Raw genomic sequence first — 46,290 nt, forward strand, 5'->3', positions numbered from 1 at the left:
AACCTAAGTTCAAATAAATGATATTTTTGGGTTGCTCATTGTATGACTCCACTTTGACATTACGCAAAGTAGAGTCATTATTTAACAGACGCTTTTGTTAATACAATTACCAACAAATTGAACTAGAATGATAGTTTACTTTTTATAGCGGAGCGCTTTTAGCTTGTACATTAATAATAATACGATGCCAGAGCTGCCTAATTGGTTGTCTTTATACCTTGATAAACGCCACGGTCATGATGAATTGGCGGATCACAGTGGCTTAAACCCTGAGCATTGGGATACTTTATTTAATCGTTTAGCAAGTTTAACCGCTGAAGATGTAAGTAGTCGTGCCATTGAAATTACGCAACTTTTGCAAAATGGCAATATTAAAAGTGAGAGTAATCAACAGTGGCACTTCGATCCACTGCCTTTTATGTTTTCTCGAGCAGATTGGAATACGTTAGAGCAAGGCATAAAACAGCGAACTTTATTACTTAATAAGATCCAACAAGATGTTTATTCTGAGCAAAAGCTACTTTTGAGTGGGCAAATATCACCGCAGCAGCTGTACCAAGATAGTCATTACTTACGTGAAGGATTTAGCTTACCAAGTGATGAGCTAAAACTTTTTTTTACAGCGGTTGATGTGTATCGCGCACCATCGGGTGAATTTAAAGTCTTAGCTGATCATTGCCAATGTCCGTTAGGTCTAGGGCTATTGCTTAAAAACCGCATTATAGCTAGGCGCGTTATGGCTGAAGAGTTTGCTGAATGCAACGTGCAACAAATTAAAGAGTTTTTAAATTTGTTTCAAGAAGGCATTAACGAGTTTATTCATTATATGGATGATCCTCGTATTGTTATTTTAACTCAAGGGATCGATGATCCAAATTATAACGAGCATGCGTTTCTATCTACTTACTTTGGCTATACTTTAGTGCAAAGCGCTGATTTAACAGTGCGTAATGGCGAAGTGTGTTTAAAGTCATTACAAGGGTTGGGGAAAATCAATGTGATTTTACGTTGGATCCCAGATCAAAGTATCGATTCACTTGAACAAACACAATACTCGTTACATGGTATTCCAGGCTTATTACAAGCTGTACGTGAGGGCTCAGTAAAAGTATTAAATCCTTTTGGTAGCGGGGTACTCTCATCACCAGCAATACAATGTAATTTAGCCCAGCTATCAGAGCAACTTTTACAACAACCATTATTACTAGATTGCCCTAAGTACCACAGCATTGAAGATGTTAAATCATCGGATTGGTCACAGTTAGTGTTTGGTAGTTATAAAGATCCTAAACTAACACTTGATGGCCATTTAGACGCGGATAAAATTAAACAACTTATAACTAAGCAACCTAGCGATTATTATTTTCAAGATAAACCCGCATTTAGTAGCGCACCATTTTGGGATGACGGTAAGTTAATTGCAAAACCTGTGGTATTTAGGTGTTATGTATTAACCACAGAAAATGGCATCGAAGTGCTGCCATCGGCACTGTGTTTCTCTTATCAAAATAGTGCTAACGCTAAGGGCGCTGGTTGGCTCAAAGATACTTGGATAAATACCAGTAAAGATATTGATTTAACTGAGCAAAGTGTACCAACACCAATTAAAAAAAGAATGGATGTAAGCTTACTTGAAGGGGTTATATCAAGTCGTACTGCAGAACATTTATTTTGGCTCGGTCGTTATTTAGAGCGCTGTGAAAATACCATAAGAATATTACGTATCTTTATTGATCGTTACACTGAGTTGGCTATTTATCCAGATTTAATACGCCGCAGTACTGTTGCTCGTTTGTTGGCTGCTATCAGCGCTCAGCATATTGTCTACCCTTATGTAGAGCAAGCAATCAAGCTTGAAGAATTTGATAGCGCAGTGTCTAAGCAAACAGCGTTTGCTTTACTCGCTGATGAGCTACGCGCGGGTAGCATAATAAATACGTTAAATTATTTAGCGAATGCATCAGTACAGATCCAAGAATTATTGTCTCATGATAGTCGTCGTATTATTGATGAAATCAATGAGCAAGTTAAAGTGCTAAAGCATATCAATATCAATATTTCATCACGTGCGATGCAAAGTATTTTAGATAAAGTGATTGGTTTGATCATGGCCTTTAATGGCTCGTTAGTGGATTGTATGCCAAACAGCAATGGCTGGTTTTTACTTGAGATGGGTCGCAGGATTGAGCGCAGCTTACAAATCACCTCATTAACAGGGGCTTTATTAACGCAAGAACTCGAGCAAGCTGAAGAGCTTGGTTTACTCGAAGCGGTTTTGAGTAGTCAAGTTAGCTTAGTGACCCATAAACGTCGCTATAGAATGTATCAAAGTATAGGTACTGGGCTTGAGCTATTATTACTGGATGCAGAATACCCTCGCTCATTACTTTTTCAGTTAGAGCAAATAAACCAGTTATGCAAGCATTTACCGACTAAACGCAGACAGGGAGTGATAGCAGCACATGAAAAAGCAATTTTACTTTCTAAAACGAGTTGCTATGTCACAGAAAAAGACTACCTGCAAAGGACGGACGCTGGAGTTCGTAAACAGTTAATCGAGTTTAACCATAATATTCGCCTGAACTTAAATACCTTTTGTGATGTATTATTATTGCAGTATTTTTCTCATACACAAACGGCGAATAAATTGAATTGGACTAATATTGAGCAAGCTCAATCGTGAAATATAAAATAAAGCATTCCACAACTTACAGTTATGCCGATTTTGTTAGCTTGTGTCAAAACCAAGCACGGTTAACACCAAAAACAAATCGTGCTCAGATATGCCACAGTAGCCGCATAGATATTGAGCCGCCGGCAAATTATCTACAAGAATTTACGGATTATTTTGATAATAAAGTGACCGCGTTTGAAATAGCCACTCAGCATAAAAAACTGAAAGTGACTATGACCAGTGAAGTGGAACTTTTATTAAGTGCAAATATTAACCTCATCGATACTGATATGCCTTGGCAAGAGGCTCGCGATATCGTCGCAAAGCCAAATACATATCAGCTGTTAAAAACATCGGAGTTTATTTTGCCATCTCAATATACTCCTTTTGTACAGGGTATAAAGGAATACGCTTTAACGTCGTTTTTAGCTGATATTAGCTTGATTTGCGGCTGTAAAGATCTCATGGCACGGATTTTTCATGAGTTTCAGTATGATCCCGGTTTTACTACGATTAGTACGCCTTTGAGTGTTGTTTTTGCACAAAAAAGGGGCGTTTGCCAAGATTTTGCACATTTTGCGATAGCGTGCTTACGCAGTATTGGTTTAGCAGCACGTTATGTTAGCGGGTATATAGAAACAATGCCTCCCGAGGGGGAAGAAAAGTTAGCTGGTGCAGATGCGACCCATGCATGGTTTTCTGTGTTTGTGCCAAGGTTTGGTTGGGTCGACTTTGATCCAACAAATAATGTTATGCCTAAAGAGCAGCATATAACACTTGCTGTTGGCCGTGATTTTTCTGATGTCACTCCTTTGAAAGGCGTGGTTTTTGGTGGCGGTACACAATTGCTTGATGTAGCGGTTGATATGATTCGATTGGAGTGATTAAAACAACTCAATATTAATAATGGATAAGGCGGAAGGATGTATGAAAATTGACTGGAAAGCATATCAAACAAATGGCTTTTTTGATGAATTAATAGACGCACAAGGAAATATTCGAACGCACGGTAAACAGTTAGCACAGTTTTTTTCTAGCTTATCAAAAGAAGAATTAGTTAAAGCCAGAGCTGTTGCAGATCTTGCCATAAAAGAAATGGGCATTACGTTTACAGTTTATAATGAAGGCAATATGATCGATAGAGCGTGGCCGTTTGACATTATTCCGCGCACTATTGGTAAAAAAGAATGGCAAACTATTGAGGTAGGTTTAAAACAGCGTGTTGAAGCGTTGAATCTGTTTATAAATGATTTATACCATGATCAAAAAATAATAAAAGACGGTATTTTTCCAAAAGGCTTACTCGAAAAATCAGTTAACTTTCGCTCTCAATGTGTTGGAATTACTCCGCCAAATAATATATGGGCGCATATCTGCGGCTCCGATTTAGTGCGCGATGGAAATGGCACTATGTTTGTACTCGAAGATAACTTACGCGTGCCGTCTGGGGTGTCTTATATGCTTGAGAACCGCTCTGTGATGAAACGTGTTTTCCCTGAGTTATTCGAACAAGTGTCGATTTTGCCAGTTGATGATTATCCTTCACAACTGTTTGATATGTTGGCAGCAATGTCACCTCGTCCAGACGATAAGCCTGAAGTAGTGGTATTAACACCCGGTGTATTTAACTCCGCCTATTTTGAACATTGTTACCTTGCTCAAGAGATGGGCTGTGAATTAGTAGAGGGGCGTGATTTAGTAGTCGAAAAAGACGACTGTGTCTATATGCGCACAATTACAGGCTTGCAACGCGTTGATGTAATTTATCGACGCATCGACGATTTATTCTTAGATCCCGACGCTTTTTTACCTGAATCACAATTAGGTGTACCCGGTTTAATGCGAGCATGGTCGAAAGGTAATGTGGCGTTAGTCAATGCACCCGGTGCAGGGGTTGCGGATGATAAGGTGGTTTATGCCTATGTACCTGACATCATAAAATATTACTTGGACGAAGAACCCAAGATAGAAAATGTGCCAACCTATAAGTGTTTAGATCCTAAAGAATGTGATTATGTTATTAAAAATATTGATAAACTAGTTGTCAAACCTGCAAACGAGTCGGGTGGCTATGGTTTATTGATTGGTCCTAAATCGACTAAAAAAGAGCAACAAGCAACCATTGCACAAATAAAAGCCGATCCACGGAATTGGGTAGCGCAACCAACTCTTGATTTGTCTACGGTTCCCACCCTTGACGGCACCGAGCCTGATGGACGTCACGTTGACTTGAGACCGTTTATATTATCGTCAGGTAAAGACACACAGATCACTACTGGTGGCCTTACTCGTGTTGCGATGGTGAAAGGTTCATTAGTGGTAAATTCATCTCAAGGCGGTGGTAGTAAAGATACCTGGATTGTTGACGAAGAGGCTAAATAATATGTTATCAAGAGTAGGTGAAACTTTATATTGGGTAGCTCGTTACATTGAACGTGCAGAAAATGTTGCACGGTTAATTAATGTCAACAACATGCTGATGTTGGATTTACCTAAAGGCGTATGTACAGGCTGGGAGCCACTAATAGATATTATTGGCGCGCGTCAGGCGTATGAAGATAAACACGCTGATTACACAGAGCAAAAAGCGCTGCGTTATTTACTTGTTGGCAGTGATAATGGCTCGTCTATTTTAAACTCTATTATCTATGCAAGAGAGAGCGCTCGGACGATCCGAGACGTAATGCCTCGCGATGTATGGGAAGAAATTAACTCCCTTTATTACTATGTAAAAGATAATCAAAAAGAAGGGCTTGCTAAGCGTGGCCGATTTGCTTATCTAAAGAAAATCATCGAATCAGCCCATCAAATATTTGGTGCTTTAGATGCGACTATTAACCATGATCATGGTTTTACGTTTATCCGCTTTGGGTCGTTAATAGAACGTGCTGATATGACGTCACGAATATTAGACATTCGTTCAGAGACGTTGATCACCAGCGATGAAGCAAAACCTTATGAAAATATTCAGTGGATCAGCTTATTGCGCTCGCTTAGTGCTTATCAAATGTATCGACAAGAGATGAGCGTACGGGTGCAACGTGCTGATGTATTAGAATTCGTGATGCACAGTGAAGTATTTCCACGGTCAATTTTGTTTTGCTTAATAGAGCTGAAAACGCTGGTTTCACCTTTGCCAAATTCTACAGAGATTATAAATTTAATAGATGCAGTGGTAAAACAATTGAAAGCTGAAGATGTAAGAGCGCTTAAAAATGGCCACTTACACAATTATATGGATCAAATTCAAATTGAATTAGCGGGCATTCATAATGCATTAGCGCAAACGTATTTTTTAAAACCGCCAGAATAGGTCTGTTAAGCTATTAATCTTATAATACGCCCAAGGTTTTAAATTACATTGGGCGTTATTAACTAACGTGAGCTTTGGCTAATTATGAAAACGCGTTGTCTTTTAATTGTGCTTGCATTTGTTCGCGCATTTTAAATTTTTGCAGTTTTCCGGTAACCGTCATAGGGTAACTTTCAACAAATTGAATGTGTTTTGGTATTTTAAAATAAGCTAATTTATCTTTTAAGAAGCTGCGAATTTCTTGCTCTGTTAACACGGCATCATCTTTAGGCTGCACCCAAGCACATACTTCTTCGCCGTACTTGTCGTCACTGATGCCAAAAATAGCAGCATCTTGCACGCCAGGGTAAGTGTAAAGTACTTCTTCAATTTCGCGCGGGTAGATATTTTCGCCACCACGAATGATCATATCTTTAATTCTGCCCACTATTGCAACAAAACCTTCCGCATCCATTACACCTAAATCACCAGAGTGTAGCCAGCCTTCTTTATCGATAGTTGCGGCGGTTTTTTCTTCATCATTCCAATAGCAACGCATAATACCCGCACCACGGCTGCATACTTCGCCAGCAAGCCCTATTTTTTGTATATTACCCACTTCGTCAATAATTTTTACTTCTGTATGCGCCAGCGCGCGGCCGACGGTAGTAACTTGTTTTTCAATGGATGAGTCAATCTCCGTGGCATTATTAATGGGACTACATTCCGTTTGACCGTAACCGATAACAACTTCATTCATATGCATCAGCGATTGTACTTTACGCATTACTTGCTCAGGACACGTCGAGCCTGCCATGATACCCGTACGTAAACTGGATAAGTCAAAACGAGCAAAATCTTTTAGTTCCAGTTCAGCAATAAACATAGTCGGTACGCCATGCAGTGCAGTACAGCGTTCTTTTTCAACCACCTCAAGCGTGATTGTTGGATCAAAAGAATCTCCCGGAAATACTGCCGTAGCTCCTTTACTTATACATACTAAATTACCTAATACCATTCCAAAACAGTGATATAACGGCACTGGAATACACAGCTTATCATCTGCAGTTAAGCGCATTGCATTAGCCATAAGAAAACCATTATTTAAAATGTTTTTATGGGAGAGCGTAGCGCCTTTGGGATTGCCTGTTGTGCCGGAGGTAAATTGAATGTTGATGTCTTGATCTGGTTGCAAAGTTGCACCAATGGCGTTGAGTTCAACGCGGTGGGAGGCAGTTGGCATTGTCATAACTTGACTAAAACTAAACATGCCAGCGGCAGGCTCATCACCAATGCGAATAATATTTTTTAAATAGGGGAGGTTTTTTGCCTGCAGTTGCCCAGCTTTTGCAGCGGCAAGTTCGGGCAGTAATTCATTAAGCATGCCTAGGTAATTACTGGCTTTGAAACTTGAAGCGGTTATAAGAGTTGAACACTCGACTGAATTTAGTGCAAATTGTAGTTCGTTTGGACGATACGCTGGGTTAATACAGACCATGATCGCGCCAATTTTGGCGGTCGCAAATTGGGTTAAGCACCACTCAAGGTTGTTTGGTGACCAGATACCAACACGATCACCTGGTTTTACACCTAAAGCCAGTAACCCCATTGCCAGCTGGTTGATCTGCTGCTGATATTCTTTATAGCTTAAACGAATGTTTTGATGATGCAGTACTATTGCAGGGTGGTCTGGGTTATTGTCGACAATGGAGTCGAAGTAATCACCTATGGTTTTATTGATCAATGCTGGGCTTTGTGCTCCTTTATAGTAGCTATGCTCTAAGCCTGCTGCATCTTTGACTGTTTTATTCGCATCGGTTGCAGTTGTATTATTGTTACTTATTTGCATGTACGGTCTCCGTGTCAATGTTGTGAGAGTCTACTTAGTTAGAAAAACACAGATTGTCGACAAATGAAAGCGCTATACGACCAATGTAGTAATAAAAATGATAAATATTAGGCAATAAAAAACGCTAGCTGTAGCTACAACAAAAACATTGCAGTACACACTAGCGTAGTATCTGATTATAAATTGAACTTTAATTGAAAATTAAAGTTCTTCGCTGCGGTAGGTTTTTTTCATTAAATGTACATATGCATTTACAAACGCATTTTCTTGGTACTTTTTAAGCCCCGTTTCAGCGAAATCAATAGGAATAGGATTACGTTTTAATTGCTCTTTGATCTCGGTTGTGCTGAATAAATAAACACTCAGCTCAGGGATCAATTGAATTGCAGTTTCCATTTTGAAACCGTTCGCACTACCGGCAAATTTACCTTTAGGCGCACGTTGACGAATAGCAACTGAGTCAATTTGATAGTCCTGCATAAGTTTCGCAAAATCAAATTGGAATTTACGCATTACTTCAGTGTCATTACCATTACCTAAGGTAAAGCGAGTTTGGCGAATATCTCGTATATCAAATACATCGTTATCTTTTGTTAAAATACACAGTAGTACGTCACTACCGGTAATTTCTACACCGCATGTTCTCATTGTCATTCTCTAAATAACTAATTTGGGCAGCATTATATCAATTAAACGCCTTAAAAACAGTGCATTTTAAAAACCGATTTCAATCCCAATGCCGCTGTGGTCGCTTACGCAGATATCTTCATCAATTTGGTTTGGATTTAAGTGTTTATCAAAGCTTAGATAGTGCAACGATTTTATCCGCGATAATGCACAATCAGTATTAAAGTGTCCTGAGGTCAAAATATAATCAAGCACATTGCCACGACCTTGATAGTAATGTGTTGCTGGTTTTACTTTACCATTTGCCGATTCACTGCTTAATTCAAACGAATCAGTTAATCCTACAATGGGTTGTTCAAGCTCTAAACAGGGCTCGCAACGAGTAGGGTGAAATCCTTGGGTCATGAATGACAGCGCAGGGCTGTCAATATTGTCGTTAAAATCCCCCATTACTAATGTTGCACAGTTTTTTTCACGCTGGGTTTTTAGTGCATCATAATAAACAATCGAAGCTTCCAGTGAGCGTGATATTTGCGATTGCATCATGCCAACGGTTTGTTGTAATAGATTTAATAAGGGATCGTCTTGATTATGAATGTTTAAAATATGCGCCATTGAATGCACCCGTTGTGATTTAAAGTGCACCACGTAGCAGGTTAAATCACCAAATTCAGGTACATCAAAACTGCATTTAATAGGTGTGCGATTAAATTTAAATTCATTTTGATTATTTAAGTACTCAAGTAGTTCTGGGCAAGGGGTGAGTTCGTGGCATGCTTGAAAAGGGATTTTCGCGGCAATCGCCACCACAGGGTTAAATAATACCTGTGGATAGAGATGATCACTGCGTGGACTGGCAACAGTAGCAAAATAGTCATAGCCTTGCTCTTTACACAAAATTGCCAATTCTTTGGGGCTAAACACCTCTTGGAAAGCAACAACCATTGCTTGACTTTGCTGTAGGAAGTCAGTGATAAAGTGCTGTTTTTGCCGCCATTGCGTTGCGTTGTAACGTTCATGTAATTGATAAAAAGAATAAGGTGGCGCCGTAAAATTAAGTAAATTTAAAGTGGCAAAACGGATACGATTAGACGTCGTCATTAGGTTATCCAACAGCTGAAATTAAATTAAGTATGAAATGCGAGGGTTATTTGTCAATTTGTCTGGCTAAATACTTGTATTTAGTGGCTCCAAACGCGACAATAACTGCTTGTGTTTGCTAAGACTCAACAAATACATTAACCAAATACGGTTAAAATTAACAATGCTTATTCGTAAAAGCGTTGTCGAGTTATTCATTTTAATTTAATAAATACATGTGATGCATTGTAGGCGTCACCACTGTAGTAAGGACTTATAATGCCAGTTATTACTCTTCCTGACGGCAGTCAGCGTAGTTTTGAAAACCCTGTAAGTACACTTGATGTAGCCAATGATATCGGCCCAGGCTTAGCAAAAGCCACTATCGCTGGTCGTGTTAATGGCACTCGTGTTGATGCCTGTGATTTAATTTCTGACGATTCTCGCCTTGAAATCATCACCGCAAAAGATGATGACGGCTTAGAAATAATTCGTCACTCATGTGCTCACTTGATTGGTCATGCAGTTAAGCAACTGTTTCCTGATGCAAAAATGGCAATTGGTCCAACGATTGATAATGGTTTTTACTATGATATCGATATGGAACATTCATTAAGTCAAGATGACTTAGAAGCTATTGAAAAGCGCATGTTGCAACTTGCTAAAACAAACTACGACGTGGTTAAGAAAACCGTAAGCTGGCAAGAAGCCCGTGATGCATTTGCAGCGCGCGGCGAAATGTACAAAATTCAAATCCTTGACGAAAACATTGCTAAAGATGACCGTCCAGGATTATATCACCACGAAGAATACATCGATATGTGTCGTGGTCCACATGTACCGAACATGCGTTTTTGCCAACATTTCAAAATAATGAAAGTAGCCGGTGCTTACTGGCGTGGCGATTCAGATAATAAAATGTTGCAGCGTATTTATGGCACTGCATGGGGCGATAAAAAGCAACTTAAAGCCTACTTACAACGTTTAGAAGAAGCCGAAAAACGTGATCACCGTCGTATTGGTAAAGCACTTGATTTATGGCATTGGCAAGAAGAAGCGCCAGGCATGGTGTTTTGGCACAACGATGGGTGGAGCATTTACCGTGAACTTGAAGAGTTTGTGCGTGAAAAGTTACGCGAGTACCAGTACGAAGAAGTAAAAGGTCCAATGATGATGGATCGTTCTTTGTGGGAAAAATCAGGTCACTGGGAAAAGTATTCAGAAGCAATGTTTACCACTGAATCTGAAAAGCGTGAATACGCAATCAAACCAATGAACTGCCCAGGTCACGTACAGATCTTTAATCAAGGTTTAAAATCGTACCGTGATCTTCCACTGCGTATGGCTGAATTTGGTTGTTGTCATCGCAACGAGCCGTCAGGCGCACTTCATGGTCTAATGCGCGTACGTGGCTTTACTCAGGATGATGCCCATATCTTCTGTACTGAAGAGCAAATCATGGACGAAGTATCAGCGTGTATCCAAATGGTTTACGATACGTATGAAACATTCGGCTTTGAAAAAATTGTGGTTAAGCTGTCAACACGCCCTGAACAGCGTATTGGCGAAGATCATATGTGGGACAAAGCAGAGCTTGCATTAGCTGATGCCCTGAAAGCAAATAACATCGAATTTGATTATTTACCGGGTGAAGGTGCTTTCTACGGTCCAAAAATTGAATTTACTTTGTACGATTGCTTAGACAGAGCGTGGCAGTGTGGTACAGTGCAACTAGATTTTGCATTACCAGGGCGTTTAGGGGCAACTTATGTTGCTGAAAACAACGAACGTCGTACACCTGTAATGATCCACCGTGCAATATTGGGCTCTATCGAGCGCTTTATCGGTATTCTTACAGAAGAGTACGCGGGCTTATTCCCGACTTGGCTTGCACCAAAGCAAGTAGTGATTATGAATATCACTGATAAACAAGCAGCTTATGTGCAGGAAATTGTACAAAAATTAAATAAACTTGGAATTAGAGCCGCTGCTGACTTGAGAAATGAGAAGATTGGCTTTAAAATCCGTGAACATACATTAAAACGTATCCCCTATTTACTTGTTGTTGGTGATAAAGAAGTTGAACAACAAGAAGTAGCAGTACGTACCCGCACAGGTGAAGACTTGGGCAAATTTAATGTTGATGAATTTGTCGCTAAAATTAGCGAAGAAATTAAAAATCGACTATAAAAACTCTGCGTGTAGGGCTTACATTTAATTGCTAACTACACGCTTATTATTTGATATTCTTGGAGGAACGTACTATTAGAGGCGGCAAGAAAGGGCAACAAACAGCCCAAAAAAATCGTATTAACGAAGAAATTACAGCTCAAGAAGTTCGCTTAATTGACATTGAAGGCGAGCAAGCTGGAATTCAGTCATTAAAAGACGCGCAAACTATGGCTGATGCCGCTGGTGTTGATCTAGTAGAGATTAGCCCAAATGCTGAGCCGCCTGTTTGTAGAATCATGGACTACGGTAAGTTCATCTTTGAAAAAAGCAAAGAACTAAAAGAGCAGAAGAAGAAGCAAAAGCAAATCCAGATAAAAGAAATCAAATTCCGTCCTGGTACGGATGAAGGTGATTATCAGGTTAAGCTTCGCAACTTACGTAAGTTCTTAGAAGGTGGCGATAAAGCTAAGATTACCATCCGCTTCCGTGGTCGTGAAATGGCCCACCAAGAAATTGGTATAGAATTATTAAACCGTATCAAAGGCGATTTGGAAGAGCTTGCAGTTGTTGAGTCTTTCCCTAATCGTGTTGAAGGTCGCCAAATGGTTATGATGATGGCGCCTGTTGCTAAAAAGCAATAAACAAGCTAAGATACGCAGCGAATTTAGCTCAGGTCACCAAGTAATATGCAAATATTCACCTGTGCTAACCGGTAATAAAGTAAAACTGCAGCATTTATGTTGGGTTTTCACCGGAATATGGCAGTAAGTTAGGCCTAAAAGTGGAGCTATAGCAATATATCTCACGCCTGCTTACTAATTTTAAAGCAATACATTTGGAGTTATTGCAATGGCTTATAAGCTAAAAAGTCACAGAGGCGCGGCTAAGCGTTTCAAAAAGACTGCTTCTGGCGGTTTCAAGCGTAAACAAGCGCATCTTCGTCACATTCTGACTAAGAAAACTTCTAAGCGTAAGTTACACCTACGTCCTAAGATGATGGTTCATAAGAACGACCATGGTCTAGTTTCACGTATGTTACCGTTCGCTTAATAGGGGTTTTTAGAAATGGCAAGAGTTAAACGCGGCGTTGTCGCACGTGCACGTCACAAAAAAGTTTTAAAACAAGCAAAAGGTTACTACGGAGCACGTTCACGTGTTTACCGCGTAGCTTTCCAGGCTGTTACTAAAGCGGGTCAATACGCTTACCGTGACCGTCGTGCGAAGAAACGTACTTTCCGTCAATTATGGATTGCACGTATCAATGCTGCTTCACGTCAAAATGGTCTGTCTTACAGCCGTTTTATCAATGGTCTTAAAAAGACATCTGTAGAAATCGATCGTAAGATCCTTGCAGATATCGCTGTTTATGACCAAGTTGCATTCGCAGCGCTTGTTGCAAAAGCTAAAGAAGGCCTAGCGGCAGCTTAAGCTTTTAAAAATAAGTATTAAAAAGGAGCCTATGGCTCCTTTTTTTGTGGCTAAAATAAAGTTTTCACCAACAGTTATTTGCGGTAAGGCTCGTGAAAAGCGAGATAGTCGGTAGTGATCCCAACCGCGCTAACGCTATATAATAATTACAAATAAATGAGGTAATTAACTATTTTGAATTGGCAATCCTTAGTTGATAACCGTCAACGCTTTTTCTGGGTATTACAGATTGCGGGTTGGGTCGGTTATGCACTTGTTAACTACATTGGCTCTAAAGTCTTTGAGATGCGCGATATTTATGTATTTGTGATCGTACTCAATGCTTACGCCGGCTGTTTAATGACTGTGCCATTGCGTTATATGTATCGCAAAGCCTGGAATGCATCTCCTTGGGTTTTAATGTTAGTAGTGTTCGGCGCTTCGTACATTACAGGGACTTTATGGGCAGTAATACAAAAGTTCAATTTATGGGAGATTTATCGCCATGGCTATCGTCCTACAGAGTGGTTTTACTATCTACAACAAGGCTTAGATTCGGTTTATATTATTCTTTGTTGGAGTGGTTTGTACTTTGGCATTAAATATTATCAACTACTGCAAAGTGAGCGCCAAAAAGCTCTAAAAGCTACTACGATGGCGCATGAAGCACAACTGAAGATGCTACGTTATCAATTAAATCCTCATTTTTTGTTTAATACTCTTAATGCTATATCTACATTGATTTTGGTAAAAGAGAATAAAGATGCTAATTTAATGGTGTCGAAATTGAGCGACTTTTTACGTTATACACTCAATACCGATCCGATAAAGAAAGTCCCACTTGAACAAGAGTTGCATGCACTGATGCTTTATCTTGAAATAGAGCGAGTACGCTTTGATGAACGGTTGCAAGTGAATGTGCAAATCAGTGATGAAGCAAAAAATGCATTAGTGCCGAGTTTAATATTGCAACCGATCATCGAAAATGCGATTAAATATGCGATAGCTCATCTGATCGAAGGTGGGGTGATTGATATTAAAGCACAAGTTTTTGCTAATGAACTATTACTGGAAGTAGGCGATAATGGCCCTGGTACTGAATTACTTAATGGCCAATTAGTTAATTCACAAGGGGTAGGGGTGGCAAATACGAAAGACCGCCTGAAAACTTTGTATGAAAATAACTATTCGTTTGTGTTATCACATAATACGCCAAGTGGATTGAAAGTGAATCTGCGCGTTCCGTTTGAGAAGGCTGTGAAGAAATGAGCAAGATTAAGACCCTGATTGTCGATGATGAACCATTAGCCCGTAGAGGCTTAGCTGTAAGGCTAGAGGAGTTTGATGATATCGAAGTCATTAAATTATGTAGCTCTGGCCAAGAGGCAATCGATGCATGCCAAGCAGGGAAAATAGATTTAGTTTTTTTAGATATTCAAATGCCTGGAATGAATGGATTTGAGGTTGCCAGAGCACTCAGTGAAAGTGTCAGAGCGTTACCAGCTATTGTATTCGTAACCGCATTTGATCAGTTCGCAGTCAAAGCATTTGAGATCCATGCTTTAGATTATATCCTTAAACCAGTCGACGACAACAGACTAAAACAGGCGGTAGAAAAAGTGCATACCTACTTGAAGACGCAACAAGACAACGCCCATAAAAAGAAATTGGCGAGTTTTGTAGCTGGAATTACTGGTAATAATTGTGAAGAGATTTTGAAAAAACTGGCAACTGGCGATACATTAACAGATCGCCGTTACCCAGAATCTTTAGCGGTGAAAGAGCAGGGTGAAATAATCCGTGTACCTGTAGCGACAATTCAATGGGTTGATGCCGCTGGTGACTATATGTGTTTACATTGCCAAGATGGTCAAACGCATATTTTACGAAAAACTATGAAAGAACTAGAACAGGAACTTGATCCTCAGCTATTTGTACGTGTCCATCGCAGTGCGATTGTAAATACTAAACAAATTAGCAAGCTTGTAACTCAGGTAAGTGGTGAGTATTTATTAGTGCTTGATAACGGACAAGAATTAAAAGTAAGTCGTAGTTATCGCGATAAAGTAAAAGCTGCGTTAGCAAGTTAACTTAGAAACGGGCTCAATAGCTGTTATATAACGAAGTAAATTAAACCATGTGTTTTAAATAAAAAACGCGAGCCTTGGCTCGCGTTTTTTTATAACTGCGTTAATTAAGCAACAGTAACAATTTTCATAGTGTTGGTTGCACCAATCGTTTCCATAGCATCACCATGAGTAATGATCACAGTATCGCCAGATTGTAATGAACCCGCATTCACAAGTGTGTTAAGGGCATCTTTTACCATGTTATCTTTTTCACATTGTGTTGAGTCAAAGAATACCGGGTAAACACCACGATATAATGCTGTTTGACCAAGCGTACTGGCATGACGAGACAATGAATAAATAGGTAAGCCAGAGCTGATACGTGACATCAATTTTGCTGTGCTACCTGATTCAGTTAAAGTAATAATCGCTTTTACTGAATCTAAATGGTTTGCCGCATACATAGCTGACAATGCAATTGATTCTGCATTAGAAGAGAAACGGCTGTCTAAGCGATGTTTAGAAACGTGAGTTTCTTTTTGTGATTCTGCCCCTAAACAAACGCGCGCCATGGTTGCCACGGTTTCTTCTGGGTAATCGCCTGCCGCTGTTTCAGCTGAAAGCATTACCGCATCAGTGCCATCAAGGACTGCGTTGGCAACATCCATAACTTCTGCACGGGTTGGCATTGGGTTATCGATCATTGATTCCATCATTTGTGTTGCTGTGATCACGGTACGGTTAAGTGAGCGAGCACGACGGATAATGAGTTTTTGTTTACCCATTAAGGCAGCATCACCAATTTCAACACCTAAGTCACCACGAGCAACCATCACCGCATCTGAAGCAAGAATAATATCATCAACTGCTTCTACCGTTTCAACGGCTTCAGCACGCTCAATTTTAGCTAAAAGCTGTGCTTTAGAGCCTGCAGCTTCAGCTAGTGAACGCACATAACGCATATCGTCGCCACTGCGTGGGAACGATACTGCGATATAATCAACATCAATTTCTGCTGCAGTTAATAAATCTTCTTTATCTTTATCAGTGAAGGCTGGAGCAGTTAAACCACCACCTAAGCGGTTGATGCCTTTATTGTTAGATAACACGCCACCAACAGTTACTGTGGTATGCACTAAATGACCTTCAACATTTACTACTGTTAATTGAATTAAACCATCGTTTAAAAGTAGTAAGTCACCAGGGGCAACATCTTGTGGTAATTCTTTATAATCAATACCTACAGCGTTGATATCGCCTAGGCCTTTTTCCATTTTTGCATCAAGAATAAATTTTGCACCAACAGATAGCGTTACTTTGCCATCTTTAAATGTCGATACACGAATTTTTGGGCCTTGTAGATCGGCTAAAATAGCAATGTGCTTGCCTAGTTTTTTGGCAATGTCACGCACAGCTTGGGCACGGTCTTTGTGATCTTGTGCAATGCCGTGTGAGAAATTCAAACGCACTACGTTTGCACCAGCACGGATTATTTTTTCTAAGTTGTTATCTCGATCGGTTGCAGGTCCAAGGGTCGCGACTATTTTTGTGCGTCTAAGCATCAAATTCTCCTGTAGGCTTACGATGTTGTAAGCAGGTTGACGGTTTTTCGTTATTTATAGGTGTTAGTTTAACTGACACGCATAATACAGTTTTTACTGACAGCAAATAGCGCGTTGACATCAAGGTAACGTGTAAAGCTGTCATTATTTTATACAAAAAAATTATGACCACATTATGACACCGGTGTCAGGTCTCGTCAATGCTCGACTCAGAAATCCATATCAGGAAAATTTATCGCCCCGAGGCAACGGTTGTTTGATATAATCACTGTATCTTGCGTGTTTGTCTTGCGCAAAGCGTTGTATCTGTTGTCTAGGCTCGCATTTTTAAGTGGCTTGGGTATATAATGCGCGCGGTATTATTTCATTTACTAACCAATAGTTGTTACCGAGGAGGACACTAAATGCAAGTTGCATTAGTAGGGTTAGGCGTTATGGGTAAAAATCTTGCTCTCAACTTGATTGAACAAGGGATGACGCTAGTAGCTTATGATAAAAACCCAGACGCGGGCGAAGAGCTATTAAGCTGTGCTAAATTACAAGGCATGGCAGATCGTCTGCACATTGTGTCTGATTTAGGTGATATGGTAAAACGGTTAACGCCGCCTCGCTCAATTTTGTTATTAGTGCCAGCGGGTGAGTTAGTCGATACAGTTTGCAGCGATTTAGTTGATGCAGGCGTTGATTGTGACGATATTATCGTCGATTGTGGCAATAGTAATTATAAAGACGGTATTACTCGTAAACTTAAATATCAAAATAAATTTGAATTTGCCACTATGGGTATTTCTGGCGGTGCCGAAGGCGCGCGTCATGGTCCTGCGATGATGGCAAGTGGTTCAGAAGGCGGCTGGGAACGCGTTGAGCCATGGTTTGAAAAAGTAGCAGCAAGCTACAAAGGTGAATCGTGTTTTGCCCGTGTTGGTCAATCAGCCAGTGGTCACTTTGTAAAAATGGTGCACAACGGAATTGAATATGCATTGATGCAACTAATCGCAGAAATGTATCAATTATTACGCTTAGGCACTAACCGCACTCCACATGAAGTTGCAGAGATTTTTAATCAATGGTCTGAAGGCACACTCAATAGCTATTTATTATCTATCTCAAGTCATATTTTATCGTTAGAAACCGATGCGGGTGAAGCGTTAGTTGATTTGATTGATAATAAAGTTGGCGCGAAAGGCACGGGTTTGTGGACGGCACAAAATGCATTAGAACTGGGTATAGCCGTTCCTTCATTGGTTGCAGCTGTGCAAGCGCGTCACTTAACCAATACTGGTGACACACATGCAGCGAAAGAAATGACCTATGCAGCTAAATCAACTTCACAGGTTGAATTAGATTTAGATGAACTTAAAGATGCCTTCTTGTTTGCAAGTTTACTGGCTTATCGTCAAGGCCTTGCGCTGATCAAAGGTGCATCACGTGCACATCAATGGAAAGTCGATTTATCTAAAACACTGCAAACGTGGCGTGCTGGTTGTATTATCCGTGCTGATTACTTAGATAACATCGCTGAAGGTGTTGAGTTTATCGACACTTTAGAAAAAGAGTCATTAGCGCTGCGTAAGATAGCAGGTCAAGCAATGATGACTGGATTAGCATTTCCGGTACTTAGCTCAACGCAAACGTATTTTGCGACGTTGACGACACCAAGCAATGGTCATCTCGTACAAGCACAGCGAGATTATTTTGGTGAGCATGGCATTAAAACTCATAGTGGTGAGGTATGTCATTTAACTGATTTAGTAGAGATTGACGCGAAAGTACGTTAATTAGACCAATAGGTTTAAATGAAAGGCACGCTAATTAGCGTGCCTTTTTAATTTAAAAAATAGTTTTATTATAAAGCGCTCAGCTTATCTACTTAACTCACCACGTAAGTTGTCTTGCATTAAATGGCGAATAGTTTCAATTTCAAGCTTTTGGCTAAATAAGTAATGTAATTTAGTTAAGCATGCCTCTAAGGTCATATCGTAACCGCTGATCACACCAATGTTAAGTAATGCGTTACCAGTTGCATAGCCGCCCATATTTACATGCCCTTTTAAGCACTGGGTTAAATTGACGATAACCATTCCGCGCTTACTTGCGCTGGAGAGGATCTCTAAAAAGTCTGGATCTTGTGGCGCATTGCCCACACCAAAGCTCAATAATACGAGGGCTTTGATATTGTCGTTTACCAGACTTTTAACTACAGCATGACTGATCCCTGGATACAAGTATAAAACACCAATAGGTTGCGGCGTGATGTTGGTGACTTGTAGCTCATTTTCAACATACGGGCTTAACTGGCCTTTTAATAATTGAATATTAATACCTGATAGTGCTAATGGATCTAGGTTAGGGGATGCAAAGGCATCAAAGCCATCGGCATGCGCTTTAGTCGCACGATTGCCGCGAAATAATTGATTATTAAAAAATAAACTAACCTCAGCAATCGGATAATTAGCCGCTAAATACATCGCATTAAGTAAATTTACTTGGCCATCAGAGCGCAATTGCGACAGTGGAATTTGCGAGCCTGTCACTATCACTGGCTTTGTTAAGTTTTCAAACATAAAGGACAAAGCAGATGCGGTATACGCCATGGTATCTGTGCCATGAAGCACGACAAAGCCATCATAATCTTGGTATTTACTTTTAATATCATCTGCGATTAGTTGCCAATGAGCAGGGGACATGTCTGATGAGTCAATCAGCGGGCAATACTCGTGAATATCGAATAAGGGCATTTCATCACGATTAAATTCGGCATTGTTTTCTACGGTTTGTGTTAAAAAACCTTCAGCGGGAATATAGCCTCGACTCGATTTTTTCATCCCAATCGTACCGCCAGTATATGCGATATAAATACGTTTACGTTTCATAAAAAAAGCCCAGTAAAAAAACTGGGCTTAGTATAACGGTTAGTTGCTGCGATTACAGCCTATACACTATTTATTGCGAAATATTACACACTAAGCAGCGGGCATAAATGCCTTGCGGATCGTTGTAATCTTTTAGACCTTCAACCTCAGTTGTTAATTGCTTAACTAAACCATTGATAGATGCTTGGTTTGAGAGTGCGTTTTGTAGCGTACTTTGTGAGCCAATTAGCGATCTAATCGATGCATTTCCAAAAATATCCTGCATTAATTTCTCTTCCGCCGATAGACTCTGCTTAATGGTTTTAACTTCATAAAAATCAAGCTTAGCCAGTTCAGCTGCCGCTTTGATAGCGTCTTGCTTATTGCCTAATTTGTCAACTAAGCCAAGCTCTTGCGCTTGACTTGCAATCCAAACACGGCCTTGTGCAATAGAGTCAACTTGCTCAGGGGTCATATTTCGTGCTTCACCAACAACCTCTAAGAAGCGTTGATAAGCATCTTCTACACTTAGTTGAATAACCTGTGCCATTTTTTCATTAAGCGGGCGAGCGATCGATAGACCAGCCATTTCAGTTGTGGCAACGCCATCGGAATAAACACCTAATTTAGCCATGGTGTTTTCAAAGGTCATAAAGTTACCAAATACACCAATTGAGCCGGTAATTGTGCTCGGCGCTGCCCAAATTTCGTTGGCAGCAGAGGCAATCCAGTAGCCGCCAGAAGCTGCTACTGAGCTCATTGAAGCAACCACTGGTTTACCAGCTGCTTTAAGAGCAAGCACTTCAGCACGAATAACTTCAGAGGCAAACATACTGCCACCGCCAGAATCAATACGCAGTACAACCGCTTTTACTTTATCATCTAAGCGTGCTTTACGTAGTAAAGCCGCTGTAGAGTCACCACCAATTTCACCGGCTTTACGTTCGCCGTCAGAGATAGTACCGCGTGCAACCACAACGGCGACTTTTTCTGTCATTGGGTTATCAAACTCAATCGGCGGTTTAACCAATGAGAGATATTCTTTAAATGATACTTGGTTGAAGGTTTTGCCCGTTTCTTCAGTGCCTACTAAGGCAATTAATTGTTGACGCATTTGTTGATTGGTTTTTAAAGAATCAACCCATTGATGTTCAAGGGCATATTTACCTGAATCGCCATTAACTGCTTGCATTTTAGCCAGAAAAACGTCCATTGTTTCATCAAAGTTTGCTTCATCAAATGGGCGCACAGCGGCAACGTCTTGTTTGTATTCTTTCCACAATGCACCTAGCCATACATTATTAGCTTCTTTTGCTGCATCTGACATATCGTTACGAATAAACGGTTCAACAGCCGATTTAAATGTACCAACACGGAAAATATGCTGAGTGATACTGAGTTTTTCAAGCGCATCTTTAAAATACAATGGGTACATGCCAAAGCCTTGGATCTCTACACCGCCATAAGGGTGCATCGATATTTCATCAGCGTGCGCAGCAATGTAATATTGTGCTTGTGAGTAATAATAACCAGAGGCAATTACTTTTTTGCCGCTCGCTTTAAACCGCTCTAACGCTTGAGTGATTTGTTTTAATTTATTTAAATGCGCGTTAGGCATTTTTTGTAAATCCAGCAAAATCACACTAATGCGTTTATCTTCAGTGGCTTGATCAATTACTTCGATAATATCATCAAGTAAAATTTCAGCCGGCTCGTCGTTGCCCTGTGTTGCATCATTGATGGCAGCTTCAATTGGATCAACGTAAACTTTTTCTTCTACGATTGGACCATTGAGGTTTAGCCTGAGCACCGATGTGTTAGCAACATTGATTTCATTGTCATCGCTTGCGATTGAAACAATGAAAAGAATAACGAGTAACACAAATAAAAAATTGAGGACTAAACGACGAGAAAAGTTAATTCCTGCCCACAGTCCTTTAAATAGCTTTGCAATCAAAATAAATCCTTAGTCTGGTACAACTTATATCTGTCACCATCTTAGCCCAGAATAAAAATTAATTTAACTGTTAAATCGTAACTAAGTATTTATGAGCGAGGTTTTAACCGTGAGAATGTGAACATATTAACTAATTTATCGCTTTTGTTGCTTATTGCTTGCCAATCGAGCAAAATTGGCTAATGTATAGAGGTTAGACCAGTTCATTGGGGCAGAGGATGTTAGAACAACAATTACAATTGAAACACACACAGCTACGTAACCGTTTGGTAATGGGCTCAATGCACACGGGGCTTGAAGAGGGATGGCATAACCGAAAACGACTGCGTGCTTTTTATGAAGCGCGCGCTAAAGGTGGTACTGCGATGCTCATTACGGGGGGCTACAGTCCTAATTTGCGTGGCAAATTAACCCCAATCTCATCGTCTTTTAATAGCTATTATGATGTGTTTAAGCACCGTGCATACACTGATGTTGTCCATCAACACGGCGGTAAGATTTGCTTACAATTATTACATGCTGGACGTTATGCGTATCATCCATTTAATCAAGCACCAAGTGCAATTAAAGCACCTATTAACCCATATCAACCCAAAGCAATGTCGCTCAGTGCAATAAAAAAAACCATCAAAGACTTTGCTCATTCCGCCTATTTAGCACAAAAGGCAGGCTACGATGGCGTTGAAGTGATGGGCTCAGAAGGTTATTTGATTAATGAGTTTATGGCACCGCATACCAATAAACGCTCAGATGAATACGGTGGAAGTTTAGAAAACCGTATGCGTTTAGCGTTAGAGATAGTCAAAGCTGTACGTGCCAAAGTAAATAAAGAATTTTTAATTATCTTTCGATTATCGGTGATGGATTTAATTCCGAATGGGTCAACACCTGAAGAGGTTACGATCCAGGCCAAAGCATTAGAGCAGGCTGGAGTTGATATTTTAAATACTGGCATAGGCTGGCATGAAGCACGAGTACCTACTATTGCGAGTATGGTGCCAGCAGGTGCATTTAAAGAAGCTTCAAAACGTTTAAAAGAAGTGGTATCGGTTCCTGTCATTGCTGTAAATCGTATTAATACCCCCGAGATTGCCAATGAAATTTTAACTGCAGGGGATGCCGATCTGATTTCGATGGCACGACCACTATTAGCCGATCCAGAATTTTTTAATAAATACCAAGCACAACAAAGTAAACACATTAATATTTGTATCGGCTGTAATCAGGGCTGTTTAGATCATGTATTTAAAGGTAAACGAGCAACATGCTTAGTGAATCCTCAAGCGGGGTTTGAGCTAGATTATCCTCTTGAGCTGACCAACAAGGCTAAAAATGTGTTGGTTGTAGGTGCTGGGCCTGCGGGCTTATCTGCCAGTTGTTACTTAGCGCAAAAAGGCCATACGGTAACGCTGATTGATAAAAATACAGATATGGGCGGCCAATTTAATTTAGCGATGCGAATTCCTGGTAAAGAAGATTTCAATCATACCTTGCGTTATTTTATTAATGAACTTGAACGTCTGAAGGTCACGGTAACACTCAATACTCCTTTTACCGATAAAATGCTTGAGCAATACGATGACGTGGTGTTTGCAACGGGTGTGCGCCCGCGTGAGGCAAACTTTACCTGCGCGGATAATAAACGTGTTTTTTCATACGATGAAGTTATTCGAGGCGAAGTTGAATTAGGGCAATCTATTGCAATTTTAGGTGCCGGCGGCATTGGCTTTGATATGGTTGCTTTTTTAAGTGAACATAAAGATCAAAGTATTGCTGATTTTAAATCGCAGTGGGGAATTGAATGTCAGCCAAGTCCAGATAAAGATAATCGTCAATTGTTTATGCTAAAACGCAGCGCCGGGCGTTTTGGCAGTGAGCTTGGTAAAACAACGGGCTGGATACATCGTCAAGTTGCAAAGCAACATGGTGTAAAACAGATCGCTGATTGTCAGTATCATCATTTTGATAAGCAAGGTCTAAAAATTACTGTGGCAGGAGAGGAGCAGGTGCTACCTGTTGATACAGTGATCGCTTGTATCGGGCAAGTCTCTAATAACGAATTAATGTCGGGGTTAATCGATAATCCTAAAGTACATGTAATTGGCGGGGCCAAATTAGCATCAGCAATTGATGCAAAACGAGCTATTTATGAAGCGCTTCAGGTCGCGCGTAAAATTTAACTGAAATAAACTTTTAATCGTAGCGGTCTTTGTTTAATACATTACAAAAGACTAGACTGCTACGATGAATACATTGATCACACTATATAAAACTTCCCTCCAAAAAATAGCCATTTTTGATGGTATCCCTGCTTTACTATTTAGACTGATACTGGCGCCAGTTATGATCATCGCAGGTTATAACAAGCTAAATATCAGTGGTAATGGTAATGGGTTTTTTGAATTCTTTTTAGCTTCTCCAGATGTTGTTGCTTGGTTTGGTAACCCAGACTGGGGCTTAGGCTTACCTTTTCCTGATTTACTGGCTTTTTTAGCTGGCTGGAGTGAATTTCTCGGTGGCTGGCTGCTCTTAGTTGGTTTATTAACCCGTCTGGTTAGCATACCGCTGATGTTTACTATGGTCGTTGCCGCAACCTCTGTACATTGGCACAATGGCTGGTTTGCGATTGCGCCGACAGATCCAGATACCAGTGCTGCACAAGTACTTGATTGGTTGGCGATCCCCGGTGCAAAAGAAAGTTTAGATAATTCTCGTGAAGTAAAAGAACGTATTGAGAAAATTCGAGGACTTGTACAAGAACATGGTTTCCCAGATTATCTTTATGAAAAGGGTAAACCGTCGATTTTGAATAATGGCATTGAGTTTTCAGCAATTTATTTTGCGATGTTATTGAGTTTATTTTTTACCGGCGGTGGGCGTTTTGTTAGCCTTGATCACTGGTTACGGAAAAGATTCGAATAATCTAAATCTCTACCTGTCAGTTTGCGACGCCCGTCGCAAACTTTCTAACTTTCAAACTTTCTCAGCAATCCCTATCAATGCTATGCTAGTTTCTTTTTTAATTAGAGAATCGCTATGGACGCTATTGAGCTTTTATTGACTCGTCAGTCAGATCCTCGACTGATTGCACCTGCCCCAAACAACAGTCAACTTGATATTATTAAACAAGCAGCGCTTCGTGTGCCTGATCATGGTTGCCTTGCGCCTTGGCAATTTATTGTTGTTGCAGAAGATGCGCGAGAACGACTCGGCGAAATTTATTATCAAAGTGCAGTTGCAGAACAACAAGATGAAAAAGTAATTAATCGTGCCAAAGAGTTACCGCTGCGTGCACCGATGATAATCATTGCCATTGCCAAATATCAAGCGCATCCAAAAGTACCGCGTATCGAACAAGTACAAAGTGCTGGTTGTGCTGTGTTAGCTATGCAACAAGCAGCTTTTGCGCAGGGACTTGGTGGTGTCTGGCGTACTGGTTACTTTGCGCAAAGTGAGGCGGTAAAAGCGGCGTTAAAGCTTGATAATGAAGATGAGATTGTCGGTTACCTGTATTTAGGCACTCCAGAAGTGGACTGTAAAAAGACTGTTCGTCATAGCCCAGAACACTTTTTCACAAACTTATAGTTGCCAAAACGTAATTAATTGGAACTTTGTCGTGTTATTTCAGTCAGAGTGCATTAAGGCTACCTTTGTTATTATCTTTAGGTAGCTTGGCTGTCTGAAGCGCTTGGATGCAATAACCCTCAATACAATGGTTTGTTATTTTTCTGCAGTTTGTTAATGTATGGAGTGTCTTAATTAGAATAACAACAAGAAGACGAGGATAATGGGAAATTTATTTTTACGTGAAAAAGAAAAATGGTTAACGTGGTCCTTATGGGGCTTTGTTGGTGCGGCTATCACTCTTTACACAGCATTTAGTACACAGACTCCTCATTTAATCGCGATCTCATCAACTGCTATTGTGGTTATCTTAGCGTGGTGGATGCAACGCACAAGACGATTTGATTTTGGTAGAGCGTTTAAAGTGTGTTGTTATGTGTTGTTTGTGAGTATTTTACCCGCTTTTGTATTGGTGCTTGTACCAAGTGATGATCTAAACCGCTTTGATTTAATCTTTCAGAGCTTAAGTTTTGTAACTTTTAGCTTATTAGTCTGCTTACTGTGTTCGTGGGTCGCGAAACGTCCAAAACAGTATTATTGATGTGTTTTTAAGCGCTTCGAGTAATTATAACGATTAATTTGAACTTTTTTACTTTTAGGGCTTTACAACAAGGCAGCTAACCCCTATTATCCGCGCCGTACGGAGAGATGGCAGAGTGGTCGAATGCACCGGTCTTGAAAACCGGCAGGGGTTTATAGCCCCTCTAGGGTTCAAATCCCTATCTCTCCACCATATTTGAAAAGCCGCCTTATGGGCGGCTTTTTGCTATCTGGAGTTTAAGATGTCACAGCAAAATCAATTAAACACCACACAACGGGTGCTAAAACACGTACTGTTATGGTCGGTGTTTGGCTACTGTTATCACAGTGCTATTAACTTACTCGTTAAAATGGCGATGGATGCACAACCAGAGCATGTATTGCTCACAGCTATGCTTTACTGCCTAGGCTTTAATCTATTAGCTGGGCATTTAATTACTAAATATGATAAATACTGGCCAGAAATTGCAGCAATATTTATTGGCTGTATCGGTTTATTAGTTGTGCCGGTGTTATTAGTTGGTACGCAGGCATTACTGAGTCGTCCATTACTTGCTGGTATTTTAATCAGCTTGCCAATCTTGACTTTTGCTGTGCGCTTAATAAAGCGAAAACTCACTAAAAACTAGCTCTAAAGAAGCCCAAAAGGGCTTTTTTTTATGATAGCATAGGCGCGTCTTTTAACTGATACCAGCGTTATTAAGCTTGGTATAAACAAAACGTGAAACATATTATGTCAGATAATTTTACTACAGATGCTGAAAAAGCAAGTTACGGTATTGGCCTACAGATGGGTGAGCAACTTAAAGCTAACCCTTTCGAAGGTTTAAACTTAAATTCAGTATTTGCAGGCATGAAAGATGCGTATGTGGGCGGCGATTTCCAAGTTGAGATCCCTGAGATCCAAGCTGCATTCGAAAAAATCAACACTGAAATCCAAGCCCGTCGTGAAGAAGAAGCGAAAGTACTTGCAGCTGAAGGCATTGCATTCTTAGAAGAAAATGCAAAACGTGCTGAAATCACAGTGACTGAGTCTGGTCTTCAATATGAAGTACTAGCAACAGGTCAAGGCAACAAGCCAACTGCTGAGTCAACAGTGCGTGTTGATTATCACGGTACACTTATCAACGGTACTGTATTTGACAGCTCTTATGAGCGTGGTCAACCTGCTGAGTTTCCAGTTGGTGGCGTGATCAAAGGCTGGACTGAAGCATTACAAATGATGCCTGAAGGCACCAAATGGCGTATCTATGTTCCTCATGAGCTTGCTTATGGAGAACGTGGTGCCGGTGCTGCAATTGCACCATTCTCAACACTGGTATTTGACGTTGAGCTACACGAAATTCTTTAATTAGAAATTGAGTAATAAAAAGCCGCGCTAATAACTATTAGCGCGGCTTTTTTATGGTTATTTACTGAGTTCAGAAATAACCACGTAGACCAATTCTAAAGTTACGCCCGGGTAGTGGCGCTTCATCTTTAATAAATGAACTATGTACAAAACCCAGTTCATCCGTAATATTATCAACGTTGATATAAAACTGTGTATCTACCGGACCGACACTTAATTGGTAATTTGCTTGCGCATCAAACAGTGTATAGCTATCAGTTGCGGTTTCATAAGCCGTAATATCACGTTGTTCAAAGTAGTGTGTGCCAGTTAAGCTGAACTGCCAATCACTGATATTATACTGTAATTCTGAACCTAACTTATTTGCCGGAATACGCGGTAAATACCCTTCATCATCAGCAAGTTTTGCAGTGGTTGAGTCACCAAATACTTTTACCATCGCATTTGAATTTAATTGATAATGTGCGTCAAATTCAATGCCGTATAATTTCGCATCTTTACTGACAAATTGATAAACAGCCATACCATCATCGTGGCCAGGCTCTGCAGCTTCAAGGCCGTGCTCTTCATCAAACACTAACCCCGTGTTCTGCTGATAGTAAAAATTGGCAATGTCGTTATAGAAAAAGTTAACCGTATAACCAAAATCGCCACTAAAGCGTCTAAAGCCAAAATCAATATTGGTTGATGTTTCTTGTTTGATATTTTCAGGTTCGAAGTGAATTTCACCGTCTTCTATCGCGTAGCCTAAACCAAGCTCATAGGTGCCAGTTGCAATATGGACACCATTTGATAATAGCTCGGCTGATAACGGTGCGCGTTCAGAGTGTGACACGCTCAGCGCAATACTTTGTCCGGGTGTATATTGCCAAATAGCGCCTGCTGAAGCGCTCAGATTAGTAAAGCTTTTACTGTAAGGCGTTATTTCATTGGCGTGTTCATCAGTATGATCATCTTCATGGTCATGGTCATGGTCATGATCATGGTCATGCGCAGCAGCACCGACATTACTATCAATATTATAATCTTCAATACGCGCACCTAATTCTAATGTCACGTTGCCAAACTGTTTTTCTTCGAGGATAAATAATGCATGAGTAGTCGTTTTGCTCGCGGGTGTGAAGGCTTCTTCACCATCGGCATCATAATCAGAGTCACTAAAATGATAACCAGCCATACCATGCCAATTACCTAACTTATGCTCGATATTTAAACGTGCTTCAGTGGTTTCATTACTAAAGATAGTACCGATCGCGCCATCTTCAATTTCAGCATGGCGATAATCAGTATAACCTAGACGTAAATTAATAGTTTCAATCCAGTTGTTGTGTAATGCATAGCTCATCAAACCTTGCCAGCGATCTTGTTCTACACGCGCATAAACGGCTTCTTCTTCGCCTTCATCATGGTCGTGTTCGTGATCATGGCCATGTTCATGTTCATGGCTATGTGCTGGAATACCGTAGTCGGTTTCAATACGGCCATAAGAAACACCTAGCGTTAAATGCTCACCTACATAGCTGGTACCAAAGTTAACGGTTTGGCTATCAATAAAGGTATTTTTTACCGAGGTGGCTGTTTCATGCTCTTCTTCGTCATGACCCTCATGATCTTCGTGCTCTTCTTCAGGTAAGTTAAAACGCGGAGTTTGGTAGTCATCACCAGTGCGTTTGGTACCGTCAAAATGGAAGTTAAAGTTGTTATGGCCCGTCTCAAGCTTGGCAGCATAGGTGTTGGCATTTGAAACCGTGTCATGGCTGTATTCAACAGCCCCAGTTAACTGCTCGATATTATCAGTTGGAATGCGGTTATCTACTACGTTAACTACGCCACCAATCGCGCCTGAGCCATAAAGTAGCGTAGCTGGGCCACGCAAAACTTCAATCTGTTCTGCAGCTAGGCTGTCATTCGATGTTGCGTGATCTGGGCCAATACGTGACGCATCGCTGCTGTCTAAGCCATTTTGGGTGATTTTAACGCGAGGGCCATCTAGGCCACGGATTATAGGGCTAGATGAAACAGGGCCAAAATAGCTGGCATTAACACCCGGAAGGCCTTTGAGCGTTTCGCCTAACGTGGGTTTTGCTTTATTGCGCAGTTCATCACCACTGAGTACACTCACTGGTGAAATCATCTCTAAGCTATTTTTATGCAGGGCGGAGGCATACACAACGACAGATTCAACTGACGTAGGTACAAGCGTGATATTTAGAGCAGAACTGGTTTCAGTTACTTGAACTCTAGCATCAACAAAATTATTTTTACTAATATGTAATTGGCTATTAGCATCAATATTAATACTAAATCGGCCATTCTCGTCAGTTTTAATTGACTGTGCTTTACCGTGTACGTGCACATCGGCATAGCTGAGTGGTTGCTTGTTATTGTCAAAAACTTGCCCAGTTACCAGCGCAGCATGAGCAGAAAAAGAGCTTAAAGCAGTGATAATTGCAGTTGATATTAATGAATGTCGGATCATGGTTACTACGTTGTTGCTATTATGTTGTGATATAATATAACACCATCATTTGTGCTGATCAATAATGTTATACCATAACTTTAAAATAAACGTGCTTATATCAGATTGGGCTATACTCAATAGGAGTAACGGCGAGACTGGTGAATATTATGTCTGATAAAACACGTATTTTTAAAGCACGATTTAGCATAGCTGATCTGCGTCATCAGCGTAATCACAAAGAAATTTTTACCACAGCGTTGACTAAAAATGAAACACTGGAGCATTTTGTTTTAAAGCTGTTAGGCTATTGTATTTTATCTTATGACAGCCATGCAGTGCTTAATAAACTTGCTGATAAACTACAGCCAGATGTAGGAATTCAAGCGTTGGATGAACATTATAAAACCTGGTTAAGTGTTGATAAACCTGACCTTGATGAATTAGTTAAGATCGCTAAGCAGGTGGATGAATTATTAATTTTAACAACGGGCAATAGTGAATGGTTAACGCAATCTCAGTCACGGTTAAAGTTATTTGATAATAGCCATATTATTGAGATTGACCAGCAGTTTATTGATGATATTCAGGTGGATTTAACCCGCAGTTTAAATTGGGATGTAACCATAGATGAAAGTAGTTTAATGATCAGTGATAAAATACATTGCTATGAAACAAAGCAGTTTGACTGGCATTAACAAATTACTTCAAATTGAGAGTGATATTGCCATCGGGTTTACAGCAGCACAGCAGTACTTCTCCATCACGTACAAAGGCGAGTGGTTCTTCGTTATAGGTGACTTGCCCTGCTACTAGGGTTGCTCTACAGGCACCACAATATCCTTCTCTACACTGAAAAGGAATTTCATATTGCTGTTGTTCTAGGCAGTCTAAAAGGGAATGACAGCCAGTGTCAAAATCTACACACTGGCTATTATCTGCAAAGTGGATCTTTGCAGTTTTGTTGCTGGTCATTAGAGATCGAAGTCACCGAAATCAGAGGCATTAACTTGAGAGTCAATTTGGCCTACAAGGTATGAGCTGATCTCCGCTTCTTGTGGAGCAACTTGTACATTGTCTGACACTAACCATGAATTGATCCATGGGATAGGGTTACTGCTGGTTTTAAACTGTGTTGGTAAACCAACTGCAGTCATACGAGCATTAGTAATGTACTCAACGTATTGGCATAAAATATCTTTGTTTAAGCCAATCATTGAACCATCTTTAAACAGGTATTCAGCCCATTCTTTTTCTTGTTCAGCAGCATCAACAAACATCTTGATCGCTTCATCACGACACTGGGCTGCTACGATAGCCATTTCAGGATCGTCTTTACCATCCTGCATAATATTCAAAATATGCTGAGTACCAGAAAGATGAAGCGCTTCATCACGGGCGATCAGCTTAATAATTTTAGCGTTACCTTCCATTAATTCTCGCTCTGCAAACGCAAATGAACAGGCAAAACTGACATAAAAACGGATCGCTTCTAAGATATTCACTGACATCATTGCAAGGTATAAAAGCTTTTTAAGTTCAAATAAACTGATATGAACTGTTTCGCCATTAAGTTCATGTTTACCTTCACCGTATAAGTTATACACAGCCACTTTATTAATTAATTCATCGTAATATTTAGTTACGGCATCAGCACGTTCACTGATCTTTTCGTTACTAACGATATCATCAAAAATAAGCTCAGGGGCTTGGGTAACGTTACGAATAATATGTGTATATGAACGGCTATGGATTGTTTCACTAAATGCCCATGTTTCAATCCAGGTCTCAAGTTCTGGGATCGACACAATTGGCAGTAACGCAACATTAGGCGAGCGACCTTGCACACTATCAAGTAAGGTTTGATATTTTAAGTTACTTAAAAATATATGTTTTTCGTGATCAGGTAAGGCCTGAAAATCTAACCGATCTTTACTTACATCGACTTCTTCAGGACGCCAAAAAAACGATAGTTGTTTTTCAATTAGCTTTTCGAAAATAGGGTACTTCTGTTGATCATAACGCGATACGTTAACGGTTTGGCCGAAAAACATCGGTTCTTGTAGTTGGTTATTATGGTTTCGGCTAAAAGTAGTATAAGACATAAGATCACTCAAAAAACGAACAGGGCAAAGCGGGCGTATAGCCCGCTTCCAATTTATATTTATTACCGATTAGATTTTACACGCACCGCCTGCACAATCATCATCTTCCACTTCTGGTGTATCTTCTTGCATATCAGATGCACCATCACGGGTGTTATGGTAGTAAAGGGTTTTAACGCCAAGTTTGTAAGCACCCAGTAAATCTTGTAATAAGACCTTCATTGGTACTTTACCACCTTCAAACTTATTTGGATCGTAGTTAGTATTGGCAGAAATTGTTTGGTCAACAAACTTTTGCATAATACCCACTAATTCTAAATAACCTTTATTTGATGGGATATCCCACAATAATTCATAGTTATTTTTAAGGCGTTCATACTCAGGTACAACTTGTTTTAAAATACCATCTTTACTGGCTTTAACACTGATATGACCACGTGGTGGTTCAATACCATTCGTTGCATTTGAAATTTGCGACGATGTCTCAGATGGCATCAACGCAGATAACGTTGAGTTACGCATACCATGCTCTTTGATATTGGCACGTAATGTATCCCAATCTAAATGCAATGGTTCATCACAAATTTTATCCAAATCACGTTTGTACGTATCGGTTGGCATAATACCTTGCGAATACGTTGTTTCGTTAAATTTAGGACATGCACCACGTTCTTTAGCCAGTTCATTTGAGGCTTTCATTAGGTAATACTGAATTGCTTCAAATGTTTTGTGAGTCAATGCATTGGCACTGCCATCAGAATAACGTTTGCCATTTTTAGCAAGGTAATATGCGTAGTTGATTACGCCTATTCCGAGTGTACGACGGCCCATAGTTGCATTATGTGCTGCTGGCACCGGGTAGTCTTGGAAATCCAGTAAGTTATCAAGTGCACGTACCGCAAGTTCTGCAAGCTCTTCAAGTTCATCCAGTGACTCAATCGCACCTAAGTTAAAGGCCGACAGCGTACACAGTGCAATTTCACCTTCTTCATCATTAACATTGTTAAGTGGTTTAGTTGGCAATGCAATTTCTAAACATAAGTTAGATTGGCGAATTGGTGCCACTTTAGCAATGAATGGGCTGTGTGTATTACAGTGGTCAACATTTTGTAAATAGATGCGGCCAGTGCTAGCACGCTCTTGTGCAAACATTGAAAACAGCTCAATAGCTTTAATACGTTTTTTACGAATTGACTCGTCTTGTTCATATTGTACGTAAAGACGATCAAATTCATCTTGATCTTCAAAAAATGCATCATATAAACCAGGCACATCAGACGGGCTGAATAATGTGATGTAATCATCTTTGATCAAACGTGAGTACATTAGTTTATTAAACTGTACACCGTAATCTAAATGACGAACGCGGTTATCATCAACACCACGGTTGTTTTTAAGCACTAATAAGTTTTCAACTTCTAGATGCCAAAGTGGATAGAACAGGGTTGCTGCGCCACCACGGACACCACCTTGCGAACAACTTTTAACAGCCGTTTGAAAGTGCTTATAAAACGGGATACAACCGGTGTGGTATGCTTCACCATTGCGAATAGGGCTACCTAGTGCGCGAATACGACCAGCATTAATACCAATACCTGCACGTTGCGATACGTATTTTACAATCGCTGATGAGGTTGCATTAATTGAATCTAGGCTGTCACCGCATTCAATCAGTACACATGAACTGAATTGACGCGTAGGGGTACGAACTCCCGCCATAATAGGCGTAGGTAATGAAATTTTGAACAATGACACTGCATCGTAAAAACGCTTTATGTAGTCTAAACGCGTTTCTTTTGGGTAATCAGAGAACAAGCTGGCTGCAACTAAAATATATAAAAACTGTGCGCTTTCATAAATTTCACCCGTAACACGGTTTTGTACTAAATATTTACCTTCAAGCTGTTTAACAGCAGCATAGCTGAAGTTTAAATCACGTCCATGATCAAGGTATTCATCCAGTTGATCAATTTCTTGCTCTGTGTAGTCAGCTAGTAAGTGTGCATCGTAACGCTTATCTTCAACTAACTTAACGATATGATCATACAAGCGCGGTGGCTCAAATTGACCATAGGCTTTTTTACGCAAATGGAATACAGCTAAGCGGGCTGATAAATATTGATAATCAGGCGACTCTTTAGAGATCTGATCAGCGGCCGCTTTGATGATGGTTTCATGGATGTCTTCAGTACGAATACCATCATAAAACTGGATGTGCGATTTCAGCTCAACTTGTGAGACAGACACATTATTTAGACCTTCGGCGGCCCAAGCAATAACGCGATGGATCTTATCTAAATCAAGTGACTCTTTACGGCCGTCACGTTTGCTTACAGATAGCTGTTGGTTCATAGTTTTGCCTGTATTCCTTGGGATATAATATTTTTTAGTGACACATTTTTCTTAAAATAAATTTTTTATTGCAATAAAATTGTATTAGCGCGAATTTAATTGAATAACATTTAGCCACAACATCTGGTGTTCATCAAATTCTAGATCACAAGATAGTGTGGTATGCGATCATTTGCAAGGGGCATAAACGCCCCTAATTGTGGATAACGTTGGGATAACACGCTTGTGTTAGTAGCCATTAACCTTTGACCATCTGATTAAAATGAAATTTATAAAAATCAACTGATGATCGATTAAATTTACGCATTTTAAAAATAAATTTTGGCTGCTTTTTTTATCAACAAACAATGTGCAAAAAGTAACACGATCACAATATGTAGTGGTTAAAATTTAACATGGCACTATATATGGTTAAATGCATCAATAGGTGATTGCCAATTAAAATCGGCTTGCCAACTCAATGCTTCAGCTTCACTAGGGATGTAGCCCCACAACGCAGCAGCGCTGTGCATGTTTGCAGCCTTGGCTGCAATTATGTCACGCTGCGCATCACCGATATACAAACAACGACTCGGATCAACATCTAACAGTTGGGCTGTATGCAGTAAAGGTAAAGGAGATGGTTTAGCGATATCGAGGGTGTCACCACTGACAATTGCCTGTGCATCTTTTAGTTCAGCAATTGCAGCAACTAATGGAATAGTCAAAAACTCAGGTTTATTAGTCATGATCCCCCATTTGATCTGTTGTTGATCAAGCGCGATCAATAATTGTGCAATTCCAGTAAAGCATTGACTATGGGTGGCAATATTATCTGCGTAGGCAGTTAATAGCTGCTGGCGTAAGTCAGCTTGATTTGGGTGATCGTGCCATTGCTGACCAAATCCAGCTGCAAGCAGCGCCATTGCACCGTTAGAAGCTGCAGGGCGATATATATCAGCGGTTACTGATGGTTGGTTATGATCAGCGAGTACGTAATTTAGCGCAGCCCCTAAATCATCTGCGGTATCGAGTAATGTACCGTCTAAATCAAAAATAAAGGCGTCGTAATCAATTGCGGGGGTTGCTGTGTTAAAACCAGCCATTACGCTAGTTTCTCAAAATGCAGAATATAATTAACGCTTACATCGGTATTTAAGCTGTACTGCTTTGATAAAGGGTTATAACTCAATCCCGCACTAGCACGTACTTTGAGGCCCGCTTGTTCTGCCCATGCAATGAGTTGTGCTGGTTTGATAAACTTTTTATGATCATGGGTTCCATCAGGCACCATCTTCAATAATTTTTCCGCCCCGATAATTGCGTACAAATATGCTTTTGGGGTTTTGTTTAATGTAGAGAAAAATACATCGGCACCAGGTTTCGCTAATTCTGCTACTGCATGAATGATAGATGCAGGGTCTGGCACATGCTCTAACATTTCCATACAAGTAATAGTATCAAAGCGGGCAGGGTGTTCGCTGGCATACTGTTCGGCAGGTATTTTTATATAGTCAACGTTTACACCGGTTTCTAAACTGTGTAGTTTCGCAACGGTTAACGGCTCTTGACCCATATCAATACCAGTCACATGTGCGCCCATTCTCGCCATACTTTCACTCAATATACCGCCACCACAGCCGACATCGAGTGTTTCTTTGTCGAATAAGCCTTTGGCCTTGTCGGCAATAAAATCTAATCTTAATGGATTAATTTCATGAAGGGGTTTAAATTCGCCTTCACGATCCCACCAACGCTCAGCGATGGCTTCAAACTTTGCAATTTCTGTACTATCTACATTTTGATGTTCGGTCATAAAAAACTTCCTCGTCAATCTCAGGCCATTATATAGGGGTAAATTAATAAATCGCAAAGATTTAGCGCCTGTAAATCTAAATAAATTGTGGTAGCATGACTTGGTAATAATAACTAAATCCCCGCAAGCGCCCATATGTGGCACTTTCGTGGGTCAATACTGAAGGAATGTGATATCAAATGACTGATTTCGCCAATGAAATTCTGCCAGTCAATATTGAAGACGAGTTAAAAAACTCCTATTTAGATTACGCAATGAGCGTAATAGTAGGACGAGCACTACCAGACGTACGTGATGGTTTAAAACCTGTTCACCGCCGCGTTTTGTTTGCTATGAACGAGCTTAATAATGATTGGAATAAGCCTTACAAAAAATCAGCCCGTGTGGTTGGTGATGTAATTGGTAAATACCATCCCCATGGCGACAGTGCGGTGTATGACACAATCGTACGTATGGCCCAGCCATTCTCTTTACGTTATATGTTAGTTGACGGCCAAGGTAACTTTGGTTCAGTTGATGGTGACTCAGCAGCAGCAATGCGTTATACCGAAGTCCGTATGGCGAAAATGTCTCATGAGCTTTTGGCTGATCTTGAAAAAGAGACTGTTGATTTTGTACCTAACTATGATGGTACAGAGCAAATTCCTGACGTATTACCGACCAAAGTTCCTAACTTATTAGTGAACGGTTCATCGGGTATTGCGGTAGGTATGGCGACGAACATTCCTCCTCATAACTTAACTGAAGTTGTGAATGGCTGTTTAGCACTTATTCAAAACCCTGAATTAACCATTCATGAACTAATGGATTATATTCCGGGCCCAGATTTTCCAACTGCGGCAATTATCAACGGTAAAAAAGGCATTGAACAAGCCTATTTAACTGGCCGTGGCAAAGTGTACATGCGTGCACGTGCGGAAATTGAAGTTGACGAAAAAACCCATCGTGAAACGATCATCGTTCACGAGATCCCTTATCAAGTAAATAAAGCCCGCTTAATTGAAAAGATTGCTGAGCTTGTTAAAGATAAGAAGATTGAAGGCATTAGTGCATTACGTGATGAATCAGATAAAGACGGTATGCGTATCGTTATCGAGATCAAACGTGGTGACGTAGGCGAAGTGATCTTAAACAACCTGTATGCACAAACTCAGTTACAAACTGTGTTTGGTATGAACATGGTTGCGTTGATCAATAACCAGCCTAAGTGTTTCAACTTAAAAGAAATGCTTGAAGAATTCATCATTCACCGCCGTGAAGTAGTGACTCGTCGTACGGTATTTGACCTACGTAAAGCCCGCGATCGTGCACACATGCTTGAAGGCTTAGCAATTGCACTTGCTAACATTGACCCAATTATCGAGCTTATTCGTAACTCACCAACGCCAGCTGAAGCTAAAGTAGCACTTGCTAGCCGCCCGTGGGAATTAGGTAATGTAAAAGCCATGCTTGAAAAAGCCGGTGAAGCAAATGTTGCCCGTCCAGATTGGTTAGCGGATGACTTAGGCATTCGTGATGGTCAGTATTATATTTCTGAGCAACAAGCCCAAGCAATTCTAGATTTACGCTTACACAAGCTTACTGGTCTTGAACATGAAAAGATTCTAAGCGAATACCAAACGTTATTAGATTTAATTGCCGAGCTTTTATATATTCTTGCTAATCCTGAGCGTTTAATGGAAGTTATCCGCGATGAGTTAGTTGAAATTAAAGAGCAATACGGCGACGAACGTCGTACTGAAATTAATGCAGCGGCTCATGATATTAGTCTTGAAGACTTGATCACAGAAGAAGACGTAGTAGTAACCCTATCTCACGAAGGGTATGTGAAGTATCAGCCATTGTCTGATTACGAAGCACAGCGCCGTGGTGGTAAAGGTAAATCAGCAACCAAGATGAAAGATGAAGATTTCATTGAACGTCTACTAGTTGCTAATACTCACGATACTATTTTATGTTTCTCAACGGCAGGTCGCTTATATTGGCTTAAAGTGTATCAATTACCACTTGCCAGTCGTGCAGCCCGTGGTAAGCCAATTGTAAACTTATTGCCGCTTGAAGCAGACGAACGTATTACGGCTATCTTGCCAGTACGTGAGTATGAAGAAAATAAATACATCTTTATGGCAACTGCATTTGGTACCGTGAAGAAAACACCATTGACTGCGTATAGCCGTCAACGTGCTAGCGGTATTATTGCCGTTAACTTAAACGACGGTGATAGCTTGATTGGTGTCGATATCACTGATGGTAGCAACGAAATCATGTTGTTTACTGATGCTGGTAAAGTTGTTCGCTTTAAAGAAGCCGAAGAATCACCTGTTTTAGATGAAAACGGCAACCCAGTACTTGATGAAAACGGTAACCCGGAAATCAAGTTCAAGGGTGTTCGTCAGATGGGCCGAACTGCAACAGGTGTTCGTGGTATTAAGATGGCTGAAGGCCAACGTGTTGTATCATTAATTGTACCTAAGACGAATGGTGCTATCTTAACCGTGACAGAAAACGGCTACGGTAAGCGTACATTGCTCAGTGACTACCCTGCTAAGAGTCGTGCGACTCAAGGTGTGGTATCAATCAAAGTAAGTGAGCGTAACGGTGCTGTAGTTGGTGCTGTACAAGTTGACGATAACGATGAAATCATGATTATCTCTAATCGAGGTACTCTGGTGCGAACTCGCGTTAATGAAGTTTCTACCGTTGGGCGAAATACCCAAGGTGTTATTTTGATAAGAACTATTGACGAAGAGCAAGTAGTTGGTTTACAACGTATCGAAGAGATCGAAATCGATGAGCTTAACGCTATTATCGAAGGTGAAAGCGTTGAACTAGTCGACACTGTTAATGATGACGCTGGGGATAATCCTCCAGAGGCATAACATTAATCATTAAAGCGGCTTCGGCCGCTTTTTTTTACTATAAAAATCAAAAAAATTAATTGTTAAAATTAGCAATTAAAAACAATTGTTAAATTACTGGAATGAGGAAAGGTAATGAGTATATATAATTTTTGTGCTGGGCCTGCAATGTTGCCGCCAGCTGTGATGGAAAAAGCACAAAAAGAATTTCTTGATTGGCAAGATTTAGGTGTATCGGTGATGGAGATCAGTCACCGTAGTAAAGAATTTTTAGCATTAACGGCACAATGTGAAGCAAGCTTACGCCGGTTAATGAATATCAGCGATGAATTTGAAGTGCTGTTTATGCATGGCGGTGGTCGAGGCCAATTTGCTGCAGTGCCACTGAACCTGCACCAAGCAGGTAAAGACGCCGTATATTGTGAAAATGGTGTGTGGTCTAAAGGTGCGGTTGACGAAGCGGTCAAATTCACTACCGTCACTGAGCTTGATGTCCGTAATGACACAAATGAGCAATTTTCTATCAAACCAGTTAGTGAGTGGCAATTTCCAGCCGATCCTTCATACATCCACTATTGTCCAAATGAAACCATTGATGGCATTGAAGTGTTTGATGTACCAAGTCACCCAACAGCGCCGATCGTTGCAGACATGTCATCAACTATTTTATCGCGTGAGTTTGATGTTGATCAGTTTGATTTAATTTACGCTGGTGCACAAAAGAATATTGGTCCATCAGGCCTTGCCATTGTGATCATTCGTAAAACGTTGCTTGAGCGTGAAGGGGTTGCAAAGCCAGGTATATTTGATTACGCACTCGAAGTAAAACAAGGCAGCATGTATAACACGCCACCTACGTTTGCTTGGTATTTAGCGGCAGAAGTATTTGACTGGCTTGAGAAAAATGGTGGTGTTAAAGCCATGGAACAGCAAAATATAGCAAAAGCCGAACTGCTGTACGGCTTTATTGATGAATCACCGTTTTATAGCAATAAGGTTGCTAAGCATTGTCGTTCACGTATGAATGTGCCTTTTTGGCTCAATGATGAAAGCTTAAATGCACAGTTTTTAGCCCAAGCAAAAGAAGCTGGCTTACTTGCACTTGAAGGTCACCGTATTGTTGGCGGTATGCGTGCGAGTATTTACAACGCCATGCCACTTGCCGGTGTACAAGCGTTAGTTGACTTTATGGCGAAATTTGCCAAGGAGCACAGTTAATGGAGCAGTTACGCTTAGAGCCAATTAATCTAGTAAATGGCAGTGTTACCTTACCTGGCTCAAAAAGTTTATCAAATCGTATTTTATTGTTAGCGGCACTTGCGCAAGGCACAACGGTTGTAGAAAACTTATTAGACAGTGATGATATTCGTCATATGCTTGGTGCATTAAAATTATTGGGCGTTGATGTCAGTCTTAATGATGATAAAACTGTAGCCACTGTAAAAGGTGTTGGCGGGCAGTTTTTGACTCCAGCTGAGCCATTGTTTTTAGGTAATGCAGGCACTGCGTATCGCCCACTGACTGCGGTTTTAGCCGCTGTGAAGGGAAACTATGAACTAATTGGCGAGCCACGTATGGAGGAACGTCCAATTGGTCACCTAGTTGATGCATTACAAGCGCTCGGTGGGGATGTTAGTTATTTAAAAAATAAAGACTATCCGCCACTTAAAATTGTTGGTGGGCAAATTAATGGCGGCAACGTTGCAATTGATGGCAGTATTTCGAGCCAATTTCTTACCGCATTATTAATGGCAGCGCCGTTATTTAATGGCGATACGTGCATTACAATTAAGGGGACGTTGGTATCTAAACCGTATATTGATATTACCTTAGATGTAATGGCTCGCTTTGGCATATCGGTAACTCACGATAACTATAAAACCTTTACTGTAAAAGGTGCGCAGCAATACCAAGCTGTTGAGCGTATTATGGTTGAAGGGGATGCATCAAGTGCATCTTACTTTGTCGCTGCGGCGGCAATTGCCGGTGGTGAAATCGAGATCAAAGGTGTAGGTGCAAAATCTGTGCAAGGCGATATCGGCTTTGCAAAAGTGATGGAGCAGGTCGGTGCTAAAATAGATTGGTATGACGAGCGCTTAGTGGTACGTAAAGGCGAATTAAAAGGTGTTGATATCGATGCCAATGCTATTCCTGATGCGGCGATGACCCTTGCGACAGTGGCGTTATTTGCAGATGGTCCAACCGCTATTCGTAATATCTATAACTGGCGCGTAAAAGAAACTGATCGCTTACATGCAATGGCGACGGAGCTGCGTAAAGTGGGCGCTGAGGTAGTTGAAGGTGAAGATTTCATCGAAATAACACCGCCAAAACACTTTAACGATGTGGCGATTGATACCTATGACGACCACCGTATTGCGATGTGTTTTGCCATGGTAGCGGTAGGCGGCAAGCCAATAACTATCAATGATCCTAAGTGTACATACAAGACATTTCCAACATTTTTCAATGTACTAGCATCAGTTAGTCAATAAATGACTAAAGTTGAAATATAAAAAGTTACATACAAAAAGCGGATATATTTAATTAAGTAACGTATAATGTCGCAGTTTTATTTTGGTGTGCATTGCAGGAGGTTTAAATGCAGGCGTTATTAATGCCCGTGATCACCGTTGATGGCCCAAGTGGTTCAGGTAAAGGAACTGTTTGTCGCTTGTTAGCCGATAAATTAGGGTGGGATGTACTGGATAGTGGCGCGATTTATCGCGTATTAGCACTAGCAGCACTTCATCACCAAATTGCACTAGACAACGAAGAGGCATTGGTGCCTTTAGCTGCTAACTTAGATGTGCAGTTTTTAGTTGATAGTCAAACTAACGCTGGAAAGGTTATTCTGGAAGGTGAAGATGTATCAACAACAATTCGAAATGAAGAAGTAGGAGCTGCCGCTTCAAAAGTAGCAGCCTTACCGCGCGTTAGAGAAGCATTATTACGGCGCCAACGTGCATTTCGAACTGAAAATGGGCTAATAGCCGATGGCCGCGATATGGGCACTGTGGTGTTCCAAGATGCTCCATTAAAAATTTATTTAACCGCTAGTGCAGAAGAACGCGCGCGCCGACGTTTTGTTGAGTTGAATGAACGCGGTCTTGATGTTACACTAAGTGGTCTATTAGAAGATATTCAAGCACGTGATGACCGCGATATGAATCGTGCTGTTGCGCCGCTTGTACCAGCTGACGATGCTATTGAACTCGATACTAGCGAGCTTAATGCACAGCAAGTGTTTGATAAGGTTATGACTTTATTAGATGCAGCGATCGTCGAAGGTAAACTTCCAAAGCGACGATAAACTATTTATGCGCCAGCAGGATGCCAGTGCTATTTTAACAACCCCATGCAGCATGGTTGCTTATTGGTAATAATATATGAGACGTATATTCGTATGTCAGAAAATTTTGCGCAGTTATTTGAAGAAAGCTTAAAGGGTTTTGAAGCAGAGCAAGGCTCTATCGTTAAAGGTACAGTTATCTCTATCGAGAACAACATTGTACTTGTAGATGCTGGTCTTAAATCAGAAAGTGCTATCCCTGCAGAGCAGTTCAAAAATGCTGCTGGTGAACTAGAAGTTGCTGTTGGCGACGAAGTAGATGTTGCACTAGATGCAATTGAAGACGGTTTCGGTGAAACTATCCTTTCTCGTGAGAAAGCGAAGCGTCACGAAGCGTGGATCCGTCTTGAGAAAGCATGTGAAGAGCAAGAGACTGTTACTGGTGTTATCAACGGTAAAGTTAAAGGCGGTTTCACTGTTGAAGTTGATTCAATCCGTGCTTTCCTACCTGGTTCACTTGTTGATGTTCGTCCAGTACGTGACACAACTCACCTTGAAGGCAAAGAGCTTGAATTTAAAGTAATCAAGCTTGATCAAAAACGTAACAACGTTGTAGTTTCACGTCGTGCAGTTATCGAATCTGAAAACTCACAAGAACGTGAAGAGCTTCTTGCTAACCTTGTTGAAGGTCAAGAAGTTAAAGGTATCGTTAAGAACCTTACTGACTACGGTGCATTCGTTGACCTTGGTGGTGTTGATGGTCTACTACACATTACTGATATGGCGTGGAAGCGTGTTAAGCACCCTTCAGAAATCGTTAATGTTGGCGACGAAATCGCAGTTAAAGTTCTTAAATTCGACAAAGATAAAACTCGTGTATCTCTAGGCCTTAAACAGCTTGGTGAAGATCCATGGGCAGCTATCGCTGGTCGTTACCCAGAAGGTTCTAAACTTTCTGGTCGTGTAACTAACCTTACAGATTACGGTTGCTTCGTAGAAATCGAAGAAGGCGTTGAAGGTCTAGTACACGTTTCTGAAATGGATTGGACTAACAAGAACATCCATCCTTCTAAAGTTGTTAGCTTAGGCGACACTGTTGAAGTTATGGTTCTTGAAATCGACGAAGAACGTCGTCGTATTTCACTTGGTCTTAAGCAATGTATTGCTAATCCTTGGCAAGAATTTGCTCGTCTTCAAAACAAAGGCGATCAAGTTACTGGTAAGATCAAATCAATCACTGACTTCGGTATCTTTATCGGTCTTGACGGTGGTATTGACGGTCTTGTACACCTTTCAGACATTTCTTGGAATACACCTGGCGAAGACGCTGTACGTGAATTCAAGAAAGGCGACGAAATCACTGCTATCGTATTGCAAGTTGACCCAGAGCGTGAACGTATCTCTCTAGGTGTTAAGCAAATCGAAGCTGACCCATTCAATAACTACCTTGATGCAAACAAAAAAGGTGCTATTGTTAAAGGTAAAGTGACAGAAGTTGATGCGAAAGGCGCAACTGTTGAACTTATCGAAGGCGTTGAAGGTTACATCCGTGTAGCTGATATCGCTCAAGAGCGCGTTGAAGATGCAACTACTGTTGTTTCTGTAGGCGACGAAATTGAAGTGAAATATGTTGGTGTTGATCGTAAGAACCGCACTTTAAGCCTTTCAGTTAAAGCTCTTTTCGAAGCAGAAGAGAAAGAAGTACTAGAAAAGCTTAAGAAAGAAGAGCCAGTGTTCGAAAACGCAATGGCAGCTGCATTCGCAAATGCACAAAAAGACTAATTAATCAGTCTTAATTGGAAGGGCAGTGTTGCCCTTCCTTTATCTCTTTTTAAGGAAACGTTATGACTAAGTCAGAATTGATAGAACAATTAGCCGAGCAACACGCGCATGTACCTGTGAAAGATGTTGAGAATGCTGTTAAAGAAATTCTTGAACAAATGGCCGGCTCATTATCAAGCTCAGATCGTATTGAAATCCGTGGCTTTGGTAGTTTCTCATTACACTTTCGTTCACCTCGCACAGGTCGTAATCCAAAGACTGGCGACACGGTTGAGTTAGAAGGTAAGCACGTACCACATTTTAAACCAGGCAAAGAGTTACGAGATCGCGTAAACGCGAGCATTGCCTAGTTACTTAGTTGGAGTAGTTACTTGTTTAGGGTATTAAAAATTATCCTGGTAGCAATATGCTTAATTTTTGCATTTGTACTTGGTTCGCAAAATCCACAGTTAGTGCAAATAAATTATATTATTGCCAGCAATACTTTACCCCTCGCAATGATAATAAGTATCTGCTTTGCTTTAGGTGTCGCAATTGGTTGTTTTATTAGCTTTAAATTGTTTTCGCAATTAAAGTGGCAAAACTATCGTTTGAAAAAAAAATTAGCGCCTGAAAAAGATAATAATAAGCTTGTTGCTAATAAAGACACCTAACTATGATTGAGCTTTTGTTTTTACTTTTACCTGTTGCGGCTGGTTATGGCTGGATCATGGGTAAAAATAGCGCTAAAAACCAAGCTCATCAACTTAATCGTCAGATCACATCTGAATACAGTAAAGGCTTAAAGTTTTTACTCGACAGAGAGGAAGATCAAGGCCTTGAGCACTTAATCAACTTGCTTGAAGTCGCCGCTGACTCTGTTGAACATTATTCTACATTAGCAACGATGTTTCGCCGCCGAGGTGAATTAGATCGTGCAATAAAAATCCACGAATTACTGCTCAAACACCCAAGCCTTAATGAACAACAAGCTGCTGCTAGTCGCCTTGAACTTGCTGAAGATTATATTATGGCGGGTTTGCTTGATGGCGCCGAAGAACATTTAGTGTGGTTAGTAAAAGCCAACCACAGTGATGCATTAGAGCCGATACTTAATTTATATTCGCAAACACGCGAATGGGAAAAGGGTATCAATATGTTTGAAGCACACAGTGATTTATTTTCAAAGCCGCAACATTTCAAAGCCATCGCTAACTTTTATTGTGAAGCTGCGTTGCTTAGCAATGATCCGCAAATTATGCGCAAAGCCATTAGCCTAAATCATAAAGCGATCCGCCCATTATATGAATTAGGTAAATCAGCATTTGCAAAAGAAGATTACGTAAAAGCAATTTATTATTGGCGTGAGCTGATCTGTAGTTTCACTTTTTTTGCCCCCTTGTTTATAGATGATTTAGCTCACAGTTATGAGCAATTAAACTTAACCCACCAATTTCATGAATTATTACAGCAGCTACTTGATAAGGGTGGGGTGCTAATAAAAATAAAACATTGCCAAGCATTACTTGAGCAAGGGCATACCGAACAAGCAATTAAATTTTTAACTGATAGTTTAAAACGTCAGCCGACAATTCGTGGCTTTAGTTTTTTATTACAGCTATTAGCAAAACAAAATAATGATATTAAAGATGTACTAGACCAAATAGATAAACTGGTCACATCTTATATTGCGACCAAGCCAGATTTTCAGTGCCAACACTGTGGCTTTACCAGTCATACAATTTATTGGGTTTGTCCTTCGTGCAAACATTGGGAAACCATAGTACCGAGCCGTGGTTTAGACGGTTTTTAGTTTTCTATAAAAATATTCACTTACTTCTACAATCAGTTTTAGGAAAGTTATGTCTCTCGAACATTCAAAAAAAATTCTTATCGCCCTCGATTACGATGATCAGCAAACCGCTTTAAACTTTGTAAAGCAATTATCGCCTGATACATGTCGTTTAAAAGTAGGCAAAGAAATGTTTACCTATTTTGGACCTGCTTTTGTAAAAGAATTAATTGACCTTGGCTTTGACGTATTCTTAGATTTAAAGTTTCATGATATTCCAAATACAGTTGCCAAAGCGGTTACCGCAGCTGCCAAAATGGGTGTTTGGATGGTGAATGTTCACGCCAGTGGCGGTGTTGAAATGATGACTAAAGCCAAACAAGCGCTTGAGCAATTTGGTGATAAAGCGCCATTATTAATTGCCGTAACCGTTTTAACCAGCATGGATGAAACAGAGCTTAAGCGTTTAGGTGTTGATAAAACCCCAGAACAGCAGGTTATTTATTTAGCAAAACTTGCCAAAGAGTCAGGCCTTGACGGGGTAGTGTGCTCAGCGCAAGAAGCCAAGCAATTAAAATCGCTACTCGGTAACGATTTTAAATTGGTGACGCCAGGTATTCGCCCTGCGGGAAGTGATGCAGGAGATCAAAAACGTATCATGACACCAAAGCAAGCAATTGAAGATGGCAGCGATTATCTAGTTGTTGGCCGTCCGATCACCCAAGCCGCAGACCCAGTTGCAACACTTAAAGAAATTAATGACTCGATAAAATAAACAAGCGCTATTTTAATTAGTACTAGTACTATTACTATTACTATTA

At 40.4% G+C, this 46,290-nt stretch carries 40 protein-coding genes and 1 tRNA gene (1 of these 41 cut by a window edge); 29 read left to right on the forward strand and 12 right to left on the reverse strand.

What is annotated here, in order from left to right; translation table 11 throughout:
• From H5200_RS02880 to H5200_RS02900, 5 genes are all read left to right on the forward strand, one after another.
• Nucleotides 1-17, forward strand: partial view of a DUF2126 domain-containing protein gene (locus tag H5200_RS02880; RefSeq protein WP_182760914.1) — the 3' end only. The gene continues 3,295 nt to the left of window position 1, outside the view; 17 of the gene's 3,312 nt are visible here — the last part of the coding sequence; its start codon lies beyond the left edge, outside the window; its stop codon occupies nucleotides 15-17.
• Nucleotides 18-163: 146 nt separating this feature from the next.
• Nucleotides 164-2,683, forward strand: coding sequence for a circularly permuted type 2 ATP-grasp protein (locus tag H5200_RS02885; RefSeq protein ID WP_182734233.1), 2,520 nt, complete (start codon nucleotides 164-166; stop codon nucleotides 2,681-2,683).
• Nucleotides 2,680-3,558, forward strand: a complete 879-nt coding sequence (locus H5200_RS02890; RefSeq protein ID WP_182760915.1) for a transglutaminase family protein — start codon at nucleotides 2,680-2,682, stop codon at nucleotides 3,556-3,558. The genes H5200_RS02885 and H5200_RS02890 overlap by 4 nt, the downstream gene beginning before the upstream one ends.
• Nucleotides 3,559-3,601: 43 nt before the next feature.
• Entirely contained in the window at nucleotides 3,602-5,056 is a 1,455-nt protein-coding gene (locus H5200_RS02895) for a circularly permuted type 2 ATP-grasp protein (RefSeq protein WP_182739606.1), read from the forward strand.
• Nucleotide 5,057: 1 nt separating this feature from the next.
• Complete coding sequence (locus tag H5200_RS02900; protein ID WP_182760916.1) at nucleotides 5,058-5,987, forward strand: alpha-E domain-containing protein; 930 nt, start codon at nucleotides 5,058-5,060, stop codon at nucleotides 5,985-5,987.
• Nucleotides 5,988-6,069: 82 nt separating this feature from the next.
• On the opposite strand, the gene H5200_RS02905 is transcribed toward H5200_RS02900, so the two are convergent.
• The 3 genes from H5200_RS02905 to H5200_RS02915 all read right to left on the reverse strand — a co-directional run bounded on the left by H5200_RS02905 (nucleotide 6,070) and on the right by H5200_RS02915 (nucleotide 9,543).
• A complete protein-coding gene (locus tag H5200_RS02905) occupies nucleotides 6,070-7,815 on the reverse strand; it encodes an AMP-binding protein (RefSeq protein WP_182739605.1) in 1,746 nt (581 codons plus the stop codon).
• A gap of 201 nt (nucleotides 7,816-8,016) precedes the next feature.
• Nucleotides 8,017-8,463 (reverse strand): DUF3010 family protein, encoded by a 447-nt coding sequence (locus H5200_RS02910; RefSeq protein ID WP_145233170.1) that lies wholly within the window; start codon nucleotides 8,461-8,463, stop codon nucleotides 8,017-8,019.
• Nucleotides 8,464-8,529: 66 nt separating this feature from the next.
• Nucleotides 8,530-9,543, reverse strand: coding sequence for an endonuclease/exonuclease/phosphatase family protein (locus H5200_RS02915; RefSeq protein WP_182739604.1), 1,014 nt, complete (start codon nucleotides 9,541-9,543; stop codon nucleotides 8,530-8,532).
• A gap of 258 nt (nucleotides 9,544-9,801) precedes the next feature.
• Between H5200_RS02915 and thrS the strand changes: the two genes are divergently transcribed.
• From thrS to H5200_RS02945, 6 genes are all read left to right on the forward strand, one after another.
• A complete protein-coding gene (gene thrS, locus H5200_RS02920; protein WP_145233174.1) occupies nucleotides 9,802-11,712 on the forward strand; it encodes a threonine--tRNA ligase in 1,911 nt (636 codons plus the stop codon).
• Between the two features lie 59 nt (nucleotides 11,713-11,771).
• Nucleotides 11,772-12,335 carry a translation initiation factor IF-3 gene (gene infC, locus H5200_RS02925; RefSeq protein WP_145233176.1) on the forward strand — a complete coding sequence of 188 codons (564 nt, stop codon included), beginning with the start codon at nucleotides 11,772-11,774 and terminating at the stop codon, nucleotides 12,333-12,335.
• Between the two features lie 208 nt (nucleotides 12,336-12,543).
• Nucleotides 12,544-12,744 (forward strand): 50S ribosomal protein L35, encoded by a 201-nt coding sequence (gene rpmI / locus H5200_RS02930; RefSeq protein WP_004587840.1) that lies wholly within the window; start codon nucleotides 12,544-12,546, stop codon nucleotides 12,742-12,744.
• A gap of 15 nt (nucleotides 12,745-12,759) precedes the next feature.
• Nucleotides 12,760-13,122, forward strand: a complete 363-nt coding sequence (gene rplT, locus H5200_RS02935; RefSeq protein WP_008110477.1) for a 50S ribosomal protein L20 — start codon at nucleotides 12,760-12,762, stop codon at nucleotides 13,120-13,122.
• 174 nt (nucleotides 13,123-13,296) lie between these two features.
• On the forward strand, nucleotides 13,297-14,370 hold the full coding sequence (locus tag H5200_RS02940) for a sensor histidine kinase (protein WP_149982502.1): 1,074 nt from the start codon (nucleotides 13,297-13,299) through the stop codon (nucleotides 14,368-14,370).
• The gene (locus H5200_RS02945) at nucleotides 14,367-15,191 is read left to right on the forward strand and encodes a LytTR family DNA-binding domain-containing protein (RefSeq protein WP_149982501.1); all 825 of its coding nucleotides are present in this window, start codon (nucleotides 14,367-14,369) and stop codon (nucleotides 15,189-15,191) included. Before H5200_RS02940 ends, H5200_RS02945 begins: the two co-directional genes overlap by 4 nt.
• 104 nt (nucleotides 15,192-15,295) lie before the next feature.
• On the opposite strand, the gene pyk is transcribed toward H5200_RS02945, so the two are convergent.
• Nucleotides 15,296-16,732, reverse strand: a complete 1,437-nt coding sequence (gene pyk, locus H5200_RS02950) for a pyruvate kinase (RefSeq protein WP_149982500.1) — start codon at nucleotides 16,730-16,732, stop codon at nucleotides 15,296-15,298.
• 404 nt (nucleotides 16,733-17,136) lie between these two features.
• Here pyk and gndA point away from each other — a divergent pair, with 404 nt between their 5' ends.
• Entirely contained in the window at nucleotides 17,137-18,510 is a 1,374-nt protein-coding gene (gene gndA, locus H5200_RS02955) for an NADP-dependent phosphogluconate dehydrogenase (RefSeq protein WP_182739603.1), read from the forward strand.
• 84 nt (nucleotides 18,511-18,594) lie between these two features.
• On the opposite strand, the gene ansA is transcribed toward gndA, so the two are convergent.
• Together ansA and sppA are read right to left on the reverse strand one after the other, a co-directional pair.
• Nucleotides 18,595-19,605: an asparaginase gene (gene ansA / locus H5200_RS02960; protein WP_149982498.1), complete on the reverse strand. Its 1,011-nt coding sequence runs from the start codon at nucleotides 19,603-19,605 to the stop codon at nucleotides 18,595-18,597.
• 70 nt (nucleotides 19,606-19,675) lie between these two features.
• Nucleotides 19,676-21,541, reverse strand: a complete 1,866-nt coding sequence (sppA, locus tag H5200_RS02965) for a signal peptide peptidase SppA (protein WP_182760917.1) — start codon at nucleotides 21,539-21,541, stop codon at nucleotides 19,676-19,678.
• Between the two features lie 218 nt (nucleotides 21,542-21,759).
• Between sppA and H5200_RS02970 the strand changes: the two genes are divergently transcribed.
• From H5200_RS02970 to H5200_RS03000, 7 genes are all read left to right on the forward strand, one after another.
• Nucleotides 21,760-23,721, forward strand: coding sequence for an FAD-dependent oxidoreductase (locus H5200_RS02970; protein ID WP_182717443.1), 1,962 nt, complete (start codon nucleotides 21,760-21,762; stop codon nucleotides 23,719-23,721).
• A gap of 64 nt (nucleotides 23,722-23,785) precedes the next feature.
• The gene (locus tag H5200_RS02975; protein WP_149982495.1) at nucleotides 23,786-24,463 is read left to right on the forward strand and encodes a DoxX family protein; all 678 of its coding nucleotides are present in this window, start codon (nucleotides 23,786-23,788) and stop codon (nucleotides 24,461-24,463) included.
• 114 nt (nucleotides 24,464-24,577) lie between these two features.
• Nucleotides 24,578-25,126: an NAD(P)H nitroreductase gene (locus H5200_RS02980; RefSeq protein ID WP_182739601.1), complete on the forward strand. Its 549-nt coding sequence runs from the start codon at nucleotides 24,578-24,580 to the stop codon at nucleotides 25,124-25,126.
• Nucleotides 25,127-25,328: 202 nt separating this feature from the next.
• Nucleotides 25,329-25,706, forward strand: a complete 378-nt coding sequence (locus H5200_RS02985) for a hypothetical protein (RefSeq protein WP_145233198.1) — start codon at nucleotides 25,329-25,331, stop codon at nucleotides 25,704-25,706.
• Between the two features lie 101 nt (nucleotides 25,707-25,807).
• Nucleotides 25,808-25,898: transfer RNA gene (locus tag H5200_RS02990), tRNA-Ser, on the forward strand.
• A 49-nt stretch (nucleotides 25,899-25,947) separates the two neighbouring features.
• Nucleotides 25,948-26,334, forward strand: coding sequence for a hypothetical protein (locus tag H5200_RS02995; RefSeq protein ID WP_179959208.1), 387 nt, complete (start codon nucleotides 25,948-25,950; stop codon nucleotides 26,332-26,334).
• 104 nt (nucleotides 26,335-26,438) lie between these two features.
• On the forward strand, nucleotides 26,439-27,056 hold the full coding sequence (locus tag H5200_RS03000; protein WP_182760918.1) for an FKBP-type peptidyl-prolyl cis-trans isomerase: 618 nt from the start codon (nucleotides 26,439-26,441) through the stop codon (nucleotides 27,054-27,056).
• A 70-nt stretch (nucleotides 27,057-27,126) separates the two neighbouring features.
• Here H5200_RS03000 and H5200_RS03005 read toward each other — a convergent pair whose 3' ends face one another.
• Nucleotides 27,127-29,535 carry a TonB-dependent receptor domain-containing protein gene (locus H5200_RS03005; RefSeq protein ID WP_182760919.1) on the reverse strand — a complete coding sequence of 803 codons (2,409 nt, stop codon included), beginning with the start codon at nucleotides 29,533-29,535 and terminating at the stop codon, nucleotides 27,127-27,129.
• A 149-nt stretch (nucleotides 29,536-29,684) separates the two neighbouring features.
• On the opposite strand from H5200_RS03005, the gene H5200_RS03010 reads away from it, so the two are divergent.
• Nucleotides 29,685-30,212 carry a YaeQ family protein gene (locus tag H5200_RS03010; RefSeq protein WP_182717449.1) on the forward strand — a complete coding sequence of 176 codons (528 nt, stop codon included), beginning with the start codon at nucleotides 29,685-29,687 and terminating at the stop codon, nucleotides 30,210-30,212.
• Between the two features lie 4 nt (nucleotides 30,213-30,216).
• Here the strand turns inward: H5200_RS03010 and yfaE are convergent, their stop codons facing one another.
• From yfaE to ubiG, 5 genes are all read right to left on the reverse strand, one after another.
• Nucleotides 30,217-30,489 (reverse strand): class I ribonucleotide reductase maintenance protein YfaE, encoded by a 273-nt coding sequence (gene yfaE / locus H5200_RS03015; protein ID WP_145233207.1) that lies wholly within the window; start codon nucleotides 30,487-30,489, stop codon nucleotides 30,217-30,219.
• Nucleotides 30,489-31,619, reverse strand: coding sequence for a class Ia ribonucleoside-diphosphate reductase subunit beta (gene nrdB, locus H5200_RS03020; RefSeq protein ID WP_145233209.1), 1,131 nt, complete (start codon nucleotides 31,617-31,619; stop codon nucleotides 30,489-30,491). The genes yfaE and nrdB overlap by 1 nt, the downstream gene beginning before the upstream one ends.
• Nucleotides 31,620-31,688: 69 nt before the next feature.
• Nucleotides 31,689-33,971, reverse strand: coding sequence for a class 1a ribonucleoside-diphosphate reductase subunit alpha (gene nrdA / locus H5200_RS03025; protein ID WP_145233211.1), 2,283 nt, complete (start codon nucleotides 33,969-33,971; stop codon nucleotides 31,689-31,691).
• A gap of 401 nt (nucleotides 33,972-34,372) precedes the next feature.
• Nucleotides 34,373-35,056, reverse strand: a complete 684-nt coding sequence (locus tag H5200_RS03030) for an HAD family hydrolase (RefSeq protein WP_149982490.1) — start codon at nucleotides 35,054-35,056, stop codon at nucleotides 34,373-34,375.
• Nucleotides 35,056-35,766: a bifunctional 2-polyprenyl-6-hydroxyphenol methylase/3-demethylubiquinol 3-O-methyltransferase UbiG gene (gene ubiG, locus H5200_RS03035; protein ID WP_182760920.1), complete on the reverse strand. Its 711-nt coding sequence runs from the start codon at nucleotides 35,764-35,766 to the stop codon at nucleotides 35,056-35,058. The genes H5200_RS03030 and ubiG overlap by 1 nt, the downstream gene beginning before the upstream one ends.
• A gap of 179 nt (nucleotides 35,767-35,945) precedes the next feature.
• Between ubiG and gyrA the strand changes: the two genes are divergently transcribed.
• The 9 genes from gyrA (at nucleotide 35,946) to pyrF (ending at nucleotide 46,244) form a co-directional block, all read left to right on the forward strand.
• Nucleotides 35,946-38,645, forward strand: coding sequence for a DNA topoisomerase (ATP-hydrolyzing) subunit A (gene gyrA / locus H5200_RS03040; protein ID WP_145233217.1), 2,700 nt, complete (start codon nucleotides 35,946-35,948; stop codon nucleotides 38,643-38,645).
• Between the two features lie 114 nt (nucleotides 38,646-38,759).
• Entirely contained in the window at nucleotides 38,760-39,842 is a 1,083-nt protein-coding gene (serC, locus tag H5200_RS03045; protein ID WP_182717451.1) for a 3-phosphoserine/phosphohydroxythreonine transaminase, read from the forward strand.
• Nucleotides 39,842-41,119, forward strand: coding sequence for a 3-phosphoshikimate 1-carboxyvinyltransferase (gene aroA, locus H5200_RS03050; protein ID WP_182730600.1), 1,278 nt, complete (start codon nucleotides 39,842-39,844; stop codon nucleotides 41,117-41,119). Before serC ends, aroA begins: the two co-directional genes overlap by 1 nt.
• 107 nt (nucleotides 41,120-41,226) lie before the next feature.
• Nucleotides 41,227-41,937 carry a (d)CMP kinase gene (cmk, locus tag H5200_RS03055; RefSeq protein WP_149982486.1) on the forward strand — a complete coding sequence of 237 codons (711 nt, stop codon included), beginning with the start codon at nucleotides 41,227-41,229 and terminating at the stop codon, nucleotides 41,935-41,937.
• A 93-nt stretch (nucleotides 41,938-42,030) separates the two neighbouring features.
• Complete coding sequence (gene rpsA, locus H5200_RS03060) at nucleotides 42,031-43,698, forward strand: 30S ribosomal protein S1 (RefSeq protein ID WP_029216020.1); 1,668 nt, start codon at nucleotides 42,031-42,033, stop codon at nucleotides 43,696-43,698.
• Between the two features lie 62 nt (nucleotides 43,699-43,760).
• The gene (ihfB, locus tag H5200_RS03065; protein ID WP_016707218.1) at nucleotides 43,761-44,048 is read left to right on the forward strand and encodes an integration host factor subunit beta; all 288 of its coding nucleotides are present in this window, start codon (nucleotides 43,761-43,763) and stop codon (nucleotides 44,046-44,048) included.
• Nucleotides 44,049-44,069: 21 nt separating this feature from the next.
• Nucleotides 44,070-44,351 (forward strand): lipopolysaccharide assembly protein LapA domain-containing protein, encoded by a 282-nt coding sequence (locus H5200_RS03070; RefSeq protein WP_016707217.1) that lies wholly within the window; start codon nucleotides 44,070-44,072, stop codon nucleotides 44,349-44,351.
• Nucleotides 44,352-44,353: 2 nt separating this feature from the next.
• Nucleotides 44,354-45,490, forward strand: coding sequence for a lipopolysaccharide assembly protein LapB (lapB, locus tag H5200_RS03075; protein ID WP_145233226.1), 1,137 nt, complete (start codon nucleotides 44,354-44,356; stop codon nucleotides 45,488-45,490).
• Between the two features lie 49 nt (nucleotides 45,491-45,539).
• Entirely contained in the window at nucleotides 45,540-46,244 is a 705-nt protein-coding gene (gene pyrF / locus H5200_RS03080) for an orotidine-5'-phosphate decarboxylase (RefSeq protein ID WP_182760921.1), read from the forward strand.
• The last annotated feature ends 46 nt before the right edge of the window (nucleotides 46,245-46,290 follow it).

This window comes from Pseudoalteromonas sp. SG43-7 (assembly GCF_014164295.1).
Classification (GTDB): Bacteria; Pseudomonadota; Gammaproteobacteria; order Enterobacterales; family Alteromonadaceae; genus Pseudoalteromonas; species Pseudoalteromonas rhizosphaerae.

Bases quoted from the DNA above. Each gene is read 5' to 3' on its own strand.
- H5200_RS02895 (WP_182739606.1), top strand. From the start codon at position 3,602: ATGAAAATTGACTGGAAAGCATATCAAACAAATGGCTTTTTTGATGAA.
- H5200_RS02900 (WP_182760916.1), top strand. From the start codon at position 5,058: ATGTTATCAAGAGTAGGTGAAACTTTATATTGGGTAGCTCGTTACATT.
- H5200_RS02905 (WP_182739605.1), bottom strand. From the start codon at position 7,815: ATGCAAATAAGTAACAATAATACAACTGCAACCGATGCGAATAAAACA.
- H5200_RS02910 (WP_145233170.1), bottom strand. From the start codon at position 8,463: ATGAGAACATGCGGTGTAGAAATTACCGGTAGTGACGTACTACTGTGT.
- H5200_RS02915 (WP_182739604.1), bottom strand. From the start codon at position 9,543: ATGACGACGTCTAATCGTATCCGTTTTGCCACTTTAAATTTACTTAAT.
- thrS (WP_145233174.1), top strand. From the start codon at position 9,802: ATGCCAGTTATTACTCTTCCTGACGGCAGTCAGCGTAGTTTTGAAAAC.
- rpmI (WP_004587840.1), top strand. From the start codon at position 12,544: ATGGCTTATAAGCTAAAAAGTCACAGAGGCGCGGCTAAGCGTTTCAAA.
- rplT (WP_008110477.1), top strand. From the start codon at position 12,760: ATGGCAAGAGTTAAACGCGGCGTTGTCGCACGTGCACGTCACAAAAAA.
- H5200_RS02945 (WP_149982501.1), top strand. From the start codon at position 14,367: ATGAGCAAGATTAAGACCCTGATTGTCGATGATGAACCATTAGCCCGT.
- pyk (WP_149982500.1), bottom strand. From the start codon at position 16,732: ATGCTTAGACGCACAAAAATAGTCGCGACCCTTGGACCTGCAACCGAT.
- gndA (WP_182739603.1), top strand. From the start codon at position 17,137: ATGCAAGTTGCATTAGTAGGGTTAGGCGTTATGGGTAAAAATCTTGCT.
- ansA (WP_149982498.1), bottom strand. From the start codon at position 19,605: ATGAAACGTAAACGTATTTATATCGCATATACTGGCGGTACGATTGGG.
- H5200_RS02970 (WP_182717443.1), top strand. From the start codon at position 21,760: ATGTTAGAACAACAATTACAATTGAAACACACACAGCTACGTAACCGT.
- H5200_RS02975 (WP_149982495.1), top strand. From the start codon at position 23,786: ATGAATACATTGATCACACTATATAAAACTTCCCTCCAAAAAATAGCC.
- H5200_RS02980 (WP_182739601.1), top strand. From the start codon at position 24,578: ATGGACGCTATTGAGCTTTTATTGACTCGTCAGTCAGATCCTCGACTG.
- H5200_RS02985 (WP_145233198.1), top strand. From the start codon at position 25,329: ATGGGAAATTTATTTTTACGTGAAAAAGAAAAATGGTTAACGTGGTCC.
- H5200_RS02995 (WP_179959208.1), top strand. From the start codon at position 25,948: ATGTCACAGCAAAATCAATTAAACACCACACAACGGGTGCTAAAACAC.
- H5200_RS03000 (WP_182760918.1), top strand. From the start codon at position 26,439: ATGTCAGATAATTTTACTACAGATGCTGAAAAAGCAAGTTACGGTATT.
- H5200_RS03005 (WP_182760919.1), bottom strand. From the start codon at position 29,535: ATGATCCGACATTCATTAATATCAACTGCAATTATCACTGCTTTAAGC.
- H5200_RS03010 (WP_182717449.1), top strand. From the start codon at position 29,685: ATGTCTGATAAAACACGTATTTTTAAAGCACGATTTAGCATAGCTGAT.
- yfaE (WP_145233207.1), bottom strand. From the start codon at position 30,489: ATGACCAGCAACAAAACTGCAAAGATCCACTTTGCAGATAATAGCCAG.
- nrdB (WP_145233209.1), bottom strand. From the start codon at position 31,619: ATGTCTTATACTACTTTTAGCCGAAACCATAATAACCAACTACAAGAA.
- nrdA (WP_145233211.1), bottom strand. From the start codon at position 33,971: ATGAACCAACAGCTATCTGTAAGCAAACGTGACGGCCGTAAAGAGTCA.
- H5200_RS03030 (WP_149982490.1), bottom strand. From the start codon at position 35,056: ATGGCTGGTTTTAACACAGCAACCCCCGCAATTGATTACGACGCCTTT.
- ubiG (WP_182760920.1), bottom strand. From the start codon at position 35,766: ATGACCGAACATCAAAATGTAGATAGTACAGAAATTGCAAAGTTTGAA.
- gyrA (WP_145233217.1), top strand. From the start codon at position 35,946: ATGACTGATTTCGCCAATGAAATTCTGCCAGTCAATATTGAAGACGAG.
- serC (WP_182717451.1), top strand. From the start codon at position 38,760: ATGAGTATATATAATTTTTGTGCTGGGCCTGCAATGTTGCCGCCAGCT.
- aroA (WP_182730600.1), top strand. From the start codon at position 39,842: ATGGAGCAGTTACGCTTAGAGCCAATTAATCTAGTAAATGGCAGTGTT.
- cmk (WP_149982486.1), top strand. From the start codon at position 41,227: ATGCAGGCGTTATTAATGCCCGTGATCACCGTTGATGGCCCAAGTGGT.
- rpsA (WP_029216020.1), top strand. From the start codon at position 42,031: ATGTCAGAAAATTTTGCGCAGTTATTTGAAGAAAGCTTAAAGGGTTTT.
- ihfB (WP_016707218.1), top strand. From the start codon at position 43,761: ATGACTAAGTCAGAATTGATAGAACAATTAGCCGAGCAACACGCGCAT.
- lapB (WP_145233226.1), top strand. From the start codon at position 44,354: ATGATTGAGCTTTTGTTTTTACTTTTACCTGTTGCGGCTGGTTATGGC.
- pyrF (WP_182760921.1), top strand. From the start codon at position 45,540: ATGTCTCTCGAACATTCAAAAAAAATTCTTATCGCCCTCGATTACGAT.